Consider the following 57671-nt stretch of genomic DNA (forward strand, 5'->3'; position numbering starts at 1 on the left):
TCATTCTGCTTACCCCCACATACTATGTCTCGGGAAGTGTCGAGATTTCTCGATACCCCCCGAGACAGTATGCCATATCTGTTCCAGCCGGTACAGGTACGGGTTATTTACCGTTTACTACCTTACAAAGCGCCACCCGATTACTCCCTCATTGTAGCTTAGGCATGAGAACGAATAAAGCACGCCTAGTTGACGTGCTTTACCCGGCAATTATATTGTAGTAGCGTCAAATCTAACTGCGTATAAAAACGCCGCCATCTCAAGGAGCGATATCCTCCCCCCATTGCCCTAACATCAATTTTCGATCACCACTGCGCCAACAATGGTCCCTTTCAAATTCTGAATGACTTCGATTTCTTTCAATACCTCTGTATAGCGGGAAACTCCGGCCTGCTCAACTAAAACGACCGCGTCACACTGCCCAACCATGCGAATCGTATTTGCATCAGACAGGATATAGTCGCCATTCATAAATGACTTTCCGGAAAGCGCAGCCTGGAACATCTCACAGGCGTTTTTGATATACTCAGTCTCTGCCCCACCTGCTACGAGAATAGTAGAAGCATTCGGACAGATTCCCGCCAGATAAGATGCGGCCACAGAGTATCCACTCGCTGTATCCGTTGTTGTAGAAAGCCCCTCTTTTCTACGCAGTAGCAAGTCAAGCTTACTCATTTTCTCAATCTTTTTAACATCACCGGGAAGTGCGCCAAGGATTCTCATTCTTGTCCGCTCTGCCAGGCAGTCAGCCGAGTAAACATTATCGCTGATGACCACCTGTGAAAAAATAACACAGCAGGCTATCACAGCGCCAAGAATGGCTCCGATAATCATCGCTTTAATACTCTCTTTTAGGATAGCGCTCACGGTATAGGTAGGTTCCTCGATTTGCGCTGATTCCTTTGTCAGAGCTTTATACCGCTCCTGTTCATCAGAGAATTGTGTTCTGAGCTCCGTCAGCATATCCTTTTTGGCTTGCTGCGTCTGCGCCATTCCTAAATCAGCGGTTGTATATGCGCTATCGGTCAGCTGTCCGATACGATGATCATCAATTGTTGCCGTAATTTTCTCTTTATTATTGGTAACACAGTCATCCAATAAGCGCAGGATCTTCTCTGAATCCTCCAGACTGTCAGAAATCACTTGAATGCTGAAGGTTCCATAACCATCACTCCAAACAGACATGATCTCCTGCAAATACCGCAGTTCCATATCAATCTTGTCGCAAACAACGAGAAGATTGCTTTCGCTTGTCAGAATTTCCATATATGTGTTCACGATCATATCTGTATAATCGCGGTTTTGATAGGTCATTTCCGGCATGATTTCATAATCCGTCTTCACATAATATGTAGCCTTTGCAACCGCTACATTGTACGGATCGATATGCATATAGCGGGAATTATCCACATACTCCTGCTGTTCCTTCAGCTCCAGGCTGAGGTTTTCCATTCGGTGGCGGCAGTCAATCCGTTCCTGAAGATTGTTCGCAACCAGCATTTTATATGCGGACAACGCCAGAGAGACTTCGTCTGAATCGCGCATGGACAGAGCAGAACGCCCAACCTTTGCGGCACCGCCGACAATTGCAATAGCAACCATCCATAAAAGAATCGATTTCCACTTCCTGCAAATCGCCCAAAATAGCTTCGCAAGATCAATTTCCTTTGTCACGCTCTGTTTGCTATGCTCATTCATTTCAACTTCCTCTTTCTTATTTGCTGCTTTTAAAGCCATTTTTCAAGTATGCCCCGCTTACATCAACGGAATAGCTCGAAAAGAATCTGCCGGCCTGCGTTTTCTGCCATTGTTTCTGTTTACAGCTGTTTTGCTTACCCGGGGGGCTTCCCTTCGCGGCTGGCTGCGCGCGACCTTTCCCCCGCTGTTCTTCGAGTATACTTACGGAGGGCTGCTATTGCAATATCTTTTTCTGCATCCACGATTTCAACATTGCTTACAGCTCATGTATCTCGCCAGCTTGGTACTGACGCATTAGCTTTGCGATGGCCAATGAAATATCTTGCGACACATAGTTTGATTTTTTGCCCTGGATAACAGCTTTCACAAAAGCGACAAGCTCATATCGTATTCCTTCTCCATCAAGCTGATAGAAATAGCGCTTATTATTCTCCTGATTTTCATATCGAATTTCAAAATAATCGGTTTTCCACCACGGAGCGGGAACATACAAATATCCTTTAGTTCCAGAGATAATGAGTTCTCCTTCTGATTTCACGCCTCTTCCTACTTTTAATGATGCGACCGCGTTATTGTAAATAAAATCAACTTTTGTAAACGCGTCAAACATATGCTTCTTATCCAGAAGCAGGCTGCTGATACTGGCGAATTGATAATTTGTACCTAAAATTTGGAAGATTGGAAGTACAGCTGTAGGCCCCCACGCACTGATACTATTCCAGATTTTATCATAGTCCTTTTCAGATTCTATGCTCCTGATGCTGGTGCAGGTAGCATCAATAGATACGGGCCTTCCGATTTTTCCGCTTTTCACAAGTAACAACAGGCGGTTATACGCGGTGGAATACGCTGTCTTGATTGATTCCATGAGTACGACGTTATTTTTATCCGCCAGTTCAAAAAGTGTCTTACACTCTTCTTCCGTCAATGCTATAGGAGCTTCAACCAACACATGCTTGCCTGCAGTCAATGCCTGTTTAATTTGTTCGAAGTGCATTCTTGGGTGCGATATGATGTAAACTGCATCGCTATTCTTTAATAGCTCTTCGTAGTCACTGGTCATAAAGTCTACTTTTTCTGATGCATACTTCTTTATTGAGTTACTGGATGAACATATGCCGGAAATAGTAAGTCCATTGACATATTGCGATTCATCAATAAATTTATTTAGGACCCGTTCCTCCCCATCACTGACGAATCCAATCTTTATTTGCCTCTCATGTGTACGTATTTCGGTACTGGATACACCTTCTGTTCGGGGAAGGTAAACCACTTTACAGTACTCGTTCAGATAGTCAAAATATCCGACCCAATCGGAGCCGACAGCAAAAATATCAACATTATATCGCTGAATATCATCTATTTTTTGACCTTCGTACTCCTCGACAATTACCTCATCGGGTATTCCGGTAGCTTTAACGGCTTCGATCCTTTCCATAAGGGATTGCTGAAGATTGATCTTCCCCCTGGTTTTATCATAGTCATCCGAGGTTACTCCAACGATCAGGTAGTCTCCCAGAGCTTTCGCACGTTCCAAAAGCCTGATATGCCCATAATGAAGCAAATCATACGTTCCATATGTGATAACCTTGACCATATAAGCCCACCTCTTTATTGTTCTGGTTCTAGTAGTGTTTTTTGAACTTGCCCATATCCTTCATCTGTGCATACGCTGCCCATCGGAGCGTCTGAGTCAGAAGGAGTGAGAAGCTGCGTTTCTTCCAACGACCACCGGGGCTTTCGTACGCTCCGGAGTTAAAGCAGGCTTCTCTCCTTCATATCATGCAGAGCATCTATCAGCTTCTGATTATCCTCTTTTGTGATATGGCCTATGTGTCCGATGCGGAACACTTCATCTGCCAGTTCCCCGCCATTTGGGCAGCCCCAAATCTGGTATTCATCTTTCAGGATTCTTACGATTTCTTTAGCGTGGCCGTTTACAGGGCGGAGCGCTGTGACTGCGTTTGACGGGAACTCTGAAACGAATTCAAACGGTAAGTCTTTTATTCCGTTTCTGAAGTCCGCGGCTACCGAAGCAATAATATTGCGTTCTTCCTGTACTCCTCCCCGAGAAATAATACCCTGAAGGCGGGTGTGGATCTGAAGCAGCGTAGTAACGGCAGGGGTAAAAGGCGTCTGTCCTCTCTGGCCGTTTTGCAAAGCCTGCTTTAGACTCAGGTACATACAGACTTCCTTGTTTTCGTCAATTCTTCTCAGCGCTTCCGGCGTCAGTGCCATAACAGCCACACCCGGCTGAACCGCAAGGGCTTTCTGAGAGCCGGTGATTACCGCGGCCGCACCGAGCTCGGTCATATCCAACTCGTCTGCAATAAAAGAAGAAATGGCGTCAACAAGAAGGAGAATGTTATTCTCTTTGCAAAACTCCGCCACCATCTTCATGTCGTAGAGAACACCGGAAGAAGTCTCATGCATATTGATCAGGAGTGCCGTGTTGTCTTCAAGACCATCTAACTGCTCTCTTCTGAGCTGCTTTCCGAATTCGCACTTCACTTCTGTAAACGGTCTATCATGCAGTTCCGCCAGCTCTACAAAACGATGGCCAAAGCTACCGCCATTAATCACTATGACCCTGTCATTCTCGTTGAGGATATTCATGACCATGGATTCCATTGCGCCAGTTCCGGATGATGTCAAGAAAACACAACGAGAATTCTTTGGCGCATTCAGCATTTCCAGAATCATCCGTTCATTATCCAACATCACTTCTGAAAACTCCGGCGTTCGAAAATACGGCGTTGAGCGGTTCGCAATCTCTAGAACATCCGGCTCAGACATCACCGGTCCAACTGTGAAGTTAAGCATAGTATTATCTCCTCCTACAATATAGTTTAGGTGATAGGCGCGGTAGCCAGCCGCGTCTTTTTCCATCTCAAAGCCGAAGCTGTTAGAATGGGAGAGTAAATGGCCTGACAGTTATCAACCTGGGCCAACACGCCCGCTGAGGAGTCCGTCAGCTGCCTCTCTAGTTCGCAGCATTCGATTTGCGCAGGTAGAGCCACTTCGTCGGGACAAGCGTCATATCCCTCGCTTTCGCCTATCGGCGGAAGCTCGCTCAATACGCTGTCCCTCCTCTCCCCACCGAGTTCGCTTCGCTGCAGCTCTGCGGGGACCCCGAAAACGCTCGTGTCACCCAGGAGATTGAACAGACAATGAGGAAAGGGCGGAAAGCCATATCCAATCAGAAGGAGGAACGATATGAACGAAGTTGGGATCGATGTTTCCAAAGGAAAAAGCATGGTGGCTGCCCTGCGCCCAATGGGTGAAGTGGCATTGCTGCCACTGGAATTTCTCTACACTGAGGTCGGTCTGGAGCAGATGGCTTACGCCATCCTTGCGCTGGGGGAAGATACCCGCGTCATCATGGAGGCCACCGGACGCTACCATGAGCCGGTCGCGGCGGCGCTGCACGAATACGGCATTTATGTCTGCGTCCTGAACCCGCTGTTCATCAAGCAGAGCGGAGGCGGTTCTATCTGCAAGGTCAAAACGGATAAGGCGGACGCCATGAAGATCGCCAAATACGGCCTTGACAACTGGGTGGATCTGCGGGAATATACTCCCATGGACACGGTAAGACAACAACTGAAGCTGTGCAGCCGCCAGTACAACCTCTACATGAAAACGGTGGTATCGCTGCAAAACAATCTCATTTCATTGACCGACAAGACCTTTCCCGGTGTGAACGAACTGTTCTCCAGCCCGGAACGCGCCGACGGTCACCAGAAATGGGTGGACTTTGTCATGACCTTCTATTACTGTGACTGCATTTGCCATGTCAGTGAAAAAGCATTCACTGAGCGTTACCAGAAGTGGTGCAAACGCAAGGGTTATCATTTCAGCGCAGAAAAGGCGCTGGATGTCTATGCCGGAAGCTGCGGCCATTTCACCACGCTGCCGAAGAATGACAACAAAAAGCTGCTCATTACGACCGCTGCCCAGCAGCTTCTGGCAGGCAAGATGACGTTGGCCGCTCTGCGCGCCGAGATGACGCGCCTTGCAAAACAACTGCCGGAGTACGATACCGTGCGCGCCATGTACGGTGTTGGCGAAACCACTGCCGCGCAGCTCATGGCTGAGATCGGCGATATGCGCCGTTTTCTACGCCGCAGCTCTATTGTGGGCTTCGCTGGCGTCGATCCGGCTGTAAACCAGTCCGGCAAGCACGAGGCGCAAAGCATACCTACGACCAAACGAGGCTATCCGCATCTGCGGAAAACGCTGTACCAGATCATCTGTACATACCTGAGAAAAGCCCCGGCAGATGAGCCAGTGTACCAGTTCCTCGATACGAAACGCGCGGAGGGCAAGCCTTATTTTGTCTTCATGACAGCTGCGCAGAACAAGTTCCTGCGCATCTACTACGCCAGCGTGAAGGAGTGCCTTGAGGCATTCGACGCGCAGCAAAATTCCGCGCAGAGTTAAGCAAACAACCAACTTCATCACGGCTGGCGATGCGATTTTTCTCCAGCCTGTTTTGTTATGCCCATTTTCAGTCTCGTAAATTTTGCGGGATTTTTTTCATTTCAGCTATTGACTTTTGTTGGACTCCCCAAATATTTTGGGATATTTTGCCTAAAAGTACACCACATTGGATGTGCTTTAGGACCTTTCACTTCAGATAATCAACAACAGGCATTGGTAGCGGACATAAGACTTTTCAAAATTTGCAGTTTTTTCCTCTACGGGTAAAGATGGGTATGCCAAAGGCAACGTCTTGCTTTCGTCATGACGGCCTATACGTTTCCCACTCATCCCGTGGCAGCAAACCTCCCATGTCCAACAGGATCATCCACACTATGGCGGAGTCCTCAATTCCTTCGTTCTACCTGCCTACAGATGGGTACCGCTGCTACTCGTATACGGAGTCTTGCCCCCAGAAGGAATAAAACGCGGCTAACTGGCTCTGCTTTGTTGTTGATTCGCATTCCTGCAATCCGGCACCACTGAATGGCGGATGTTTTCCCAGATGCAGTTTTGAGACTGCTTACGCGGCCTGCTGCTCCTGCGGTCGACAATATCCGTGCGTAGCATGTTCGCGTCATAGTCCACGCCGTGCGTGAGAATGGCGTAGAAGATGTGGATCAACTTGCAGCCTACCTCCACGACAGCTTGCTTACCCTTGAGCGGATTCTTCTGCCGGGTCATGTAATAGTGATACACCTCCCGGAACTCATCGTTGCTCCGTATCAACGGCATGACCGCTTGGAACAAGATATCCCTCAGATTCTTCCGTCCACGCTTGCTGATGGAAGATTGACCCTTGTGCTTGCCGGAACTGTTCTCCTTGAGTTCCAGCCCATCCATCTTCTGAATCTGCTTCGGCGAGTCAAAACGTCCGACGTCGCCTACCTCCGCGAGGAGACCTACCCCCTTGATGGCGAGCAGCTTCTCAACGTGCGGCATTTCCAGCGTTTCCGCTTCCAGAACCTCTGTGATTTGCTTTAAGTGTCCCTGCTTTCTTCTGAAATCCTCCAAGAGAATCTGCAAGTCCGGCCTTGCACAGATGCCACCATCCATTCCGACGCTCTTTTGCGCGGCCTCTACCAGGGTATTCGCCCTCTTGTTTTAGGACTTGTTTTGCTCTTGGATGTATTCATAAATGTACTATCAGCCAACTGACTGCTGAATTTGCCGTTTCCTTTCAAGAATGGTTTCAAACAACCTTTGGACCTTCTCGTTGTCGTGGGGCTTTCCGACCAGATTCTTCAGCTGAAGCGGATCGACTTTCAAATCGTATATCTCAGATATAATGGCATCAGAAAAATCATCTAATGTCCCCATCGTGCCGACAAAATATTCCTCATCAAAGGATGCTAGCTTCAGTTCTCTTCTCCCTAGGTCAGGACAGCCTCCGCCGCAATACTCAATTTTCAAGTGATCATACTTGTCATTCCGCAGTACAGAGTGTCCTGTATACACATCCGGAATAACGCCGTCCACCAAATCGCATATGGTTGCCGGGATATCCTTGCTCTGGCACAATTTTTTGATGCTCAGGCCCAAATGGCCGGCGCCGGTCACTACAAAAGGTATGTTGTAATTCTCTAAAAACAGATTGACGACTGCACTGTCCCGCAATGGGTTTCCGCTGAACGAAAATCCGTGATCCGCACAAACAATCACGACCGTATTGTCACCCATCTTGCGTGCTTTTAACTGCTCATAGAAATACTGAATGACTCCGTCAATGTAATGGAGTGAAAGGTCATGAGACAGGCTGCCGTAATAATCCTTCGGGATCTGATCCAGCAAAGACTGCGCTTCTAGCATCTCTTTATGGAGTAAGTCTTTATCTTCCGAGTCGTACGTAAAAAAAACTTCCGGATTATGTACATCACACACGTGAAGAAGAGCAAAAAACGGCTTTGAATCAGCTGAACGGTGGGTTGTCCAATCAAAAAAGTAATCTACCTCCGCCCGCAGACTCGGTGAATCCTTGAAATGATCGCAATCTTTATCGATACGGTCAAACAGATCCAGATCGAATAAGCTATTAGCGGACAAAAGGCCGGCTTTCGCAACGTTTTTCAGGTTTTCCTCATTCGGGTGCCTGATAAACCTACCAAGCTGTTTAAATGGACCACTCAAAACGTGGCTTCCATTTTTCATGTTCAGACAAAAGTCCATTTTCCTGATCCTTTTGAACAGGGGCCTGAACTCCTGACGGACAAACAAAGTGATCTCTCTGTTCTTTATCTTCCCTCGCTGGGCAAATCCATCTATTTTGTATATCGGATGTGAATGGCCCGCTTGGAGCAGCTGCTCCAGATAGCCTCTCGGGTTTTCAAGAAATGCGTGATACTGTTCTTCGACCTGCCGCTTGACCTCTGAGGGGTCATACTGGGGGGCGTTATTGCCTATCATACTTGTTGAGAAGGACTGGTTGATCAGGGCGTTTGTCCATTTCAGCCAGGAAACAAGATTGTCCCTTATGATCTCTTCCAATATGACATAGTCTTCTTCGGTGATTTTCCCCGCATGATAAAGCTGACTATAGTGCTTTACGCGGTACGACCACAGTGCGCCGACGTCATATCCAACTCCGTTGACACTCACATCAATTCCCCGCGCGACGGAAGAAGGATGGCATTGCGGCTCATACGAATTTGTAAAGGTTTCAAAGCCCTTATCATGCATCGCTTCAAACAATGTAAGCGGGGTGTCCTTATATCTGAATATGTACCCACCATAATCAAGAACATCCTGACCGCAGATCAGGCTCATCAGCGCCGCTTCCGTGTAGGGTGCCTCCGAATACATGTTTTCACATGAAAAGCCTTCTTTTTTGAGTGAAGACAAAAATGGCATGAGCTCAATCTTTGAAGCTTTTACATGGCTGTAATTCAGCGAATCTATTAGCAGGAAAACATAATTTTTCATCTGTGAAGCACCTCAAACTTGTTTACGACTAACATCTATAAATCATCAACCATATGCTACATTTGCGCTTTGCCAGACTGAACCTGCCGTTGTCACGGCTTCGGCACTAGAATGCAGTTCATACATTTCCGTTTCCAGAACGGTTTTGCCTGCGCCTGCGTTTGAATACCCTCATCGCACCACAGATCAGGCTCAATGGCTTGTCCTGCCGGTTTTTTTCAATTGTTCAGCAGATATCAGTCAAGATAATAGGCATTAAAGCTATGCCTGGAGACCCGCTTCTCAACGGGCGGCAATTGCATATAATCACCGTAAGCTGCGTGCAGCCATTCGTCGTACCGAGCCGGCGCCCGGTATTTCTTTCCTTCAAACTCAACGTAGATAAAGTCTGTGAAAATACTTTTATCGGCAGTTACCGTATAGGAATCTGTAAAGTTTCCGATTTTTCCGGTCTCTGTATCCTGATATTTTCTCGCGTTCTGAATAATCTTCTTTTCAAAATATCCGGTAGGGATCAATCGCATTGGAACATTTGCCATGTAAATCAGAGCTCTCCGAAGAACGTTTCCGCTGGGCCTGTGGCGCCACTGCAAGCTTCTCATCTTCAGTAAAAAGTCACGCCTTTGGAACATCCGCCGCACTTCTTCTTCGTCTTCAGGCGCATTATCATAAACAAAAAGGTCAACATATACGGCTGATTTGTATCCGTGCTCATCCGGCTCATACAGGACCGTCTGCGTATCGATTATCTTCGCAAACGGGAAGCTGTAACTGGGATCGTTTTCAACACTGTATACCTTATACCGATCATTCTCCTCATTAAACAGCTTCATAAAGATGTCATAATCCTTGCGAAGCATTCCGGTATCAACGTCATCATCCCAGGGGATATATCCCTTATGCCGGATGGCGCCCAGCAATGTCCCCCAATCCAGCCAATATTGGATGCCGTGCTTCTCACAGAATTGGGACATCACATCTAAGATTTCAACCTGAATTTTTTTGAGCTCTTCTGTATTTATTTCTCGCATAACGCTATCCCCTTATACATTGTGGTAGATGTGAATGAGAGGTCACTTTCTCAAAAACGACAGCCCGATATGGGCCACTTTTTTTGCCTGCTGCGTGACGAAGTCGTCTCTGAATAACAAACAAAGCAAAAAGTAGACAAACACGGCTCCGCCAAACTCGATCATTACTTTTGGGATCTCCCCGCAGACCAGGTAATTGGATACCAGCCGAATATACATATACATAAACGCAGCGGAAATGAAATACTTTGCGGAGGAGGTAAAGATATAACGGACCTCTATCTCTGTCCTTGCTTTCCAAAGCAGGATGACGGCAAGAAGCAATTCCGCGCAGATCGAGGATATGATCGCCCCCGGAGTACCAATGAGCTGGATCAAAACATAGTTCATCACCACGTTGACAGTTACAATGATGATATAGTAATAATCCATGATTTTTTGCAGACCGTACGGAAAGATATAGATAGCCTGAAGGAGCCCGCTGACGGTCAAACAAGGCACCACCAGCGCAAAGATGTTTGAATAGCCGACAACCGCTTCGAATCCTTCTCCAAAGAACAGAGGGACAAAATCTTTTGCGATGCCCATAATTCCAAACATAATGGGCCAGCACAGAATCATGGAAAGGGAGATAAATATTTGGCTGTATTTCTTATAGACCTCCCGATCCTTTTGGCCATATGATAGGACATCCTCGTACGCATGATCGTAAAGGACGAGGTTGAGACAGCCAGAGCGACTTTCACCAGCTTTTCCGCAGCCTCATACAGGCCGGTTGAAATTTTGGTGGAGTCAAAAATGCCCAACATAGTCTTATCGATCATCGAATAGATGGCAGTGGCGATAGTGGGAATAAAGTAGACAAAGGACTCCTGTATTGCCAAAACCATTTCACCCGGATCTATTTTTGTGATCTTCACATTCCGCAATACCACAGGAATGTATACAATTGAGATTGCCAGGGGGATCGCCGTATAGAAAACGATATACAGGGGCAGCTGGCTTTTCTCGTTTATAAACAGAAATGTGGCGGACAGATAGGCCAGCTGGGAGACGATTTCGCATATGGATATAAACTGGTATTTTTCGATGCCCTGCAAGAACCATATCGGATTGATCATATTCCGGATAAGATATATCAGCCAACACAGGAAAATGATCCTTTCAAAAGGGTCAGAGACAGCAATCACCAAAAATGCGGCATATATGAGCGTACTGACTGCGGCCAGCAAAAAACGCGCGATGTAGATCGTCCAAAAGCTTCTGCTTCTGGCTTCAAGCTCGTCCTTCTCTAACGCGATTTTTCGCTGTCCGTACATGTCTAATCCCAGGACGCCGAATACAGCAAAGTAATATACAATAGAAAATGTGTAACTTTTTACCCCTAAATAATCTGCACCGAAGACTCTCGATATTTTGGGGGTAATGATCAGCGGAGACAAGACATTTACGGCCTGATATATAATGTTGAAAATAATATTCAGTTTTAGGATTTCTTTTCCTCTCATTCCGTGTTATACATTCTCCTCAATGATAGCTGTATTCATCGGATGACATGTATTTCAAATTGCAAGTTTGGATTTACGGATACATGTTCATCTCAAATAGGAATTGCTCGCGATAAACTGTGCCAAAAAGTCGGTGGATTTTGCTGCGCCATTGGAATTCAAATGATTTTCATCACGAAAATCCGAATTGGGATCGATCCCGATTTCCGTTAAATAATCATTCATATCCAGGTAAGTAAGACCATTCCCTTCCATAAAAGCCTTTGCTGAAGCGGACTCGTTCTTCGTCCAGTCGGCAGATGGCGCCTTAAAATAGACAATTTCAATACCATTTTCTTTGCAAAGTTCATTCATGGACAAAAGCGCTTCCTGGTTTTCGACCGGAATCTGGAGGAACTCTCCGCTTGCGGCTGTCTTATCAAATACGATTTCTTGAGGGGCGGAGTTTTCCTCGCTTGTGAATCCCCGGTCAGCACCATCATAAACAAAGAAGAACCAAGGATAATATACGAAATCCGTCAGCCGCAGGCTGTTCCATCTGGAATGATAGGCGAATAAGGGAACATAGCTGTATTCAAAAGCCTTTTTCTTGTCGCCTTGAAAAGTAGCCAACAATGAACGATATTTATCCGTTGATGCGCGCATGGGCGCATAATTCCATGCAACGGTTGAATCATCAATGGTATCGTTTGGTTCGAAAATCTCGCATACCTCTACAAAAACAGCTTTTGGGTTCTGCGTCTTTAGCGCCTCTATCAGATAGTAATAGCTCATGGACAGCCTCTGGTCGCTGGCGCCGAAATCGTACGCATGAATACCGTGCTCATTGTACAGCCTCGGCGCATCCACGGTACAGAACATCTGGCTTGGCCCGACAAATAAAACATCAACCGAGTTTTTTTCTAACGCGTAATAGCCTTCAACCTTGGTCGTTGAATCGCTTCCGTATTGAGGAACCAATACCGTCTGAATAAGCGTAAAAAGGATAACAAATGCAAGCGCGGTTAAGCAGCCCCGTATGATTTTTTTTGTTATATTCATAATTTTCCCCTAAAACTCAAAGTAAATGAAGTTACTGGGATTATACTGGCTGCCATATGCGCCAAATACGATCAAAGCAAAAATCAACGTGAAAAACAGGACACATTCAGCTATGTAGCCTCTGCTGATGGCGCTGTCACGGATGGAAACGCCTTTTTCGTGAATCAAATCAACGCAAACAAGAATTACAGCGCATAGCAGAATGTAGAACATGAATATTGCTCCTGAAATACCAGCTAAAGCACTGCCTTCTGTGAAGATTTGCGTGACCTGACTGACGTTGATCCCCCCGCAGAATATACGTCCAATGAATCCGAACGCATCCTTCATGCTTGGGGAGTTAAAGAATATCCATGCGAACATCATCAACACAGTCACTCTGCAAGATTGAAAGACGTGCCAACCAAGGCTGTCCTCATTGATTTTTAATGCGGCTTTGACCTTTGCAGAAACCGGAGCAGTGATTTTACCCATGAAGATATAGAAAAACTGCAATAGTCCTACGCTAAAGACATAAGTGATGCCAGCTCCATGCCATGTTCCGATCAAAGTCCACAGAATCAGCATTCCAACATAAGTGGGGATATTTCTTCCTGCCTCTTTACTGACCGTCTGTGTTAACCACTTACCAAAATCTTTAAAGACATGTGATTTTAAAACGGGATAAAATACATAACCTTTCAGCCATGCCCCCAAACTGATGTGCCATTTTTGCCAGAATTCAGAAATTTTCCTTGAGAAAAACGGCTGATGAAAGTTTTCCGGGATCTCAATTCCGAACAATTGACCGATACCGGCCATAATATCCATGTATCCCGCAAAATCCGCATAAAGCTGAATCGCAAAACAGAAGGTTGCCAGGATAATCGCTGAACCTGAGTAGTTTCTATAATTGGAAAACACTTCGTTCACCAAAATGCCTACCTGGTCGGCGATACACTTTTTCTTGACGTATCCCCATAAAATGCGAAGAATGGCTTTCTTTGCGGTGACAAAATCAAGCTTCGATTTTTTATCCCTGCAGATTTGCGGCATCAGAGTTTCATAGCGGTTAAAAGGGCCTTGCATAATGGACAGGAAGAAAACACCATACAGAATGACCTTCAAAGGGTTACGCTCTGCCTGGATCACGTCTCGCTGGACATCGGTAATATACCCGATCAGCTGCAATGAATAATATGAAATTCCTAACGGCAGGATAATATTTTCAGCAGTCCAAATGTTTACGTGGAACGTATGGTTCAAGTTGATGGATAATTTGCCATAATACTTGCACAAAAAGAGAATAAATACATTGATTACGATGGCCAGTATCAAGTAGAACCGTTGTTTCTTTCCATAGTATTCTTTTTTTTCTTTTCGCTCCTCTTTCGTGGCCAGCGCTTTATGAGCAGTCATCCAAGAGGACAGCATGTCCTTTTGGTTCTGTATCTGAATTGCAAAATAATATGTGATCAGTGCTGTTGCAATAAGAACGAATATCCCAACTACACTAAAGCTTATATAGAAAATAACACTGGCTATCAGCAATACCACCCACTGCAGCTTAGCCGGTATAATCCTATATATCGTTACAGACACGATCACGAATAGTATGAATTGAAAAGATGTAATACTCAATGTCTTATTCCTCTACTAATTCTATCATTCCGGCCCGCGCACTTATGAGAAAAGCGACTCTTGCAGTCTTTCCGATAACCGACGCCGGAGCAGGCTCAAGAAAGGGCATAAATTTCTCGGTTTTTAAAATTGCAACCGCATCTTCAAGATGCTCGCATTTGTAACAAATGTGATAGGGCGCATTATTATATTGCTTCAGGAGGGGATAAAGAGAAGAATCCTTTGCAGGCGCAATTAATTCCACACAATATCCGCCATTCCTCATAAAGCATAAATATGCATTCCGCCCGGCATCCCATGTCGCTGGGATCGTAATTTCATACCCTAATTTTTGGAAGCTCTCGATGGACTTATCGATGTTTTTCACCAAGTAGCCAATATGATGCACTTCCATTAGAGCTCTCCCGCAATATAATCTACCATCTCGCCGACATTCTTCATCTTAACGGTCTGTCCCATAGAAAACTCGATATCAAACTCATCCTCAATTGCCGCCAAGAGAGAAATGTGGTGCAAACTATCCCAATCATCGATATCCTCAGCAGTGGTGCTTTCGCCCACAGTCAGGCTGTCATCATCGAAAACATCCCGAAATACCAGGTTTAATCTTTCAAAAATCTCTTCTCTGCTCATGGTACGATCTCCTTTTTATCTGTTGATCTCAATCTTCGGATTCTTGGACTCATAAGTATTTACGTCCAGTTTCCAAGTCGTATTTTTCTCCTCGTCCGATGCGATTTTTTCAAATCCCATCCGGCCATAGAACTCTTCGACCATATGATTCTTTGCGGTTGGATAATAATAACCAATGATGGATTGAATGCCCGCTTCCTTTGCGTCCGCGACCAGCGTATCCAGCATGGCATCCTCCACACCGCGCTTTAAAACACGGCAGCTCATCAACCACAACCGCATGTGAAGCTCCTGGCCTATGATCTCGCCCGAAACCACACTGACGACGCCGTTATCCCCAAACTTATCCTCCAATTTTCCATAGAGGCAGAGATAATTTGGGGACTCCTGCATACGGGTAATGTCACCCTCGCTGCAGCGCAGAGTGGTCAAGTTGAACTGGTTGCTCTTGTTTGTAAGCTGAGCGATCCTCTGATAATAAATGGGCTCAAAGCAGCGGATGGTCGCTTTCATATTCAGACTTTTCAGAAAGTCCTCATAGTTGCCGAGTGATTGCTCCAACTGCGTTCTCTGCGCATTGGCCTTGTACATCTTCTCCCTGGATAAATCATCCGCGGACAATGAAGTCACTTCAAAAAAGCCATTTCGATCGATCACACGAAGGTAGTTTTCAACCTTATCCATGACCGGGACAGCTACGCCGAAACCAGACTGAATCATAATTTCCCGCTCGGTCGGATTGTCATCCGCAAAAACAAAACTATCGATACCGAGATTCAGCTCAGATGCAATTTCCCGCATATTACGGTCTTTGTTTTCCCAGTTTGCTTTTATGACAATAAAATCGTCTGGCCGAAGAATTCCATCCGGATGATTCAAGCCGGCAATCGCGTTTTCCTCATCATTTTTACTGTTTACCGCAAGTAATACTCCGATAGATTTCAGTTCCTTAATGTACTTCTGGAATTCACTGTATATCTGCCCCATCGGGACCTCCGGCCCTACCTGAATTCCTTCCACACCGTCATCTCCAACAACCCCGCCCCAGAGGGTATTGTCGAGATCGCAGACGAGCACTTTTTTATTTTTTCCATATATACTCTTGATGATATCCGCAACGCTTTTTGTCAGGTAAGGAACTCCTTCTAAGCAGAGGCTGTATTTGTACATATGCCAGAAAAGAGGGTTGCTCCAGGCGTCCAGACCAAACGAAGCGGCTAAATAGTCCACATCATTGACATAAAAGCCATTATGGGTCTGAGAATACTGGTACAGCTTCTGGTTGAGCCGGGAAATAAAATTCGTCTTCCCTCTGTAATCCGAAATGTCGCTGTTGCCCAGCAATCTCCAACCCGGACGGTCAAAGTTGTCTTGAATCACCGGACAACCAAACCGTTCCTCCAGCTTGTCCCACATGACGGAAAAATGTGAGAACTCGGCTTCCAGCATCGCGTCAACCTCCGCGACTGTATTCGCGGTTGTCGGAAAATTCGTGATGTTCCGCCAATTCGTGTGGATATAAATAATATCAGGTTTAAAAGTGTCTAATTGCTCATTCCCGAACATGGCATCCTGCCAATATTGAGCGTATTCGGATTGATAGAAAACAGGTTTGATCCCATAGTGCAGCAGAAACAGCTCCAACTGATCTACAATTTCATTGGTTGTTGATCCGCCAAGCACCGCGATCCGTTTTTCTACCCAAGAGTTTCCGCTGGATAGTAACTCTTTCTTTAGTTTTATTTTTTTTCTCAAAAGGGTTTTACTTTCAAATGGATATTGTAATTGTTCCATATTGCTCTCCCTTGTAAGTACATATTTCTGCTTTTCGTTTTTTCTTACAAAAAATATCCTGTCAATTCTATTCTCGAAGATCTTTGTTTTCTACCTCTATATCGGAAGAAAAATCAACTAATTCAGCGATGATCATCACGATGAGGAAACCACCCGATACCATGGTAAACAGGAATGCACCATCATTAAACGAAATAAAATACAGGATATAGATGGCGGTCATTGCATTTTTTACATCGCCGCTGAAAGACTCCATTTTTTGGGAGACGATAATTAAAATAATAGCAAGCAAAAATGAAATGATGAATACACCGGCTACGCCCAAATTCGAGTAGGCATCTGCAAAAACTCCTGTATTTGTCCACATATTGGGCTTGTCAAAGTACTCCGCGCCAATGATGTTAAATACATTCGTCTCATAGACACTCTTGATGCCAAATATTCTTGCGATGCTGTTCTGGGAAAAATACACATAGGGATTCTTCGAAAAGAAGTCAAAGAAAGCACGCTTAATGATGGCCGGAAAAAAAATCGTCCGGTCTCCAATCAATGCGTATGGCATCAGTCTGCCTGTTGCCACCTGGATCAGATCCACGAAAAGCAAAGTGCCCGTTAATCCGGCGATAATCAGCTTCCTCAAATCGATATTTTTAAAGAATTCCAAGCCAAACAGAACAATGGGTATGAATAAAAACGTTTTGAATCCAGATATACTGTAAATGTAGAGCTGGATAAGAGCAAGAAATGCTAATTTTAAGTATTTTTTCTTTTTCCAGCATACCACCATATAAAGCGGACAGATAATTTTACAGGCAATGCAGGTCAGAATACTATCAAACGTAGAAAACCCAGAGTCGGCTCTGACTAAATAAATGGACTCAAAGCCCAACAGCGAAAAACTGGGCAGCCGGAATTTCATGAACATATACAAGAACATTGCAATCAGGAAGAGCCACCCGGCGAATACAACGCGGAAATCCTGATACGGCAATGATTTGATTGAAAAGGCTTTTAACGTAAATCGCCGCGCAATGATATCGATAAACAAAAGGGCGCTTATCTGCAAAAAAACCATCCAAAGCTTACACTCGGGCCAAAACTGATATAGCGTCACAAACGGTGCCATACTTAGAAACAACATGATATAGCTGAATAGATTTACGATTTTGCATTCATTGCTGTGAATAACCGCGAAAGTCCCCAAATAAATGAGCCATCCGAGCATGATGCGATATAGCATGATCTTGCATTCGATCCCCAGATATCCAAAATACCGCACTTCAAATAACCCATACGACGCGTCCAGTACGATTTTATAAATGATGGCCAGCAGTACCTGGCCGGCATCCAGTTTTTTGGCTCCTATTTTTAACTTCATGTAGTTCCTCACTGATATAACGGATTCCTTTGTACATAGAGCGAAACACTTCTGTTTTACTCATACCGGCAGACATATATTCCGAATGCCGTGCCAATAAAGCAGCTCCCATAGGGACGGCCAGTTTTCCGTAAGCCACCGACAGAAAAACGCCCTTATCGAAAAAATACTTCTCGTTGTATCCATGAAACCATGACGACTCCCGGTCGTTAGACAAATAAGCGATGGAGACCGGAACGGCAAGGATGTTTAAACCCTTATCCAGACACTCTTTCAGAAAGAGCGTATCTTCCCCGGCCTGGTGCTGCGTTCCACCTCCGAAATTCAAGTTGAACCGGATGCCCAAGTAACTGACAATCTGTCTTCGAAAAGCGATCCTTGCCGCGCCATAATTCATATAGTTCCATTGATTAACGCGGACAACCTTCCGATTCTTGCGTTCCTTCTCATATCCGATACTGTCCAGGTCGCCCAGATTGAAGATGATTAGATCCGCTTTCCGATACTGCTCAAACAGAGAAGCTACTTTATCAACATACCCGTCATAAAAGACCATGTCATCGTCCGCAAAAACGCAAATATCAGCTTCGGCATGATCCATTACCACATTTCTGTTTTTTCCTACACCCTTTTCGTTTCTTGAAAGCACCATTCCCTGCTTGCCGTCACACACAACGGACTCCATTCTATCAGCATCACATTGATTGCCGATGACGAAGCTGGATTGGATATTCATTTTCTTTACCAGAGAGTCCACATCCCGCAGATGCATTGTGGTGATCAGCACTTCAACGCTTTTTTTCACGATACCTGTCTCCTATCTGTGTTCAAGAAACATCTTCACACATGCGACTGGCGCCGAGGCAAACGATTGCACTGCGTTCTCAACGAACGGAACCATGTTCTTTCGCCGCATCTCCGCAAACGCGAGCACAGCATGGTGGCGCATCTTAACATAGCGGATATCCGCTTTTGTTAAATAATCATAGTACTTCTTTTTATCTTCAAAGAGCGCGTTTTCGCCGCGGACTTTACTGTCTCCGCTTGAGAGGCCGTTTAACTCCCCGGAGTGCACATAGGCCTTGACATAGCAATGGTTCGAATAAGTGAATGTTCCGCCGGCTAAAATGGCCCCTTTCATGAGATAGAACTCATCACCCACATTGATCCCGGGAAAACCGCCAATATTGCGCAGGTAATCCGCTTTGAACATAAAGGTATCTGTACCGGTCATGTGCTGAAGCAAATGGTAGCGCATCAGATCCTTTGCTTCCGTCGATTTTATATATGTACGGATCCTTCTGTCGATCAGCTCTCCGTTTTCATTGTACAGGTACAAATCAGTAATGCCATAATCAGCGCCGGAGGAAATAATATCCTTCAGTTGCATTTCGATTTTGGGAGGAAGATACACATCATCGTCATCGAGGAACGTGATATACTGGCCCTTTGCCTCGGCGATCCCCCGGTTTCTTGTCGCCGCGGAACCCATATTGTGCTCATTGACTATGTAATGGATGGAAATCTGATCTTTGAATTCATCGACGATAGCCTGCACCTTCGCCGTCCACTCCCCATCGTCATTATCATCTACCAGAACGACTTGAAAGTTCTGATACGTCTGTGCGGCAAGAGAGGTCAGTGCGTTGCGGAGCGCCTGATCCCTTCGATAGGTGGCCATGACCACGGAAACAAGCGTATCCTCCGGAATGCTGATATCGGCAGAATCCTTTTTCATGGTTCCTGTCCCGCCTTCGACAACAGAATCATCACCGACAAACACTCCGATGGAACCGAAGAAAACCTTGGCATCCATCTTGAGCCCGAGCTTCTCAACATACTCTCCGTCGAGCTTCGCCTTGACCGGAATTTCAAGCTCATCCCGTCCGTTGATCTGCGCCCAGCCAGTCAGGCCGGGTTTTACGTCATTGACGTGATACTGATCCCGCTCCGCCGTCAGGAGGTCCTGATTCCACAGACCCGGGCGGGGGCCGATCACGCTCATGTTGCCGATGAAAATATCCCAGATCTGAGGGAGCTCATCCAGGCTGTGCGCCCGCAGGAACTTCCCGACTCTCGTGATATACTGCTCCGGATTCTCCAGCTGATGCGTGGGCACATCATGCGGCGTGGACATTTTCATGGAACGGAATTTGTGGAGCTTGAAATACTTCTTATTCTGGCCCACGCGTTTCTGAGTGAACAGGACAGGACCCGGGTCGTCGATATTAATCGCGAGAGCGATCCCCGCAAGAACCGGAGACAACACGACAAGCCCGCCAAAGGAAAGAATGATATCGATTCCCCGCTTTACATACTTTCCGTAAAAGCTCTCTTTATAATCGGAGTCTCCGACCACTTCCAGATGGCCCTTCACCCCGTCCGCGTTTTCGGGGTCTTCCCCGTTTTCTATAAAGACGACCTTCTTGCCCTCCAGGGGGTTTTTCTGCTCCGGCTCATTTTCAAAGGTGCTGTCCCCTTTTTTCTTATGAGCGACAACGGATACCGCTGCAAAAGCTGTACCAAGCACAGCTGCTGAGACCCCTATCACCGCTTTCCAGTTCATCTTGCCCATATTCCAAAATACTCCCCTCTTATACCGACTCTTTCAACTCAATCGGCTACCCGTCCGGGTCCTCGCAAAATGTGAATCTCCTGCCAAACCAGTCCGCCCTGATTTCTTCACACGCAACCTTTTCGACAGTCTTCGTTAAACCGTCCACACAAAAACAAGTATGCCTCAGGTTCTTCGCTTCCTGCGCGTTTGCCCTTTCAGGGGAGGCCATGGAGGTATTTCCAGAAGCACATAACCGCACCCCATGAAACAACAATGTCATAGGACCCCTTACAGCAGCTTCAATATTATGAAGCCGCTGCTGTCCTACTGGGCCTATGACAGCTTTCCGCAACAGATGGACAATGCGGAATTAAAGGCTGTGATGGCGGGTTTGGCGCGACCTCCGAACGGGATGGGCGTAGTAGATTCATCCTTCATCGGATTGGATTCTACTCCTGTCATGACAAACACAAAGCAAAACAATCCGAAATCCTTTGCGAAAAACAAATTCTCCAAGGAAAACCAACCGAAAAGCGCTCCGGATTGTACGCTCAGCGTCCACTCCGCCTCCAATCTGCACAGCGAGCACCGGTACGAGTTCTACTGGAGCTATAAAAACCATGTGCTGGTGGACTGTATCTCTGGTCTACCGTTGTATGAGCTGACCAATCCGGCCAACACAGCGGACTCCACCGTTGCAATTGACATCCTTGCCGTATCCGACTAAGTCATCTTCTGGCAGGTGTGTTCCTTCCTTGCGGATAAGGGTTATGACGCGAAAAGCATCTACAATACCGCGAAATCGGTCTATGCCGGTGAATCTTTTATCCATCTCAAAAAGCACGGAGCTGAAAATAAAGCGCTCCCTGTTGGCAATCCGGTCTACGAAGCTGGCATTGCCATGCACATGGACAGCAAAACCACCGACAATGGACGCACCCGCCAGAAATATTGCTGCCCATTATGTCAATCCAAAACCGGCGCTTGCCCCTGCGGCCACAAGAACTGGAATAATGGCAATAGAAGCCATGGCTGCACCAAATACAGAACCAATCCCACAGGCTACTGGCTTTCCATTGACCGCAGTTGCCTCCATTTCAAACGAACCTTCGCTTTGCGAACAGAGTGTGAGCACTGCAATTCCCGCTTCAAATCCACAGGCCAGAAACGGTTGTGGGAACGCAACAGCACAAGCGCGATAGGCCTCAATCCGCCGGTGCATATCTCTGTATTGGTGGTTGCCCTAGCCGCTGTTTTACCAGGTTATCACTCCTGCCGCGCTGCAAAATCACTCAGACGGTCTGCCTGACCACCCACAATATTGCCTTTCTCAGTCCCGGCTTTCTGCGGAGACTGGTTTTTGTGCGCCTTTATCTTGCCGTCCGGCGTTTTAGCCTTGTTGACACATTTCCCCTTCGTTACTCATTCCGTGTTTTGTTCCTCTCTTGATTATACTGGTATATATTCCCCGCTCTGCTTTGGGAGCTCTACCGTCTCGCCCTGTGTCCGGTTGACCTCGTCCGGTTCGCGGAAGGTCGGGACGACGCGGTGGAGCGCGGCGCGGAGCTTGTCCGCGTTTTCCGTTTCCAGCGCGGCGCGGAGAACCTCCAATTTATCCTCGAGTTCGGCAGGGGTGACGAGCGGCTGATACTCGACATAGATCTTGTCGTTCGCCGTCTTTTCCGTGTTATTGCCCGCGATGAGCAGCTCCTCATAGAGCTTTTCGCCCGGGCGCAGGCCTGTTTCGATAATATCGATATCGACATAGGGTTCATAGCCGGAGAGACAGATCAGGTTCTCGGCAAGGTCGAGGATCTTCACGGGCTTGCCCATGTTGAGCACGAACAGCTCGTTTTGCTGCGCCATCGCGCCCGCCTCGAGCACGAGCGACGCGGCCTCGGGAATGGTCATGAAATAGCGGATGATGCGCGCGTCCGTCACGGTGACGGGGCCGCCCGCGGCGATCTGGCGCTTGAAGAGCGGGATGACCGAGCCGTTCGAACCGAGAACGTTTCCGAAACGGACGGCAGCGAAGGTGGTGTTCGAGCATTGCGCCATGGACTGCACAATCATCTCGCACAATCTTTTGCTCGCGCCCATGATATTTGTGGGGTTGACCGCCTTGTCGGTCGAGATCTGAATGAACTTCTGCACGCCGTAGGCATCCGCCGCGCGGACGAGGTTGAGCGTGCCGAAAACATTGTTGCGGATCGCCTCCTGCGGGCAGGACTCCATGAGCGGAACATGCTTGTGCGCCGCGGCGTGGAACACGACCTCGGGACGGTAGCGGTCCATCAGGCGCATGAGTCGCGCGCCGTCGCGGATGGAGCCGATCTCGACCGCGAGGTCAAGGTCCGCGCCGTATCGGAATTTCAGCTCCTGCTGAATGTCGTAGGCGTTATTCTCATAGATGTCGAAGATAACAAGCTTTTGGGGGGAATATTTCGCGATCTGGCGGCAAAGCTCTGAGCCGATGCTCCCTCCCCCGCCCGTAACGAGAACGGTTTTGCCGCGTAGCAGAGCCTCGACCGGCGCGGGGTCGAGCGTGACCTCGTCGCGGCCGAGCAGATCCTCGATCTGCACCTCCCGCAGCTGGGAAACGGTTGCAGTCCTGCCGATCAGCTCGAGCGTGCCGGGGAGGGTCATGACATGGATGCCGCCTTCGCTCAGGCATCGCAGCACCGCGCTGCGCTGCGCGTCGGGCATGGAGGGGATGGCAAAGATGGCGTTGGTCAGGCCAACGGCGGACATCTTCGCGACCGCTTCGTCCAGCGTGCCGCGCACGGGAACGCCGTGGAGCATTTTGCCGCGCTTGGTGCGGTCATCGTCGAAGAAGCACTCGGCGCGGTAGCGGCTGGCGGGATTCTGCCGAAGCTCCGAAACGAGCTGCGCGCCCGCCGCGCCCGCACCGAGAATGGCGACGGGCACAAGCGAACTGCGGTCACGCCGCAGCATTCGCGTGCGGTAGCCGCGGTAGAGAAAGCGCACGGTCAGCATACCGAGCACCCACGCGCAGGCGATGCCGAGGAGCAGGACGAAGGACATCGTCCCCATCGACGAAACACGGGCAATGACCTCGTAGGCGGCAAAGCCGCACAGCGCCGCGGCGAGCAGGCTCAGGTACTCCTGACTCTCGGCATAGCGCCAGAGGCTGTCGTAGGTTTTGAACACGAGCTGGAAGAACACCGTGCTGAGGTACAGCAGGGCAATGTGTCCGCCAACGTTACCCGTTGTGCCAACCTCTGCATAGTCGAAGTGGGAATAGACGAGCAGGAAGAATGCCACAGATGCCGCGAAGATCAGCGCATCGCAGAGAAAGAGAATTTCTTTTCGGAATCGATTCATGGCTGTCCTATCTGCGCGGCGCGCCCCGTCCGCCAGCCGCGGAGGGGGATCGTTCTTTTCCATGGGAAAAGAACACAGCGCCGGCGCTGTGAGTCTGCGGATTTTCTTCGTTGCTGCAATCCGCATAAAATTCAATTTTATCTTACACGCCTTTTCGTATATTTGCAAGTCGAACCGACCCGCTTTTTCTTATTTTCTGTCGAATGTAACAGAAATGTAATATAGCTGAGGCTCGGACAAAACTCATGTGAGTTCCTCAAAGCAGGAGTAGGCGGGATAGTAGCGGTAAGGAATGGGCTGCGGGATGGCGGCGGAGCGGTTCTTGAGGATGCGCAGCTCGATCTCGCGCGGGTCGGCGCGCTTGGCTTCGTCGATGTTGAAGCCGGGTTTGCCCGCGCCCTTGGCCTGAAGGCCGATGAGGACATCGGCGGAGTAGTCGATGCCGCCGGACTCCTTGAAGGCGGACATGGAGACCTCCATATTATAGTTCTCGCGGTTGAAGGAGGAGATGGCGAGGATCGTCAGCTCCTGCTCGCGCGAGAGCTTCTTGAGGGAGCAGACGATGCGGTCGAGGTTCTGCTTGTCGGTGAAGTGGACATCCACGGGGGCGATGATCTGGAGGTAGTCGATGAGGACGACGGGTCGCGTGCCGGTCTCGCGGATGTGGCGCGCGACCTCGGCGCGGATAAAGTCAAGGGAGGTCTCGTGGTCGCCCTCGCGGAACCAGAGGTGATGGGCGTAGGAGCCGTAGCGCTGTTTTGCTTCGGCAAGGTGCGTGACCTCGGCGGGCGGATAGTGGGGGTAGCGCTTGCCGTCGAGCACCCCGCGCACCGTCTTGGAGAGGGATTTTCTGGGGGTGGCGTCGGCGAGGAAGGTCTCACGGCTGACGGAGCGGGCCATGAGCTCAAAGGCGGTCATCTCGAGGGAGAAAATGAGGACATCCCTCCCCTGCTGCGCGAGCTGGTCCGCGAGCTGCATACAAAAGGCGGTCTTGCCGAGGGACGAGATCGCGCCGAGGACATAAAAGCCGTCGTAGAGGCCGTCGTCGAGCGCGCGGTCAAGTGCGGGAAAGCCCGTGGAGAGCGCGGGTCGCGCCGCCTGCTGGGCGATGTAGGCGTCGAGCGCGTCCATCTGACCGCCCGCGGAGAGCGTATCGTAGGCAGGCGGCAGGTGCGCCAGGCGGTCGGTGCAGCACTGGGCGAGAAAGTCGGCGGCTTCGCCCGCGTCGGCGCAGAGCAGCTCGTTGAGATCCTTGCCCACGGGCAGCGGCGGGCAGCGGTAGAGCCAGGGGAATTCATCGCTGAGGGCGGTGGCCCACTCGTCGCCTGCGCGGTCATTGTCCGGCAGGAGCAGAATGGGGGCGTAGGGCGCGAGGGTGCGGAGGAGCGCGGCAATTTTGGTGCGGTTGCCGCTGCCGTTCATCGCGCAGGCGCGGAAGCCGAGTTCTTCGGCGGAAAGCGCGTCGAATACGCCCTCGACGAGGAAAACGGGCTCGTCTCCGCGCAGAAGGCTGCTTTGAAACAGCGGGGACGGCACGCCCTTTTCGTTGAGGTATTTTTTTTCGGCGGTGGAGCGGCGGACGACGTGGCCGTCATCACAGGGCAGAACGACGCAGGAGAGTGCGCCGTCGTAGCCGAGGGAGAAGCGCGCGGCGGTCGCTTCGCTGATGCCGCGGGAGGAGAAGTAGTCGGTTTTGGTGCGGTTTGCGGCGCAGGAGGCGAGGTAGGTGGCGGTCTGCTCGGGAGTCATGGTGAGGTCTCCCCTTTCGGTGTGGGCTGCGGGTCGGTTCTCCCCTCCCCTGTCGGCGGCGCGGCGCGGCGTTTCCGGTGCGGTGCGGGAAACGGTCACATCGCCATGCCCGTAGAGGCGGCTCGCCTCAGCCAGCGCCTCGAGCGGCGAGGAATAGCCGTGGTCTAAGGTGAGGAGGTCAAAGAGGTCGTAGTCCGCACTGCAGGCAAAGCAGTGGACCTTATGGCGGCGCGCGTCGTAGGCCATTGAGGGGTTGCGGTCAAGGTGGTCCGGGTTCAGGCAGCGGAAGCGCCGCCGCGGGTCGATGCCCCTGGCGCGGAGGTAGTCGAAGAGGTAGGGGCGGAGCGTGTCGAAGGTGTCGGGCATGGGAGAAGGCTCCTTTCGGTGAGCGTTTCTGAAGATAGTATAGCACAGCCACCCTCCGGAGCAGGTTCGGAGCGTGGCCGTAATTTATCTTAAATATCCATAAGGAGAATAGGGTCGGACAAAGGGGGAAGAAATCCCCTTAAAAACCGCAGAATGGGAGAGCCGCGAAAAAAATTTCTGCACGGGTCGAAGCAGGAACTGCACGGGTTGAAGTCGTTATTGCACGATACGAAGTGGGAGGAAAAGGTGTAGTATGCCCGCTTTGTGGAGCGTTTATGCACATTGGGCGGAAAAAGGAGCGGTTTTTTTCGGTTTGGGGCGGTGCGGACGCGCTCTTTTGCACAGAAAGGCGCGGAGGCGGGGAAATAGGCCGGAAATGCGGCGGTTTGGACGGTCGGCGTGCGCGGAAAAGCGACTTGCGTTCGTGCAGAGAGGTGGTGGAAGCAGTCGGCTCAGGAATCTGCGGGCGCGGCGCCCTGCGGGGTCTCCCCTGCTTCGGCGGGCGGTTCGGCCTTCCGGCGGCGCTTTTTGCCGCTCTCGAGCTGCTTGGCCATGCGCGCGCGCTCGAGCTTGTGCGTATAGTCCTGCATCGTCTCGTCGATGCCGACGGTCATCTTGCCCGCGAGGAAGGAGTTGATGTTGTCATAATCGAAGGACATATGAATGGAGCCGTTGGCGACGCCCTCGATCTCCTCGACCGCCTTATTGAACGGGCGGATGATCGCCTCGTCGTAGTTGCGGTTCTTGACCTCCTCCTTGGTCGGAAGGCCGATGTACTGGATGATGTCCTCCACGCGCACGAGGAAGCTGCCGTCCTCGTCGAGCGGCGCCTTGCGCGCGCGGTAGTAGAGGTAATAGGCCAGACGGTAGGCGTTTTCGGACAGCTGGCCCATCCAGTCCGGAATGAGCTGGTAGTATTGGGTGAGGAAGAGGCGGACATTCTCGGCAAAGGCGATGTGGACCTCGCCGGTGTACTTTTTGATGTTGGCCTCGGTGGCGAGGTGCGTGATGTAGAAGGACTCGAAGTATTTTTTGTAGGACTCGGCGGTGAGCTTGAGGTTGGTGATGGACTGGACATCCTTTTTGAGCTGGCGGTACGCCGCGTCGCGGCTCGCGAGCCCCGACCACGCCATATAGTCGGCGATGTTGAAGTCCGCCGCGTTGCCGCGCCAGCCGTCCCGGTTGCCGCACATGAGGGTATAGATGAGGAGGCGGTGCGCCGTCCAGGAGAGGTTCTTGGTGTATTTATCGACGGCCTCGAAGATGAGGGTCATCTCGTAGTCCTTATTTTTGTAGGAGATGGACTGGTTGCCGTAGGCGTCGGGCTGGGAGTAGGTGACGGTGATGCCGTTGGAGGCGGGGTGGAACTCGCGCCCGCGCTTCATGTTCGCCCACACGCCGCAGATGAAGTAGGTCGCCGGCGAGTTGCCGACGGTGTCGTACTCCGTTTCGCGCGTCAGCTTCGCCACGGAGTCGGCGTAAATGTCGATGAGTGCCGAGGCGAAGGCCACGGTCTCCGGCGCGCACTCCCCCGCGAGGGCGGCGAGCCTGTCCGGCGCGGAGAGGTCGTTTTCCGCGAGGAAGGCGTCCATGAGCGGGTAGATGCGCGTGAAGTCGTACTCCGCGCACTGCTTGGCAAAGGACTTCGGCTTGCTCAGCGCGAGCGGCTTGAGCTTATGGTAGGTCGAGAGCATCTCGGCGAACTGGTCCGTTTCGAGGAAGCGCGCCGGCGCTTCGCGGCGCAGCGCGTCGAGCGACTCGGTGAAATGCGGCATGGGGACACCTCCTTTTTCGCAGACGGAATTTTTGTACTGATTATAACTTACGGAAAGAATTTTTGCAAGCACTGTGTGTATACCTCCATTCAGATCGGACAAATTTCTCCATTTTGGGGCAAAATACGCCGAAAAACGGAGGGGCTCTGTGATCTCCGTTTTTCGGCGTGGATGGTATACACTTTTTGACGCTACCATTATACCACACTGGGTTTCCATTGCAACTCCAGTTTTGTTCCAGTTTGTTCTTTTTTGTTCCTGTGGAAGGGGCGAAATTTGACCACTTTTCCGTTGTAAGGGTGGTCTTACGTGAGACCTGTCCGGAGAAAAACCATGTCACGTTCCCCTGCCATCAAAGACGCGTGTAGTTGACAATTTTGAGCACATTCTATTCGGTCATGGAGGACTGCCGCACGAGTTGGCGGCTTTGTGTCGTTGTAGCGTGAGGATCTCAAGACCGCACCCGTGGGAACGAAAAACTATGTTCCTCGCAGGGGTTCATGATGGCGAGATAGCCGTCGCGTCCGAGAACTGCGATATAGATAGTGTACTCTACATAAATGTTATAGGGACAAAAGGCACTAATAGACTGGATGCAAGTCAACATAACTAAAACTCTGCTTGCTTTGTAATTGGAAAAGTCTTGGGGAAAGGGCTGGACAGAACGAGAAAAAATGCATATAATAAAAAATACCTTATTCGGGATGCGCAAAACTCCGATTTGTTCATGGGGATACACGATAAATAGTGCTATTTGCATCGTCGAAATACTATATATTGTGCCTTTTTTGTAAAACCTGCGTTTTGCTTAACCCTAGATACTTATGGAAATGGAGGTGTGTACCGTGGCGGAGAAATTGCCCTATGACGGCATTTTAGTGGAAAATGCGCGCCTGGCTGTCTCGGCGGAGCTAAAGAGAAAGCGGGTGCTGAATAAGCCGATCGCGGAGTTTGATCCCAAGGACGGAAAAGTGTATCTGGTATACAGCGACGGGAGAAAAGAGGCTGTCGGAAACGCGATGCAGAGAGGAAGATACAGTGAACGGTGCAAAGAAAAAGCCTGAGATCATTGTATTTGCCGGACCGAATGGCTCCGGCAAGAGTACGATTACCAGTCCGCTTCGCCCCCAATCCATGCCGTATATCAATGCAGACGAAATACAAAAGGCCTTATGCTGCACTAATTTGGAGGCTGCTCAAAAGGCGGAGGAGCTGAGAGAGTCGTATTTGGCGGCGCACAGGGATTTTTGTTTTGAGACCGTTCTCTCTACGGACAGAAACCTGAAGCTTCTGGCGCGCGCAAAGGAGTCCGGCTATTTTATCCGGTGCTACTATGTCTTGACGGCCGATCCGGAGATCAATGTGGCGCGCGTGGTGTCCCGCGTATCGGACGGCGGGCATGATGTGCCGGCCGAGAAGATCCGTTCGCGCTATGATAAGGCGCTTGCACTGGTCAAGGAACTGATTGCCGTCTGTGATGTCTGTCATATCTATGACAATTCGCTTTCGGTGCCATACCGCATTTTCAAGAAGAGAAAGGAACGATGCTGGTATTGCACACAGCGGCGCTTGTGGCATAAAGGCGATATTGCGGCGCTGACCGGTATAAAAAACGCCGAAAGGGCGGCGCTGAACCAAAAAAAGTAAAATAACAGCGAAAAGCAGTCGATTTTGGGAAACCGAGATCGGCTGCTTTTTTCAGGGCTTCGGATCGGTCTCATGTGAGTTTTGTCCGGTCAGAGGGGCTCCCCTGCTACAGGCGCAGGGCGGAGAGGTCGAGGGGGGCGCTCCCCTTCCGCGCCAGCGTGCGCGCGCCCTCGAGCGCGTCGGGGCCGTCGTCGTGCGCGCCCATCGGAAATTCGGCGAGCTGCTGCAAGAGCAGCGTCTGGTCGCGGCGGAAGAGAATGTAGCCGTTGCGGATGTCCGGCTGGAGCGATTCGACGCGCAGCGTCTTATCCTCCGTCGCGCGGACGCCCTGAATGGGCAGGTACAAGCCCGCCTTGGCGCTCTCGCGGGCGAGCTGCTCCTTGAGGAACCATTGGAACTGGTTTGTCTCCGCGCCGAAGAGCGTGTAGCCGCGGCCCGTTTCGCGGCGCAGCAGGCGCTCCTTTTCCAAAATGTCCGAGATGATGCGGTCGGGGTGGCGGCGGGCGAGGTCCGCATCGTAGACATAGGCCGTGCCGCTGTCGCCGTCCACGGCGAGGGTGACGATGGCGGAATAGTCGCTCTGCGCCGATTTTCCGAGTGAGGGGTCGCAGTAGCCGTAAAAGCGGAAGCGCGGGGCGCGGAAATCCAGCTCGGCGGGGTTATAGAAGCGGAACCACTGGGGCGAAAACAGGCAGTCGTCCGGGTTCACGGGCTGGTTGAGCATCTCGGACTGAAAGGCGCTCTCCCCTTCCGCCAGGCGCATGACGCGCAGGTCGTAGTACGAGAGCTTCTCCGGCCAGAGGATGCGCGCGCCGGTGAGCATTTCCTTGCGGTGACGGTAGAAAAAGGCGTGCGCGGTGTGCTCGCGCTTGGGGTCGGCGAGGTCGGTGTAGAGCGCCTCCCAGTCCGCCCAGAGCGGCGAGGCGCTGTCCGAGAGGATCGCGCGGTAGGTGCGCGACTGAAAGCCGGGGTTTTTCAGCACGCGGGCGAGCAGCGCGTCATGGTGGAGGACCGTGCCGATCATTAAAATGTCCGTGTAGCGGTCGCCCGACTTGCAGACGGCCTTATAGAACCACGCGGCGAGCTTGTCGCGCTGCTCGGCGGTGCGGACGCCCTCGTCGTTTTCGATGTCGTCGCAGAGGATCAGATCGGGGCGGCGCTCGTGGTTGCGCCGTCCGCGCAGCTTCTGCCCCGAGCCGACCGCGTCGATGCGGCAGCCGTTGGCGAGGAGGATCGACGAGGTCTTCCACGTTTTTTTGCCCGGCTGCTCGCCGAAATCGCGCAGAATGCGCGGATTTTCCTCCAGCTCCGACTTGATCGCGTCAAGGAAGCCGACCGCCTGTGTCTCTGTGTCAGAGACAAGTAAGATGTAGCGCTTGTAGCCGTAGAGCGCGGCGTGGAGCGCGTTTTTGAGGCTCATGACCGTTGATTTCGCGTGGCCGCGCGGGGCGGCAACGGCGGTGCGTGTGCCCGTTTTCGACAAAATTCGAGCCGCATCGCGCACGGGGTCGGCTCCGTCCATCACGCGCTCGCGCCACAGGGCGTCCAGCGCGCGGTGGAACGGCGGCGCGGGGAGCGAAAAGTAGTGCGGGAGGTAGTATTTCCCGAAGTATTCGAGGTCCGTCGCCGCGCGGCGGTAGTCGCTTGTGTCCGCGCAGAGGGCGGCAAGCGCGGCTGCGCCGGGCCCCGTCTCCTCCCGCGCGGGGGAATTTGCGTCCGTCGGAGCGGAGTGCTCCGCGGCGCGCTGTGTGCTTGCAGCCGTCATAGTGTCTCCTTTCGCGGAATGGGCTTTGGGAAGTGCTTCTGTGAAGGAGCGTCAAGGCGGGCTTTGTTGCACGCTCGCGGGCTACAGAACGGGAAATTTTCTGCGGGAGAGGGAAAACTCATGTGAGGCTTGTCCGTGTGAGCGGGCGGGGCTGTGACGGAAAAAGAGGAACGGCGACAAGGGAAATGGGCGGAAAAGCGGGCTATGCTGAAAATATGAGCCGCGCCGCTGCCGTCAATGCTCAGCGGGAAAGGGTCCTCCTTTTTTCTCTTTCTTCCTTTTGCGATCCCTTTCAGGCGGCGCGGCTCTGACACCCCAAAGAGGGTGAAATTTGATTACCGGAGGTAATATAATGGCATTTGATTACGCAAAGGCATATCAGCAGTTCATTGACGAGGAGCTGGTGGCCGCGTCCGCGACCGCTTGGATGATCCCGGAGGCGGGCAAGGTGCGCTTCACCGGCGGCCGCGATGTGGAGATCTCCACGCTCTCGACCAGCGGGCTGGGCAACTACGACGCCACCAAGAGCGACGGCAGCGCCTACCCCAGCGGCACGGTCTCGAACGACTGGACGACCTACACCCTGGCGATGGACCGCGGCGTGAAGTTCGCGCTCGACCGCACCAGTCCCAACGACACCAATTTCCTTGCCACCGCGGAGAATGTGATCCGCGAGTTCGCGCGAAACGCGCTGGTGCGCGAGCAGGACGCTTACCGCATCCAGAAGCTCTATGCGCTGGCGAACGCCGACACCGCCCACAAGGGAACGCACATCATGTCCGCGGCGCTCACCAAGAGCAACATCATCGAGAAGGTCTGCGGCCTTTTGCAGACCGTGCGCGACGACGCGGAGGTCATGGACGGCTATGTGGCGCTCGTTTCCCACAAGAATAAGAGCGAGTTCCTCGCCGCGGCGACCGGCACCTACCACAGCATTACATTCGGCGCGGGCGTGAGCATCAACGGCGTGACCTACGACAATGTGATGCTGCTCGACGACCTGCCGTGCATCTTCGTGCCGCAGAGCCGCATGAAGACCGCCGTCACGGTGCAGACCGGCAGCGGCAACAGCGGCGGCATCGTGTCCGCGACCGGCGCACAGGACATCAACGTGCTGCTCGCGCACTGCTCTGCGCCGCTGGCGGTGAGCAAGCTCGACTCCATCAAGCAGTTCGGCCCCGAGGAGAACCAGTTCTTCGACGGCACCGCCATTCAGGCGCGCTACCTCTACGACCTGTTCGTGCCGACGAAGAGCGTCGTTTCCCTCGGCGCGATCGTTGAACCCGCGCAGGCCGCGGGAGGCAACTAAATGGGCGGCGTGACGCTCTCGCAGCGGGACGCTATTTTGACGAAGGCGGAGGCGCTTGCGGGCGAACCGCTCGGCGAGGCGGTCGCGGCGGTGCTGGTCGGACTGGCCTCACGTGAGTCCGACGTGAAAAGCATCACGCGCGGCGACACATCCGTGACCTATTTGGACGGGAAAAACGCCGAAAGCGTGCTGCTTGCGCCGTGGTGCAGGCTCGGAACGCTCCGAGAGGGCTGAAAATGCGCGGCGCGAGGATGACAAGGGCGCTGCGGCGCACCTTCGACCGCACGGCCTGCGTATTTCGTCCGTTGTCCGACGGGACGGAGCGGGCGGTCTATGTCGATATTCCCTGCGTGCTCAGCCGCAGCGCACTCACGAGTGCGCCGTCGGTGCGCGGCGCGGGAGAGGCGCTGTGCGAGAGCCGCTACGCGCTCTCGCTCTTCACGCCACCCGAGGTCTGGCTGCGGCTCGGCGACCGCGTGACAGTTTCGGACAAAAGCGGGCGTGTGTACCACGCCCGCGCCAGCGACAGCGTGCGCTATCCGAGCCATTGCGTGACGGTGGTGGAGGTTACGGAGGTATCCGTACCTGCTTCACAGGAGAGTGCCGAGGGCGGCACGGCAGATCAAGAGGGCTGACGCCCTCTGACGGCCAGCAAGGGATGGTCTCTTTTGAAAGAGAACCCGCTTTGCGCGGAGCCGCGCGGGGAATGCCGAGAGCGGCACAGCTCACAAAGAGGGCTGACGCCCTCTGGCGGTTCGCAAGGGATGGTCTCTTTTGAAAGAGACCACCCCCTGCGCGACCCCCAGAGAAACACAAGGGGCAAGCCCCTTGACCCCCGGACTGCCGAGGGAAGCCAACTTTTTGGGAACAGTACGGGGGTGCAGGAGCTTCTGACGACTTGGTGTGCTTCTTGTTCCGCTCAGCCGCTGCTGCGTATCTGGTACGAAAACTCATGTGAGTTTTGTCCGAAACCCCGCCGCAGAGCGGCAGCGGCGGCAAGGAGCAGACCAGATCGAAAGCCGCAAAAAAACCGGCAGGCAGTTCTTTGCACAGCGCGGGCAGCATCAGTGTGGCAGGGGCGGACAATGAATGGGTCACGGGCAAAGCCCGTGCGCGTTTTCCCACCGCTTTTGCGCGGTCAAAAGCGGTGCTCGCGGAGCGGGGACGCTTCGTAATGCCGCTGGGAGGCGGCGGACAAGACTCACATGAGTCGGAGGTGAGAAATTGAACGACATCAAAGAGGGCGTGCGCGCCTATCTGGAGCAGGAGAGCGGCATTCACGCCGTGTGCGCCCCCGCAAGGCACACGGGCGAGTACCCGCTTCTTACCGTGGACGCGCGGGAGGACGGCGCGGTGCTGTGCGCGGGCGGGGCGCAGGTGGAGCATCGCTACCGCGTGACGGTGACGTGCGCGGGCGACCGCGAGCGGTCGGACAAAAACGGGAGGCTCGCGGCGCTGGTCCCCGTGCTGCTGCGGGGCATTCCGATGGCGCTGCCCTCCGGCGTGCCGGGCGGCGGCAAGGTGCGGCGCGTGCTGTCCCCGCAGGGCCTGGAGACAGAGGGCGACGAGCTGCGCTTTACGCTCTCGCTGACGCGAAGCGTGCCGCCCAAGGCGGACGGCGGCGGCGAGGGCGGCGAAACGATGCAGGTGCTGCATTGGAACGAAAGCAACTGATTTGATAACAGGAGGAGAAACCGAAATGGGTTTACCGGAAATTTACATTTCCTTTGAAACGGCGGCGGTGAGCGCCGTCAAGCGCTCGAGCCGCGGGGTCGTGGCGCTGGCTGTCACGGACGCGACCAAGGGCGGCGCGGCGAGCGCCGTGTACCGCAGTCTGAGCGAGGTGGACGAGAGCAAGTTCACGGCGGCAAATTACCGCCTGCTGAAGCTGTGCTTTCTGGCCGCGCCGAGCAAGGTGGCGGTGCTGCGCATCGGGAGCGATGAGGCGGACACCTTTACCGCGCTCGACACGCTGGACTTTGACTACCTTGCCGCGCCGGGCCTGACGCAGGCGAAGGTCATCAGCTACATCAAGGCCGAGCGCGCCAAGGGCCGCGGCGTGAAGGCGGTCGTCGCCAACGCGACGGCGCCCGACGACGAGGGCATCATCAACCTCTGCGCGGAGGACATCGCACTCACCGACGGCGCGGTGACGGCGGACAACTACGCCGCGCGCATTGCGGGTCTGCTGGCGGCGACGCCGCTCACGCGCTCGGCGACCTATGCCAAGCTGAGCGAGGTCGTCTCCTGCGGCGCGCAGAGCGACGCGGACGCCGCCATCGACGCGGGCAAGCTCATCCTCGTGCCGAACGGCGAGGGCTACTGCCTCGGCCGCGCGGTCAACTCGCTGACCACGGTCACGACCGCGCACGGCGCGGCGTTCCGAAAGATCAAGATCGTGGACGGCGTGGACCTCATCCGCGCGGACATCACGCGCACCTTCCGCGAGGGCTACATCGGCAGCGTGCTGAACGATTACGACAACAAGCTGCTGCTCGTGACGGCCATCAACGCCTATTTCAAGGCGCTCGAGGGCGATGTGCTGGACAAGACGGCGGACAACGCGTGCCGTGTGTCCCTGTCCGGCCAGCGCGGTTGGCTGGAGAGCCACGGCACGGACACGGGCGAGATGTCCGACGCAGAAATTCTCCGCGCGAACACCGGCAGCGAGGTCTTTTTGGAGGCTTCCCTGACGTTCTGTGACGCGATGGAGGATCTGACGCTCAGGATCGCGATGTAAAAGGAGGGTAAAAAATATGGCACAGTTACAGGCAAACCGCACGCTTTCCGGCTCGTTCGCGTCCGTCTGGGTGGACGGCGCGCTGATCGCGGAGCTGGAGAGCATCACGGTCAAGGTCAAGCTGCAGCGCGAGCGCGTGCAGCTCGGCATGGATGTGGACAGCAAGATCACCGGCTATTCCGGCGAGGGTACGATGAAGCTCAAGCAGGTCTACACCCGCTTTTACGAGGTGCTTGACGAGGCGCGGCGCGGCGTGGACAAGCGCTGCACCATCACGACCGCGCTCAAGGACCCGGACAGCGTGGACGGGCAGGAGGAGCGCTACGCCATTGCGGGCGTGGCGTTCACGGAGCTGCCGTTCATCAACTACAAGATCGGCGAGGTCAACGGCCAGAGCCTGCCGTTCACCTTCCGTCCGAGCGAACTCAAGAGCCTTGACGCCATCGGCGTCGGCGAATGATGGCGCTTGGGGACATTCTCGCGGCGCGGGCGGACAACGCCCGCGCACGCGGGACGGTCGAGGCCGGTACGCTGGGGACGGTGACGGTCGAGGCGCTCCCCGTCCGCGAGCTGGAACGGCTCATGCGCGGCGCGGACGGCGACCGCGCGGTGTTCTATGCCGCCTGCCGTGAGCTGCAAGGCACCGGTGCGGCGCTGCTGCGCGCGGGCAAGGGCTACCGCCCCGATCAGGTGATGGCGCTCGTGTCCGACGCGGAGGCGGCGAAGGCCGCCGAGGCGGTGCGCGCGCTGTCCGGTTGGACGGGCATGGACGGCGGCACGGCGCAGAGGACGGACTTCCCTGCGGGGAACACGGCTGGCGACAGCGCGGGCGCGGGCGAAGCCGCGGACACGGGCGCCTCCTCCGAGGCATCGGACGGGACAGCCGGTGAAGCCGCGGCGCACGGCACGGACACGGACAAAAAGGCGGCGTTCCCTGCCGTGACATCGGACAGACGCACGGCGGATAACGGGCGGTCAAGAGGTCAGCGGTTCGACTACACGGCGGACGGGACGGACGAAGGCGCGGGCGGACAGGACTCACATGAGACGGACAAGAAGGCGGAAATCCGACCTGCCGTCGTGCAGGTAAATGCTGAAGTCCGACGCGATGCCGTGCAGAAAAAATCGGCGCGCACATCGTTCCGACCTGACACCGTGCGGGAAAAAGCGGGAAAAAACGCGGAAATCCGACATCGTTCCGTGCATGGAGAAAAAGCGGGCGGACAAGCCTCATGTGAGTTTTTGGCAGAATATGGCGAACCGCTCCCGCCTGACGGCAAAACACAAGTCCTGCCCGAAAAATCGCCCGATGCACCACTAAATGTTGGGGTTTCGGACAAAATGGACGGCAGTTTACAGAAAACGGAGCGGGAGTTTTTATCGGAACGCGCCGCGCCGGAGGACGAATATGCGCTCGGCCTGCACGAAAGCAAGTCGGAAATCGACGGGCGGGGCGGAGCGAATCTGCACGAAAGTGAGTCGGAAAACGGTGCGGGAAGCGGAAGCGCGCTGCACGAAGGTGAGTCGGAAATCACGGAAACGCTGCACGAAAACAAGTCGGAAAACGACGCGGCAGGCGGGGATCCGCTGCACGAAAGTGAGTCGGAAGTCACGGAAACGCTGCACGAAACCACATCGGAACTTGCCGAGAGGGTCGCGCGGGAGCTGCTCGACGGCCTGCGCCGCGCGGCGTGGGTGCGATAGGGGGGAATATGGCAAAGAGTCGGACAATTTTGATTTGGCACAACAACGGTGAACAGCAGTTTACCTTTACAGTCAACCCCGAACGGCTGCGCGTTTCGCGCCCCAACTGCAACCGCGTGGAGCGGCTTGCGATGGGCGGAACGGTCAATCTCTGGGGCGGGCGCGGGCTGCGTGAGGTGTCGTTCACGACATTCCTGCCGGAGGAGCGCTCGCCATTTTACGGCGGCACGGACGGCGCGGAGGTGCTCTCGCTTTTGAAGGCCTGGCAGGACAGCGGCGACCCCGTGCGCCTGATCGTTTCCGGCAGCGACATCAACGACGCGTTCCTCATCGAGGATGTGACCGAGACGCTGCGCGAGGGCGACGGCGACATCACGCTGACGCTGACGCTGCGCGAGTATAAATTTGCGTCCGAGCTGGCAAAGAACGCAGACGGCGCGGTGCAGAGCGCGGGAAAAACGGCGCGCGCGGACGAGCGCGTGCTGCCGAAAACGCGGACGGTCAAGCGCGGGGACACGCTCTGGGGCATCGCCTGCGAGTTGTACGGCGACGGGACGCGCTGGCGCGAGATCGCGAAGAAGAACGGCGTGACCGAGCCGCGAAAATTACCGGTCGGAAAGGTGCTGGTGCTGTGAAGCTGTATGCAAACGGGATATTGCTCAACGCGGCGGCGCAGAGCGTGACGCTGGAAAAGAGCCGCGGCGACGCGGCGGTGACGCCCACGGTGGTGCTGCTCACGGCGGCGGCCGACCGCTATTTTCCGAAGGAGAGCCTTGCCCTCGGCGACGCGGTGCGGCTGCTCGGCGACGCGGGGGAGGAGGTCTTTCTCGGCGCGGTGCAGGCGGTGTCGAGAAATGTCGAAACGGTGACGCTCATCGCGTGCGACCGCGGGCTGTACCTGACGGCGAACGAGCTGTCCGGCGTATTCGCCGGGTCGCCGGAGGGGATCTGCCGCGCGGTGGCGATGCGCCTGAGCCTTCCCGTGGGGACGCTGGAGGTCCCCGCGGGCTGGAAGCGGCTGGTGGCAGGCGCTGGTGTGCGCGCATTCGACATTCTTCGACAGGCGGTCGGAGAGGAGCGTGAAATTTCCATTCAAAACGGTGCGCTGACGGTCACGAAGGCGGGGCAGGAGCGCTTTGTCATCGCCGAGGAGACGGTGCTCGCGAGCCGCGGGACGGCGGACGCAAGGCAGATGGTCAACCGCTGCGCGGTCATCGACCGCAGGGGGGCGGCCGCCGCCACGGCGCAGAACACGACCGACCTCGCCCGCTTCGGACTGCGCCAGCGGGTACTTGGCAAAAGCGGGGACGCTGCGGCGCAGGCGCAGGGCGGCCTGCGCGGGCGTATCCTGCGCGGGGAGCTGACGGTGCGCGGCGACCTCAGGTACCGCTGCGGCGCAATGGTCGAGCTGCACCGGAAGGAGTTCGGACTGGACGGCGCGTATCCGCTCACGGCGGTAAAGCACCGCTGGGAGCGCGGGCTGTTCACGACCGAGCTGATCTGGGAGGGAGAGGCATGAATGTATACAGCGAGCTGTGGGCGCTGCTCCGGCCCGAAAAGAGCCTTGACGGGGGCGGCGCGCTGTTCGGGACGCTCGCGGGCGTCTCGCCCCTGACGGTCCGCGTCGGCGGGTGCGAGGTGAGCGAGGGGCTGTTCCGTCCGGCGGGCATGAGTCTGCGCGCGGAGGATGTGGGGCGGACGCTTGCGCTCCTGCCGTGCGAGGAGGGCTTTTTGCTGCTGTTTTTTGTGGAGTAGGGGAGGAGAGAAGATGATTTTTCCCGATTGGGGGACGGCCCCCGAGACAAACGAAAGCCCGCTCCCGCTTTTCCGGGAGTGGGCGGTGGACTGGGAGAGCGGCGCGCTTGCGCTGCGCGGCGGCGAGCCGTACACGCTTGAGGGCGACGAGGCCGTGAAGCTCTGGGTGCGCCTTGCGCTCGACGCAAGGTGCGCGCGCTGGAGGTACAGCGCGCACAGCGGCGACTACGGCAACGAGCTTGCCGCGCTGCTCGGCAGGAGCGGCGACGCGGGCATCCGCGAGAGCCTGCTCAAGAGGACCATCACCGAGACGCTGCTCGTCTGCCCGTACATCACGGGCGTGGAGGGCTTCTCGTTCGAGCACCGCGCGGACGGCGCGACGGTGCGCTTCACCGTGAAAACGGTGTACAATTCCTTTGAAACGGAGGCGGAAACGGCATGACGAAGGACGAAATTTTTGCCGCGATGGAAAAAGCCTACACGGGCGCGGGCAGCACGGTCGAGGGCAGCTTCGCGGGCGACCTCCTGCGTGCCTGCGCGGACGGCTGCGCGGAGCTGTGGAGTACGGAGATCGACGGCCTGGAGGAGCGCGCGTTCGTTGCGAGCGCGGCGGGGGAGTGGCTCACAAGGGTCTGCGCCGACCGCGGCGTGGAGCGCCGCGCAGGCGAGGACGACGAAACGCTGCGCTCCCGCGCGCTCGAAAGCCTCAAGCGGCAGGGCGCGAGCGGCAACGCCGACGATTACGCCGCGTGGTGCGGCACGGTGGAGGGCCTTCTGCGCGTGCGCGTGCTGCCCCTCGCGCGCGGCGCGGGGACGGTGGACATTGTCGCGGTCGGGCAGGACGGCAGAGCCGCGAGCGCGGCGGCGGTCGCGGCGGCGCAGAGCGTCGTGGACGAAAAGCGCCCCATCGGCGCGGACGCGAAGGTGTTCGCAGCGGTCGAAAAGCCGCTGAACATTGCCGCGAGCGTCGTTCTGAGCGAGGGCGCGAGCCTCGAAGGGGTCGTAAACGCATTTAAAGGGGCCTTCACGGCGTTTTGCCGCGAGGGGGCGTTAAACGACCCGCCTCGTCAGCTACGCGCGTGTGAGCGCCATTCTGCTCGATCAGGAGGGGGTCGCCGATGTGACGGTCTTCACGCTCGGCGGCGCGGGGACCAGCTTTGCGCTCGGCGAGCGCGAGATCGGCGTACCCGGCACGGTGACGCTCACGGAGGTGACGGCATGAGACTGCCGGAGAGCGTGACGAAAATTCAGCCGGTCGGCGCGGCGCTGAAGGCAAGCGAGGCGGGCGAGGCGCTGCTGCGCGAAGCAGGGGAGCGGGTCAATGCGCGGCTGCTCGTCGGTCAGGCGGAAGCGGCGGGGCTTTCCCGCTGGGAGCGCGAGTACGGCCTTGCCGACCGGTCGGGAGAGGACGGCGCGCGCCGCAGGGCGCGCATCTATGCCGCGATGGCGGGCGGGCAGACGCTCACCCGCGAGCGGCTCTCGGCGCTGGCGGTCGCGGTCGGCGGTGCGGACCGCGGCGAGGTGACAGAGGATTTTGCCGCCTACGCGGTCGAGCTGGCGGCAATTCAGGACGGGCGGCTGCCCGCGCCGGAGGGCATGGCGGCGCTGGAGGACGCCCTTGCGCGGCAGAAGCCCGCGCAGCTTGCGGTCACGGCCACGCCCTGCGCGGCGCTGACGCTCGACCGCGCAGAGGCTCTGCACGGGGGCGCGCTGGAGCTTGCGTGGGGCGAGATCGCGGAGGGATGAGCAAAGAAAAAAGCTGCAAGCGGTGCTTGCAGCTTTTTTTGTGCGAATGGGGTCAGTCGAGGCTGTTTTTGAGGGCTTCGACCGTGCGGCGCAGCTCATCGAGATTGGCAAGGCAGGTATCGAGCTTGCGTTTGGCGGTCGCCTTGTCCGCGTCGTCGAGCTTCAGGGTGCGAAGCTGCGCGGTAGAGCGGCGGATGGCGCGGCCGAAGGAATCGACGCTGCGCAGCGCGTTCGGCGCGGCCTTGGGCGGCGCGGGGGGCAGCTCGGCGGCCTTGGCGTAGGCGATGGCGCGATGGACGAGGACGGGGAAGTCGTCCGTTTCGCCCGCCTTGGCGACGAATTCCTCGACGGCGGGGTAGAGGTGGGCGTTGCTCCTGCGCGCCAGCTCGTAGGCGTCGGTCATGGTCATTTTGCCGCTCTCCGCCCACGCGGTGAGCGTTTCGTCAAGGTTCAGGAGGTCTAAATAGCGCTCGACCGTCGCGCGGGAGAGGTCGGTCTGCTCGGCCATGAGCTCAGACTGCTCCTTGATGTTCGCGGGGAGTTTATTCTCGCTTCTGAGCACCTCGCGCAGCGTTTCGAGCTGGCGGGCCATGTCAAACGGCGAGAGATTGCGCCGGTGCAGGTTCGCGCCCATGAGCGCGCGCAGCTCGGCGAGGGAGTCCTCATAATGGCGCACCTTGCAGGGCACGGTCGTCTTGCCGAGCTTTCGCGCGGCGGCGACGCGGCGGTGGCCGCTGACGATGCGGTATTTGCCCTCGGCCGCGGCGGGGGTGACGATGATGTCCTCAAGGAAGCCGTCCCTTTTGACGCTCTCGACGGTGGAGAGGAACTGCTCGTCCTCCGCCATGGAGAAGCGGTTCATGGGGTTATCCTCGAGGTCGGAAACGCGCAGCTGGCGGACAAACTCGCCGTTGACGGCGCTGGCGGCCTCGGTGGTCTTTTGCAGCGTCCCGAAGATGGACGGAGATTTCTTGCTCGCCATGCTCAGCCCTCCATTCGTTCCAGCATTTCGTCGCACAGCGCGGCGTAGTCCGCCGTCGCGGCGCAGCGGGGGGAGAAGAAGCACAGCGGCTGGAGCGCCAGCGGCGCCTTCTTCACATCGATGTTCTTGCGGATGTAGCTGCGGAACGCCAGCTCCGGCAGCATCTGCGGGAAGGAGGCGATCATCTCCTTATCGAGCGTCGAGCCGGACTCGACGGCGGTCATGAAGATGCCGAGGACGCGGATGTCCGGATTGACCAGCTCGCGCACATTCTGCACCGTCTCGAGCATGACGTTGTAGCCCTCGATGGAGTTTTTATCGACCTTGATGGGGATGAGAATGTACTGCACGGCGACGAGAACATTGATGTTGAACAGGCTCTCGAGCGAGGGCGAGCAGTCGAAGAACACGAAGTCGTAGTCCTGCGGGATCTGCGGGAGCAGACGGCGGAGCGTCATGTCGCGGCCGAAGGGCAGCTCCTGCATGGCGGTGAGCGCGGGGGCGAGCAGCGCGCCGCCGCGGATCACATCGAGGTTTTCGACGCTCGTATGGCAGATGGCGTCGGGAATGCGGCGGTCCTTATCGCAGATGACGTCCGCGAGCGTGGTGGCGGGGATGTCGGTCAGCTCGAGGTTGCTCGTGGCGTTGCCCTGCGTGTCCATGTCCATGATGAGGACCTTTTTGCCGCGCCGGACCAGCTCGCCGGCGAGGTTGATGGCGGAGGTCGTCTTGCCCGTGCCGCCCTTCTGGTTCATGATGGCGACGGTCTTCATTTGCTCTCCGCCCCCTTTCGCTCCAGCTCCTCGACGCTTACGACCTGCTCCATGATGGTGTCGAGCATGAACTGCGTCATGCTCATGCCGAGCTTGGTCGCGGCCAGCTTGATGCGCGTGCGCTCGTCCGGCGTGGCGTAGACGAGCAGCTTGACCTTGGCTTCTTCCACCGAAATTCCCCCTTTGGTGCGGTCAGACCCCATAATTCGACGGGGTTTGACATTATGATGTCATTTCATGGAAAATATTATGACATCATTGCGGCGGCTTGTCAAGAGTAAGCCGGATGTTTTGATGTCAAAAAACGGCGCGGGGGCGGCGGAGCGACGCATTTCAGGGTGCTGATCCCTACATTTCAGGCCGTCCGCAGTCATTTTTTTGCAAAAGAAGGTATACTTTTCCGCGTAAAATCACCGGGAAACCACGGCAAAGTCCCCGGGGACTTTGCTTCTCCCCATCCGGGGAGAAGCAATTACATTGTCAGCAGACGTATCCACACAGAGTTCAGAAGGGAGAAACAGTATGAAGAAACGGATCGTCAGCCTGCTGCTGGTATTCTGCATGGTCATCACGCTCGTACCCGCCAATGTTCTGGCGGACGAGGTGAAGGGCCTTGCGGAGACGACAGCGGGCCAAACCCAGACGGCGGGCACGACGGCGGCAAAGCCGGAGAACCCGTTCGCCGACGTCAAGAGCGGCAGCTGGTATGAGGCGGCGGTTTTGTACGCCCGCGCCAACGGCTTCTTTGACGGGACCAGCGCGACGACCTTCGAGCCGGAAGGCTCGATGACGCGCGCGATGTTCGTCACGGTGCTCGGCCGCATGGCGGGCGTTGAGGCGGCGGACTACGCCGGCGCGACGGACTTCATCGACGTCGCGGAGGGAACCTGGTACGCGCCCTTTGTCAAGTGGGCGGCGCGCTACGGCATCACCACCGGCACCGGAAACGGGAAGTTCTCGCCGGACGGCAGGATCACCCGCGAGGAGATGGCGGTCTTCTTCGTGCGCTATTTTGAGACCTTTGACGCGATGCCGAAGGCCGATACGACGGTCACGACAAAGCCTGCCGACCTTGACGAGGTGTCCTCGTGGGCGCAGGACGCGGTGGGCAAGCTGTGGGCGCTGGGCCTGCTTAACGGCGACGGCGTGAATTTCGCGCCCAAGGATAAGGCGACCCGCGCCCAGACCGCCGCGCTCTGCCAGCGCACGGACAAGGCCGTGGAGACCTGGTACTCCGAGCCGGGCGTGAAGAGTGAGCGCGTGAGCGTCGAGCCGGGCAGCGGACAGGAGAGCGGCGATAAGAAGCCCGAGGAGCAGAAGCCCTCGGGCGGCGGCAGCTCCGGCGGCGGCTCCACGGGCGGCGGCACGACCGTCACGACCCATTATGAGGTCAGCTTCGTGGTCGAGGGCGCTTCGATGCCCAAATCGACCGTCGCCGCGGGTACGCGCATTTCCTCGCTGTCCACCCCAACGGTGGAGGGCAAGGTGTTCCTCGGCTGGTACTACGACAGCGCCCTGACCCGCGCGGCCGGGACGAACGACACCGTGAATCAGGACACGACCCTCTACGCCAAGCTGGGCGAGGTCATGGCGGTCAACGCCAACGAGGCGGAGACGCCCAACTATGTGACCGTGACCGTTCCGGCGGCGAATGTGAGCGGCTACACCTTCGGCATCAGAGGCTATGCCGAGGGCTGCATCGATTCCTTTATCAATGTGACGGCGAACAACGCCGAAATGAAGCAGACGGGCGACACGGCGGAGCCGTACCGCTACACGGTCAGCGGCACGGCCGTTTCGCCGGTGCTGGCGCAGGGCCAGACCTACCGCGTGGAGCTGAAGGCGGATTCCGACGCGCGCTTCGTGGTGGACGGCGCGGAGCAGGCGCCGAGCGTGCGCGTGCTGAACATCGTCACCGAGAAGGGGACGGTGGATCACCTCAAGCTCGCGGACGGCGTGAAGCTTCTTCCCGCGAGCAGCGTGAGCGATATGACCGGCACGGCGCTCGACGGTCTGTTCACCGCCTCCGCCCAGAGCGGCAGTGTGGAGCAGAACGAGAACACCGGCACGTTCCGCTACACCGGCGACGGCCTCGCCGTGGGCGACACCGTCGCCATCTACGAGGGCGCGAGCCCCGACCAGCGCACGATCGCCACCTCCGGCACAAGCGCGGACGGCGCGGTGGCCTACGTGCAGATCACGGCGGCCAGCGGCAATACCTATACCTATAAGACGGCGGATTCCGAGGACGTGCTCTTCACGCCCGACGTGCTGCCGGTGAGCGCGGCTGCGGACAAGGTCGCGGATGACGGCAGCGTGCTCACCGTCGATAAGCTTGACCTGACCTTTACCGACGACAAGTACGCCGACATGGGATTGGATTCCCAGACGACCATCGATGTGGGCGACTATCTGGCACTCTACACCGGCGATACAGCCGAGGGGGCGAGCGGCGCCGTCTACGGACGCATCACCGCGATCCGTGAGATCGAACTGGAGGAGACTGCGTGCTACGAGATCAAGTACGACGCCGTATCGCAGGATGAAGTTTTCGCGGCGATGGATCTCTACAGCACCCGCAATGAGGAGATCGAGCTTTCCTCCGCGCAGAGGGCGGAGATCGAGGCTGACATGGAGCGTCAGGCCATCGAGAGCGGTTTCGTGGAAGAGGCTTCCCAATATCTTGCCGCGCTTGCTATGGAGACCGACGGCTTCCGCGAGCTGAGCGACGATCTGGACATGGACCTCTCGTCCTACTCCATCACCTATGCCGACGGCACGCCGGTGAGCGAGGGCGATATGGCGCTTATGGCGGGCCGCGCGCAGATCACCGAGAAGACGGTCGAGGCGACCGTCGCCGCGGGCTATGTGCTCCAGCACTTTGACGGCAGCAGCGGCGTGCGCGCCGAGCTGGCCATCCGCTTCAAGGTGGACGTGGGCGGCAAGCTCGAGATCGTCGTGCAGGCCATCTTCGAGCAGGAGGTGCTCCTGAGCGTCAACACCAGCGGCGGCGCGATCTGGAAGTGGAAGTGGATCTTCCCTTACATCTATGATTACCAGCTCAACGCCAACATCGACCTCGGCACCTACACCGGCATCGGCATTACCGCCACCGCCAAGACGGTCGGCGGGGAGGACGAGGACTTCGACTGGGCGCCCGTGACCGGAAACAGCGCGGAGAGCAAGATCCTCAACATCGGCCAGCAGATCACCGAGCTGATGGAGAAGAAGGAGGAATTCCTCGGCCAGAAGCTCGTGGACGAGAACGGCGAAGAGATCGAGTGGAGCGGCACCAACGGCGGCAGTCTCGCGGATAAGTATTCCGCGATGATGGAGGACGCCGAGGACAACTGGGTCGAGCTGTTCCGCCGGGAGATCTTCTCCAAGGAGGGGCCGGTCGATAAGCTCCATATCCTCGTTTATGGCATCAGCGCCGATTTCGTGGTCAGCGCCAATGTGTACGTCACGCTCGGCATGACCTTTACCTACAGCACGGCGAAGCGCTACAACTTCTCCCTGCAGCTGTTCCACAAGCAGTCCACGAACCAGACCATTGATCTGGAAGAGCCCAACTACAACTTTGATTTCTACGTCATGGGTACCATCGGCATCCGCGCGGGCGTGGAATTTGAGATCGGGATCGGCCTGTTTTCCCTCCGGCTGGATTCCATCGGCATTACAGCCGAGGCGGGAGCCTACGCGCGGCTGTGGGGCTACTTCTACTACCACCTGAGCTGGACAAAAAGCAGCGGCAAGGACTCCAATGCCTCCGGTGCGATGTTCGTCGAGATCGGTCTTTATCTCAAGATCACGTTCAAGGCGCAGCTCTTCTCAAGCGACAAGCTGACCTATCAGCCGACGCTCTATGAAAACGAGTGGCCGCTGTGGAGCGCGGGCGCGCAGGAGAATGTCTACGGCTTCCTCGACGGGGGAGAGGACTGCAATATCGTGCTCACGGGCCAGCGCTCCACCGGCCTTCCGCAGGACCTGTTCCGCATGAGCTACATGGATATGAAGACGGGCGAGCAGTTCGGCGTGCTGAACGACGAGGGCGCGCTGGAGGATGAGGATAAGCCCGCCAAGCTCTTCGGCGCGTCGAGCTTCACCATCGACATCAGCAACCCGAAGTTCCGCTATGACGGGAATACCAACACCGTCACCGTGACGCCCGGCGACTCCACCGCGGAGTCCTGCGACATCCGGATCCTATGGAAGAACGCCCCGCTGGCGTTCACCGACCGACCGATCAGCCGCACGGTCCACATCGATTGGAGCGATCCGGCCGAGGCGCGCTACATCGCCTTTGATACGCGCGGCGGCAGTCTGGTGTCTGCCCTGTCCCTGCGCGCGGGCGCGGCGGTCCGTCAGCCCGTGAATCCGACCAGACAGGGCTATGACTTCGCCGGCTGGTATACGGACAGAAGCTGCACGACACCGTTCGACTTCCCGTCCACCATGCCGGACTACTACGCGGACAGCAACCACCGGTACAAGGGCATTACGGTCTACGCGAAGTGGACCCCGCGCGACGACACCAAGTACACCGTCGAGCACTATAAGCAGACGGTCGCCGGCGGCTATGAGCTGGCCGCGGAAGACACCCAGACGCTTCTCGGCACGACCGAGGGCATGACCGCGGCGGCAGAGAAGAGCTACACAGGCTTCCAGCTCAAGAAGATCGAGCAGACCACGATCATGCCGGACGGCAGCTCGGTGGCCAAGGTCTACTACGACCGCGAGCTCTATCCGGTCACGTTCGCTTACAACGTGGCGGGGCTGGAGGGCAGCGACATGGTCTACCGCATCCGGTATGAGGGCACAGTCTATCCGCCCCGGCTGACGCTCGGCGGCTATGACTTCGCGGGCTATGAGGACCTGACGCTTGATGAGAGCGGCGGACTGAAGGTCACGCAGGCGCTGCGCTTCAACGCGACCTGGACGCCGCGCACCGACACACCCTACCGCGTGGAATACTACACCCAGAGCGCAGACGGCCGCGGATATCTGCTCCTTGACGGCGAGCACGACATCGTGAGCAAGACCGGTGAAACGGACAAGAGCCTGCCCATCCGCGCTCTGGCGGACGCCCGCGACGGACTGACGCTCGTGCGCGCGAAGGTCAACGGCACAGAGGTCGACAAGACCACGGGCTCTTACACCGTCAGCCGGGACGGCAGGACGGTCGTGAAGCTGTATTATGACCGCGTGCCGGTCATGCTGCACTTTGTGAGCAACGGCGGCAGCGATGCCGCGGATATTACGAAGGGCTTCGGCATGAAGGTCGTCCTGCCGACGCCGGTCAGAGAGGGCTACCGCTTCGACGGCTGGTTCACCGACTCTGCGCTGACGGAGCCGTTTACCGCGCGGGTCATGCCCGACCGGGATACGACCCTCTACGCCAAGTGGACGGCGCTCGGCCAGAGCGTGACCGTGCGCCACAACGTGCTCAAGACCGACGGCAGCGGCTATGAGGTCGCGGAAACCGAGCAGAAGACCGACGTCTGCACAGACGATGTGCTGCCGCTTGCGGAGCTTGTGAACGGCGCTCTGCTGGTTCCGGACGGCATCGAATACCGCGAGGCGAGGGTGGACGGCACGGTGCAGACGAGCTATACCGTTTCCGCAGCGGGCGGAGCCGTTGACCTCTACTATGACCGCGTGCCGCATACCCTGACGTGGGATTTCAACGGCGGCACGGTGGAAAATGACGATTACACAAAGGGCGGCGTTCTCTACGGCACGGCGCTTGTCTTCCCGGCTGTGACGAAGGCGGGCTACGGACTGCGCTGGAGCGCGGAGGAGGGCCTGACCATGCCCGCGCATGACCTGACCATCACCGCGGACTGGGAGGCGGGCGCGCAGACGATGACCGTGCGCCACAACGTGCGCAGAACCGACGGCAACGGCTACGACGCGGTGAAGACCGAGCATAAGAGCGTCCGGACGGAGGAGACGATGACGCTCTACTCCCTTGCAAGCGACACGGTGCTTGTCGAGGGCGGCATCACCTACCGTGAAGCGAGGGTCAACGGCACGGTACAGGAGACCTACACGGTCCCCGCGAGCGGGCTTGCGGACATCGACCTCTATTATGAGCGCGTACCCTATGCGCTGACATGGGTGTTCAACGGCGGCACGGCGGCGAGCAGCGGCTATACGGCGGAGAGCAGCTATGTGGTGTCCTACGATACCGTGATCCTCACGCCCACGCTGGAAAAGACGGGCTACGCCTTTGCCGGCTGGTACACGGACGAAACGTATACCGCGCCGATGAGCGACGGCATGAGGATGCCCGCGCACGACGTGACGCTCTACGCCAAGTGGACGGCAGGCACGGCGACGCCTTACAGGGTTGAATATTACCAGCAGAACGCGGACGACGACGGCTATACGGAGACGGACGCCGCTTCGCTCACCGGCGTGACCGGCGAGCCGGTCACGGCGGCGGAAAAGCGCTATACGGACTTCCATTTCAACGCGGAGAAGTCGACGACCGGCGGCACCGTCGCGGCGGACGGCTCGCTCGTGCTCCGGCTGTACTACGACCGTGACACCTACACCGTGACCTTCCATGGCAACGGCGGTACGCCCGCGGCCGCAGAGGTGACCTTCAAGGTCGGCCAGACCATCCGCACGAGCGAGCCCGTGAACGACGGCTACGCCTTTACGGGGTGGTACACCGAGGCGGCGTGCGAGACCGCGGCCCCGACGGTCATGCCCGCGCAGCCGCTGACGCTGTATGCCGGCTGGAGGGCAGGCGAGGTCAATTATAAGGTCCTGCGCTACGAGATGGACCTGAATGGACAGTATGTGTGCGTGACGGCAGGCGAGGGGACGGTCACCGGCGTGATGGGCAGCAGCCTTGCGCTCGGCACGCTCGCGCCGGGCAAGGAGGGCTTCACCTTTGTCCGTGCCACCAATACCCTTTCCGGCGGCGTGGAAACGGAGATCTCCGCGGAAAGCGTTTCCGTGGCCAAGGGCATGACCGTGAAGCTCTACTACAGCCGCAACAAGTACACCATCCAGTGGGATCTTGCGGGCGGAACGGCGGAGAACGAGGGCAGCTACACCACGGGCGAGGTCTACTACGGCACGCCCATCGTCCAGCCTGCGAATCCCAAGCGCTTCGCCTATACGCACAGCGGCTGGAAGGATAAGACCTCCGGCACTGCGGCCGAGGCGATCCCCGAGACCATGCCCGCACGGAACCTCTCCTACGGCTTGAGCTGGACGAGGGGCGACGCCACCTACGAGCTGCAGGTCTTCTTCATGGATCTGCAGGGACAGTACCCGGGCGAGCCGGATATGACCAGAACGGTGAGGGGGACGACGCCCAACACGGCGATTGACCTGACCAAGATAACGGAGAGCAGCATCTACAGCTACCTGAGTGAGGCGATGCCGGAAATGGGAGTGGCGCTGAGCGAGGGCGGATTTGCGTTTGAGCGCGCGACGGCAAACGGCGAGGCATGGCCGGAAAGCCTGATCTTTGACCACGACGGCATTACCGTCCAGCTCTACTATGAGCGCTGCCAGTTTAACCTGACATGGGACCTTGAACCTCTCGGCAAGGCAGATCCGAGTACGCCGTTTACCGGCGGCGCTAACCGTGCGGAGCCGGTCTACTACGGTACGCCCATCGTTGCGCCGAAGGCGGAGCGGACAGGGTATTCCCTCAACTGCTGGTTCGACCCGGGGACCAATAAGTCGGTAGACCTTGAAGGCATGACCATGCCTGCGAAGGATCTGACTTACAAAGTCGAATGGAAAACGAACAAGTATACCATCTCCTTTGACTTTGCCGGCGGCCATGTGAGCGGCAAGCCCGGGACGACCAGCCTCGCATCGGTCAATAAGGAGTATGATTCCACCTACAAGATTCCGGTTTATGTGAGCAGGGATGGCTACGACTTCGTTTGCTGGCGCGATCAGGACGGAACGGAATATCAGGCGGCCGGATCGGTCACGGTCCCTGCGAAGGACCTGACGCTCACGGCGGTCTGGACGCCTCTGCAGCGGGCGATTCAGTTCCAGGAGGAAGACGGCACGGCGGCCGCCGGCTGGAAGCTGGCAGACGGGACCGATTACCCTGAGGTCATTTATCTCTATGAAACCGGCGCGGAGGTCCCCGCACCCGTGAGGACCGGCTACCACCTTGCCGGTTGGTACGCCAACGGCGGCACGGAGCTGCTGAAGCCGGACAGCGACGGCGTGCTGCGCCTTGCCAGCGGCAATGCGGATTACGCCATTGAGCTGACGCTCAAGGCGGCATGGGAAGCGAATTCGTACAGCATCCGCTTCGACGCCAACGGCGGCGCGGGGACGATGCCCGAGCAAGACGCTGTCTACGATATGGAGTCTGCGCTGACGGGCAACACCTTTGAGAAGAAAAACTATTCCTTCAAGGAATGGAACACCGAGAAGAACGGCGGCGGCACGGCCTATGCAGACGGAGCGAACGTCCTCAATCTGACCGCGGAGAACGGCGGAACGGTCACGCTCTACGCGCAGTGGGAGCCTACTGTGTACACGGTCACCTATGAGCTGAACGGCGGTACGGCGGGCGACGGCTGCCCGGCGACGTATACCGTGGAAAGCGAAACGGCCACGCTCGGCAACCCCACCAAGGAGAACTGCAACTTCATGGGCTGGTATACGACCGCGGACTTCGCCGAAGGGACGCAGATCACGGAGCTGCCCGGCGACCATACCGAGAACCTGAAGCTCTACGCCAAGTGGGAACATCTGGTGTGGAACATCAGCTACGAGCTTGGCGAGGTTGGAAGCGTCGATAATAACCCCAATCCGACCACGGTGAACCAGGGCGAGTCCTTCACGCTGATGCCTCTGTCCAAGACGGGCTGGAAGTTCCTGGGCTGGGCGCTGAGCGAGGGAAGCACGGCGATCGACGGTTCGACGGACAAAGCAGGCGTTTCGTATAGACCGACCGGCAACACGACGCTCTACGCGCTTTGGGAGCACCCCACCTATACGGTCACGTTCAAAGGGGGTACTGAGACCACCGATACCTATGAGACGTTGACGAAGTTTTATGGTGAGATTGTGAAGCTGCCGACGCCGCGAACGACCAATTCCGCACTGGAGTTTGCGGGCTGGAGGGATGCGCTTACTGGCAGGGAATATGATCCGAGCACGAATGATTATTCGGTGCCGGAGCGTAATGCCACGCTGCAGGCGGTATGGCGCCTGAAGGGCGAGATCAAAACGACGGAGGAATTCCTCGCGCTTGCGACGGCATGCAGCGGAAGCAGTGGCAGAAAGTACAAGAGGAATACGAAGCGCATCTGCGTAAAGAACGACATCGAGGTCCCGGCGGGAACGCAGCTTGACCTGAGCGACTTCACGGGCGAGATCACCTCCGGCTCCGAGACCGCCCAGACAACGATCACCATGACCGGCACGGAAAACTATAAGCCGCTGTTTGGCAACGAGATCTCCTGCAAGATCTATAACATCAACATCGCGTTCGAGAACGCAAGCGTCACGGCAGACGGTATGTACACCAGCGGCAACAACTACTCCTTCTGGGGCGTCTTTGGCGGCACGCTCGAGACTGGAGGCATCCTGAGGGGCTGCACGGTGAACGGACGCGGCAGCAAGAGCGTTACCATCAGCCTTGTGAAGGACGCGTACGAATACGTCGGCGGACTGGTGGGCAGCAACGGCGGTACCATCCAGAACTGCGGCGTGGGCGCGGACACGGCGCATCCCGTGAAGCTGATCGTCAATAACAACCGGAGCGGAGACCTCGATGTGGGCGGTCTTGCGGGCTACAACAGCGTCGAAGGCGGCTTGATCCTGTACGATCAAAACGAGGTCCAGATCAACGAGAATGGCAGCACGAAGCTGACGGTGAGCATGGAGCTGACCGTAGCGGGAATACGGCTCGCGCTGCATGCCGGCGGAATTGCCGGCTATGTCAACCGGAGCAGCATCGAGTTCCGGGACGGCTCGGACGTTGCAGTGTATTTTGCCCACGAGAACCAGACGGGCAAGTCCTACGCCGGCGACGCCGTGGGCGCCTTGGTGGGCTATCTGTACGGAGACAAAGTCGGAGGAAGCAAGGGCAGGCTCACCATCGCCGCCGGCGCGTCTCTGACGCACACGGTGGGCAGCGGCGTGAGCGCGAGTCGCTGTGGCGAGGTCACCAATGGCGCCATTGTCTCGGACCTCCGCAAGCCCTGACCGGACGCCCATGAGAAGATTTCTTGTCCTACTGATTACCCTGATGCTCCTCGCCTCCGCCGCGCAAGCGGCGGAGGCCGGGGAGCCGCGCGCTTTTGCGGGGGAGAGCACAGACGCGGCGCGGACCGAGGCACGGACGGAGACTGCCGCGCAGAGTGAGACCGCCGCGGAGACCGCCCCCTTGCGCGTGGCGGTCATCGACAGCGGCATCTCCACCGGAGCGGTGAGCGCGGAGCGCATCGCCGCGGGGTACAACTACATCCGCCCGCAGGACGGCACCGAGGATAAGCTCGGCCACGGCACGGCGGTCGCCGCCATCATTGCGGGCAGCGAAAAGGCCCGCGTCACGGGCATCTGTCCCACGGCGGCACTCGTGCCGCTGGTGTACTGCTCGGCGGACGAGGACGCTCGCGAGGTCAGCGGCGGAACCGCCATGACTGCGCAGACTGTCTACGATGCGGTGGACGTGTACGGCTGCCGCATCATCAACATTTCCTCCGGCACGGCCGCCGACAGCAAGACCCTCCGCGACGCGGTGGACTACGCCGCCTCGCGCGGCGCGCTGGTCGTCGCCAGCGCGGGCAACGCGGGCCGGACCGACCCCGACGCGGTGTACTACCCGGGCGGGTACGAGAGCGTGCTGTGCGTCGGCGCGTGCAATGCCGACGGCAGCCTCGCGGACTTCACGCAGCGCGGCGAAACGGTCGACCTGCTCGCGCGGGGCGCGGATCTGCGCCTTGCGAGCATTCGCGGCACGCGCATCCGCGGCGAGGGGACGAGCTTCGCCGCGGCGGTCGTGAGCGGCACGGCGGCGCAGCTGTGGACGCTGCACCCCGAATGGACGGCGGACGAGGTGTGCGCGGCGCTGTTCAACACGGCGCAGGCCGTCGACGGCTGGCGCGTGCTCGACCCGCAGCGGACGCTCGCGGTCTGTACCGCGGCGTTTTCAGACGTGAGCGAGGGCGCGTGGTATTCCGACGCCGTCCGCTGGGCGGCGGAGCACGGCATCGCGCAGTCCGGCACGGGGCGCTTCGCGCCCGACGCGCCCTGCACCCGCGCGGAGATGGTGACGTTCCTCTACCGCGCGGCGGGCAGTCCCAAAACGGCGCGGACGGAGAACGGGTTTGCCGACGTGAGCGCGGGCGGCGCGCTTGAGCGCGCTGTGTGCTGGGCAGTCGAGCGCGGCGTGACCAACGGCACGGACGCGGCGCACTTCTCACCCGATGAGACCTGCACCCGCGCGCAGGCGGCGGCCTTTCTGCACCGCGCGCTCGGCCTGCCCGAGGGGCAGGGGGACGCGGCGTTTTCCGACGTGCGCGCGGGCGCGTGGTACGCTGAAGCCGTTCGCTGGGCGGTCGGCGCGGGCGTGACCAACGGCGTGGGAGAGGGGCGCTTCGCGCCCGACGCGCCCTGCACCCGCGCGCAGATCGTGACGTTCCTTTGGCGCTCGTACAACGGATAAACAGGGAATCGGAGAAAATAACAGGAAGTGAGGCGGCATAGAGCCGCCTCACTTATTTTTATGTCGAAGCGCCATAAACCATGAACGGGTAAACCGATATAAGTAAGATACTGGTGATATGTTGACAGCCGTCGGTGCCATATGATAAGATAGCCATAGACAGGTTTGCATCACAAGAAGCCGAAGCAGGTGCGATACGCCTGTGTGGCGCGCGGGCTTGCCACAGTAGCCAATGCGAAACGGAAGGCGCGCCATGGACCCGGCAGGAGTAATCTCTTTGAAAGTGCCGGTAAGTAAAATGTATCATGTTCCTGTCCACCCTGTGATAGCAGCCGGAATGCTGTAGATTTTCCGGAGAGCGCGCCCTCTGCAATGGCGCCGACAGGCCCTGACTGCCGTGGAAGTTAAGAAACAGGGCTGCACACATAAGCAGAAAAAAGTGTCGGGGGCGACCCCAAAACGGTCACACACGAGACCTTAAAAAGTGTATTTGCCGATCGCCGAGTCTCCGCGCGGAGCTGGCAGGAGGCGGCGCAGCTTGAACATAAATGGACAGACAAACGGACAGGAGGGAGCCGGATGGGGCGGAAGAACAAAACCTATTACAAGGATCTGCACCAGCAGGCCTATGATCGGCTGACCGAGATGCTGGCCTTCGGCGAGAGCAAAAAGGAAGCCGTGGCCGAAGGCACGGAAAAGGATAAGATCTTCTCGGTAAATACATATAAGAGCTACTGGAAGCACATCAAATATTTCCTTCGCTTTATCAAGCAGAAGCATCCGGAGTGTACGACGCTCAAAGGCGCGAAAAAGTATGTCAACGAATGGCTTCAGAGCAGAGCGGATGAGGAGCTTTCCGCGTGGACGGTGCAGCTGGAGGCGAAGGCGCTCGGCAAGCTTTACGGGATCGAGCCGGACGATGAGGACTATTTCAAGCCGCCCAAGCGGAATCGGGAGGACATCAAGCGCAGCCGCAGCGACTGCGTGCGCGACGAACACTTTTCGAAGACGAACAACGACGAGCTGATCAAGTTCTGCCGCGGGACGGGGCTGCGCCGCCGCGAGCTGGGAGAGCTTCGCGGAAAGGACCTCGTGCGCTGTGAGCAGATCGCGGCGGATGCCGCGCAGCTGGAGCAGATTCCGGAGGAGGAGCGCGCGCCGAGCGTCACAAAGCGGCTGGAAATGCTGCGGGACGCGATGCTTTTCCCGCAGGAGTGGTTCGTTCATGTCCGCAACGGCAAGGGCGGACGGGAGCGGCTCAGCCCGATCATCGGAAAAAACGCGGCGCAGATCGTGGAGCGGATCGTCGACACGCCCGCGGAGGAGAAGGTGTGGCAGCACATCCATACGAGTGCCGACATTCACGCTTACCGCGCGGAATACGCCACGGCGATCTATAAGGCCTACGCCCGGCCGATCGGGGAGATCCCCTACGACCGGGTGAACAAGGGGACGGGAAAGCGGTTTCAGGGCGATGTCTACACCTGCCGGAAGGACGAGGCGGGGAAGAAGCTGGACAAGGCGGCGATGCTCTTATGCAGCAAGGCGCTGGGGCATAACCGCATCAGCGTGGTGGCGGATAACTATATCCGCGGACTGTAGGGGAGGCTTGAAATGACCCAATTTGTGCGGAAAACGCTGCTGGGCGGATTTGCCGAGGTCCCGGGAGGACAGAGCGATCCGGAGTGCAGCCATGTGCTGATGGAGCGAGCGGATTACGACGGCTTGTGCCGCTGTGTCTCCGACGCGAGGCAGGAAGCCATGCGGATAAGAAACGAGGGAGACAACGCGCTTGCAATGGCAAACCGGAGCGCGCGGGAGGCGCTGGCACAGGCGGAAAAAGAGGCCGGGGAACGCCTGCAGGCGCTCCGGCAGGAGCTGGAGGCAGAGAAGGACGAGAGCGCGTATCAGCGGGCGCTGAATGCCAACCTGCTGCGGATCAACCGCGAGCGCGCCAACGCGGAGCGCGGTTTGAGGCCGAAAAAGACGAGGCCGGGGTACATCGTACTCTATTCGGAGGAAAAGGACTATCCGTATCGGGACGGAAGGAAGCTCATTAAGGTGAAAATGTGGGAGACCACTTTGCAGAGTCCGTATCCGACCGGACTTGCGGAGACAGCGGCGAGACGGCAGCTTGAGGAGGATCTGTTTTCGGAGGAGAACGAGTGGCTGAGCGCGGCGATCGGCATCACGGGCCGCTATTTGGACGATTATGAGAAAATGCGGGCGGAAAAGCACCTGAACCCCAACGATCCCTTCTTTCAGGGGAACATCGCCCTTGCCACGCTGCAGCGGCTGAAGCGGAATTTCCGCTCCGGCTACTGGGAGGTGTCGCTCCTGCACACGAAGCCGCTGGGAGACATTCCGGAGGAGCTTCTGCCGGAACGGAAGAAGACCACGCGGGAGACGTGATAGGGACGGCTGCGAGCATCAAAAGGAAGAAAAAGCCCCCGCCCCGCTCGAAAGAGCGGGGCGGGGGTGTTTTGTTATTACATCATGCGGTATTTCCCTTGCGGAAAATTACTTCTGGATGATGTAGATGGTGTCGATGGCGATCTTCTTCGCAGTGCCGTCAGCAGCGTTCTTGTCAACGACCTTGACGTAGACGACATCGTCCTTGCTGGCGGAGGTGATGGAGCCGGAAACGAGCTCGCCGTCGGAGTCGATCACGACGACCTTCTCGGTGCCGTCATAGGTGTAGGTCGTGGCATTGGTGACCAGCAGGCCGTTCTTGGCGGCGGTGGTAACGGTGCTCTTGACAAAGTCGGTACCGGCAGCACCCTGCAGGGTAGACTTGGTGACATAGCCGCTGCCGTCGAACTCGACCGTGTACAGATAGCCCTTGGACATCTTGACATCGCCGGTATTATCGAAGATGACTTCCTCGGACTTGATGGTGGTCTTCTCGCTGTTCAGGATACCCTCGACAGCGTAGACGAGGTTATCATCGGACGCATTGCCCGTAACGGTAACGTCATCGGAAATGGCGTAGAACGCGTCGGTCTTGGTCACAGCGCCGGAGACGGTCTTGCCAACGGCGTCGACATAGACGAAGACGACCTTGCCGTCATCGGTGGCGTAGGAGACCGGAGTAGAGGTGACGGTGGGCATCGCCTTGTAGCCGGTGTAGGCGGTGAACTTGGCGTTGGTGTCGGTAGTGCCGCTCTTAACAACAACAACGGTCTCGCTGTTGATCGCATCACTGCCGGACAGCGTGGGAACGCCGGAGGTCAGCGCAATGCTGGTGGGATTGGTGCCAACGAACTTGAGGGTGTACTCATCGTTCTTGACGGTGTAGGTGACGACCTTGTTCTCGAACGCGGTGTTCTTGGCCTTGTTGGTGTTCATGCTGGTGCCAACCACAGCGCTGGTACCATCGGTCAGGGCAGTATAGTCCTTGATCTTCTTGCTGTCGATCTTGGTGACCTTGACGGTCTTGGTGCTGCCGTCCGCGAAGACGAGCTTAGCCTCGGCATACTGGTTGGAGCCGGTGCCGGAAGCGCCCATCAGAGCGATGAGGTCGATAACGGCATAGTTCTTCTCCTCAGCAATGGCGCTGGTCTTAACGACAAAGCCAAACTGGTCGAGGTAGTAATTGTTGTCGCTGGTCTTGTTGGCAAAGTCAGTCATCGCAACGTTATTGCTGCTGTCCTTAGCAACGCCGAGAGCGACGGAGTAAGCAGTGC

The 57671-nt window shown here is 56.5% G+C and carries 45 protein-coding genes and 1 pseudogene (1 of these 46 running past the window's edge); 20 read left to right on the plus strand and 26 right to left on the minus strand.

Annotated elements, in window-relative coordinates; translation table 11 throughout:
* Positions 1-294: 294 nt before the first annotated feature.
* From KQI17_RS09570 to KQI17_RS09580, 3 genes are all read right to left on the minus strand, one after another.
* Complete coding sequence (locus KQI17_RS09570) at positions 295-1737, minus strand: hypothetical protein (protein WP_216495935.1); 1443 nt, start codon at positions 1735-1737, stop codon at positions 295-297.
* Between the two features lie 217 nt (positions 1738-1954).
* Entirely contained in the window at positions 1955-3295 is a 1341-nt protein-coding gene (locus KQI17_RS09575) for a Gfo/Idh/MocA family oxidoreductase (RefSeq protein WP_216495936.1), read from the minus strand.
* 158 nt (positions 3296-3453) lie between these two features.
* A complete protein-coding gene (locus KQI17_RS09580) occupies positions 3454-4521 on the minus strand; it encodes an alanine--glyoxylate aminotransferase family protein (protein WP_216495937.1) in 1068 nt (355 codons plus the stop codon).
* 393 nt (positions 4522-4914) lie between these two features.
* Here KQI17_RS09580 and KQI17_RS09585 point away from each other — a divergent pair, with 393 nt between their 5' ends.
* A complete protein-coding gene (locus KQI17_RS09585) occupies positions 4915-6141 on the plus strand; it encodes an IS110 family transposase (protein ID WP_216495938.1) in 1227 nt (408 codons plus the stop codon).
* 471 nt (positions 6142-6612) lie between these two features.
* Here KQI17_RS09585 and KQI17_RS09590 read toward each other — a convergent pair whose 3' ends face one another.
* The 14 genes and pseudogenes from KQI17_RS09590 to KQI17_RS13905 form a co-directional block, all read right to left on the minus strand.
* Complete coding sequence (locus KQI17_RS09590) at positions 6613-7236, minus strand: transposase (protein ID WP_216495939.1); 624 nt, start codon at positions 7234-7236, stop codon at positions 6613-6615.
* A gap of 90 nt (positions 7237-7326) precedes the next feature.
* Positions 7327-9099 (minus strand): sulfatase-like hydrolase/transferase, encoded by a 1773-nt coding sequence (locus KQI17_RS09595; RefSeq protein ID WP_216495940.1) that lies wholly within the window; start codon positions 9097-9099, stop codon positions 7327-7329.
* A 236-nt stretch (positions 9100-9335) separates the two neighbouring features.
* Entirely contained in the window at positions 9336-10130 is a 795-nt protein-coding gene (locus tag KQI17_RS09600; RefSeq protein ID WP_216495941.1) for a phosphorylcholine transferase LicD, read from the minus strand.
* Between the two features lie 42 nt (positions 10131-10172).
* Positions 10173-10718: a polysaccharide biosynthesis C-terminal domain-containing protein gene (locus KQI17_RS09605; RefSeq protein WP_216495942.1), complete on the minus strand. Its 546-nt coding sequence runs from the start codon at positions 10716-10718 to the stop codon at positions 10173-10175.
* A 29-nt stretch (positions 10719-10747) separates the two neighbouring features.
* Positions 10748-11638 carry an oligosaccharide flippase family protein gene (locus tag KQI17_RS09610; protein WP_216495943.1) on the minus strand — a complete coding sequence of 297 codons (891 nt, stop codon included), beginning with the start codon at positions 11636-11638 and terminating at the stop codon, positions 10748-10750.
* 87 nt (positions 11639-11725) lie between these two features.
* Positions 11726-12679 carry a hypothetical protein gene (locus KQI17_RS09615; RefSeq protein WP_216495944.1) on the minus strand — a complete coding sequence of 318 codons (954 nt, stop codon included), beginning with the start codon at positions 12677-12679 and terminating at the stop codon, positions 11726-11728.
* Positions 12680-12688: 9 nt separating this feature from the next.
* Positions 12689-14077 (minus strand): MBOAT family protein, encoded by a 1389-nt coding sequence (locus KQI17_RS09620; RefSeq protein WP_216495945.1) that lies wholly within the window; start codon positions 14075-14077, stop codon positions 12689-12691.
* A 226-nt stretch (positions 14078-14303) separates the two neighbouring features.
* Positions 14304-14693 (minus strand): VOC family protein, encoded by a 390-nt coding sequence (locus KQI17_RS09625; RefSeq protein WP_216495946.1) that lies wholly within the window; start codon positions 14691-14693, stop codon positions 14304-14306.
* Positions 14693-14932 carry an acyl carrier protein gene (locus tag KQI17_RS09630; protein WP_216495947.1) on the minus strand — a complete coding sequence of 80 codons (240 nt, stop codon included), beginning with the start codon at positions 14930-14932 and terminating at the stop codon, positions 14693-14695. Before KQI17_RS09630 ends, KQI17_RS09625 begins: the two co-directional genes overlap by 1 nt.
* A gap of 15 nt (positions 14933-14947) precedes the next feature.
* A complete protein-coding gene (locus tag KQI17_RS09635) occupies positions 14948-16726 on the minus strand; it encodes an HAD family hydrolase (protein WP_216495948.1) in 1779 nt (592 codons plus the stop codon).
* 67 nt (positions 16727-16793) lie between these two features.
* On the minus strand, positions 16794-18104 hold the full coding sequence (locus KQI17_RS09640; protein WP_216495949.1) for a hypothetical protein: 1311 nt from the start codon (positions 18102-18104) through the stop codon (positions 16794-16796).
* Entirely contained in the window at positions 18040-18909 is an 870-nt protein-coding gene (locus KQI17_RS09645) for a glycosyltransferase family A protein (RefSeq protein ID WP_216495950.1), read from the minus strand. The genes KQI17_RS09640 and KQI17_RS09645 overlap by 65 nt, the downstream gene beginning before the upstream one ends.
* 12 nt (positions 18910-18921) lie before the next feature.
* Positions 18922-19842 carry a glycosyltransferase family 2 protein gene (locus KQI17_RS13900; protein WP_371821983.1) on the minus strand — a complete coding sequence of 307 codons (921 nt, stop codon included), beginning with the start codon at positions 19840-19842 and terminating at the stop codon, positions 18922-18924.
* A pseudogene (locus KQI17_RS13905) lies at positions 19825-20463 on the minus strand (sugar transferase); the annotation flags it as partial. The gene KQI17_RS13900 and the pseudogene KQI17_RS13905, both read right to left, overlap by 18 nt.
* A gap of 505 nt (positions 20464-20968) precedes the next feature.
* Between KQI17_RS13905 and KQI17_RS13660 the strand changes: the two are divergent.
* Positions 20969-21388: a hypothetical protein gene (locus KQI17_RS13660; RefSeq protein WP_253285762.1), complete on the plus strand. Its 420-nt coding sequence runs from the start codon at positions 20969-20971 to the stop codon at positions 21386-21388.
* Positions 21389-21622: 234 nt separating this feature from the next.
* Here the strand turns inward: KQI17_RS13660 and KQI17_RS13665 are convergent, their stop codons facing one another.
* From KQI17_RS13665 to KQI17_RS09670, 4 genes are all read right to left on the minus strand, one after another.
* Complete coding sequence (locus KQI17_RS13665) at positions 21623-21883, minus strand: hypothetical protein (protein WP_253285763.1); 261 nt, start codon at positions 21881-21883, stop codon at positions 21623-21625.
* A gap of 227 nt (positions 21884-22110) precedes the next feature.
* Positions 22111-24006, minus strand: a complete 1896-nt coding sequence (locus tag KQI17_RS09660) for a nucleoside-diphosphate sugar epimerase/dehydratase (protein ID WP_216495952.1) — start codon at positions 24004-24006, stop codon at positions 22111-22113.
* A 243-nt stretch (positions 24007-24249) separates the two neighbouring features.
* Positions 24250-26121 (minus strand): DnaB-like helicase C-terminal domain-containing protein, encoded by a 1872-nt coding sequence (locus KQI17_RS09665; RefSeq protein ID WP_216495953.1) that lies wholly within the window; start codon positions 26119-26121, stop codon positions 24250-24252.
* 452 nt (positions 26122-26573) lie between these two features.
* Positions 26574-27896, minus strand: a complete 1323-nt coding sequence (locus KQI17_RS09670) for a RepB family plasmid replication initiator protein (RefSeq protein ID WP_216495954.1) — start codon at positions 27894-27896, stop codon at positions 26574-26576.
* An 845-nt stretch (positions 27897-28741) separates the two neighbouring features.
* Between KQI17_RS09670 and KQI17_RS13910 the strand changes: the two genes are divergently transcribed.
* A complete protein-coding gene (locus KQI17_RS13910; RefSeq protein ID WP_216495955.1) occupies positions 28742-28960 on the plus strand; it encodes a hypothetical protein in 219 nt (72 codons plus the stop codon).
* Positions 28935-29543, plus strand: coding sequence for a zeta toxin family protein (locus tag KQI17_RS09680; protein ID WP_371821982.1), 609 nt, complete (start codon positions 28935-28937; stop codon positions 29541-29543). The genes KQI17_RS13910 and KQI17_RS09680 overlap by 26 nt, the downstream gene beginning before the upstream one ends.
* Before the next feature lie 106 nt (positions 29544-29649).
* Here the strand turns inward: KQI17_RS09680 and terL are convergent, their stop codons facing one another.
* Positions 29650-31308 carry a phage terminase large subunit gene (terL, locus tag KQI17_RS09685; RefSeq protein WP_216495956.1) on the minus strand — a complete coding sequence of 553 codons (1659 nt, stop codon included), beginning with the start codon at positions 31306-31308 and terminating at the stop codon, positions 29650-29652.
* Positions 31309-31660: 352 nt separating this feature from the next.
* Between terL and KQI17_RS09690 the strand changes: the two genes are divergently transcribed.
* The 12 genes from KQI17_RS09690 to KQI17_RS09745 all read left to right on the plus strand — a co-directional run bounded on the left by KQI17_RS09690 (position 31661) and on the right by KQI17_RS09745 (position 40562).
* On the plus strand, positions 31661-32617 hold the full coding sequence (locus KQI17_RS09690; RefSeq protein WP_216495957.1) for a hypothetical protein: 957 nt from the start codon (positions 31661-31663) through the stop codon (positions 32615-32617).
* Positions 32618-32851 carry a hypothetical protein gene (locus tag KQI17_RS09695; protein WP_216495958.1) on the plus strand — a complete coding sequence of 78 codons (234 nt, stop codon included), beginning with the start codon at positions 32618-32620 and terminating at the stop codon, positions 32849-32851.
* Positions 32852-32853: 2 nt separating this feature from the next.
* Positions 32854-33252 carry a hypothetical protein gene (locus KQI17_RS09700; RefSeq protein WP_216495959.1) on the plus strand — a complete coding sequence of 133 codons (399 nt, stop codon included), beginning with the start codon at positions 32854-32856 and terminating at the stop codon, positions 33250-33252.
* Positions 33253-33841: 589 nt separating this feature from the next.
* Positions 33842-34291, plus strand: coding sequence for a hypothetical protein (locus KQI17_RS09705; protein ID WP_216495960.1), 450 nt, complete (start codon positions 33842-33844; stop codon positions 34289-34291).
* A 25-nt stretch (positions 34292-34316) separates the two neighbouring features.
* The gene (locus KQI17_RS09710) at positions 34317-35357 is read left to right on the plus strand and encodes a phage tail sheath subtilisin-like domain-containing protein (protein ID WP_216495961.1); all 1041 of its coding nucleotides are present in this window, start codon (positions 34317-34319) and stop codon (positions 35355-35357) included.
* A 16-nt stretch (positions 35358-35373) separates the two neighbouring features.
* Complete coding sequence (locus KQI17_RS09715) at positions 35374-35817, plus strand: phage tail tube protein (protein ID WP_216495962.1); 444 nt, start codon at positions 35374-35376, stop codon at positions 35815-35817.
* Positions 35814-37061 carry a hypothetical protein gene (locus tag KQI17_RS09720; protein WP_216495963.1) on the plus strand — a complete coding sequence of 416 codons (1248 nt, stop codon included), beginning with the start codon at positions 35814-35816 and terminating at the stop codon, positions 37059-37061. The genes KQI17_RS09715 and KQI17_RS09720 overlap by 4 nt, the downstream gene beginning before the upstream one ends.
* An 8-nt stretch (positions 37062-37069) precedes the next feature.
* Positions 37070-37696 carry a LysM peptidoglycan-binding domain-containing protein gene (locus KQI17_RS09725; protein WP_216495964.1) on the plus strand — a complete coding sequence of 209 codons (627 nt, stop codon included), beginning with the start codon at positions 37070-37072 and terminating at the stop codon, positions 37694-37696.
* Positions 37693-38580, plus strand: coding sequence for a hypothetical protein (locus KQI17_RS09730; RefSeq protein ID WP_216495965.1), 888 nt, complete (start codon positions 37693-37695; stop codon positions 38578-38580). The genes KQI17_RS09725 and KQI17_RS09730 overlap by 4 nt, the downstream gene beginning before the upstream one ends.
* Positions 38577-38816, plus strand: a complete 240-nt coding sequence (locus KQI17_RS09735; RefSeq protein WP_178821618.1) for a hypothetical protein — start codon at positions 38577-38579, stop codon at positions 38814-38816. Before KQI17_RS09730 ends, KQI17_RS09735 begins: the two co-directional genes overlap by 4 nt.
* Positions 38817-38829: 13 nt before the next feature.
* Complete coding sequence (locus KQI17_RS09740) at positions 38830-39258, plus strand: DUF2634 domain-containing protein (protein WP_178821616.1); 429 nt, start codon at positions 38830-38832, stop codon at positions 39256-39258.
* Positions 39255-40562, plus strand: a complete 1308-nt coding sequence (locus KQI17_RS09745; protein ID WP_216495966.1) for a baseplate J/gp47 family protein — start codon at positions 39255-39257, stop codon at positions 40560-40562. Before KQI17_RS09740 ends, KQI17_RS09745 begins: the two co-directional genes overlap by 4 nt.
* Before the next feature lie 52 nt (positions 40563-40614).
* On the opposite strand, the gene KQI17_RS09750 is transcribed toward KQI17_RS09745, so the two are convergent.
* Genes KQI17_RS09750 through KQI17_RS09760 form a run of 3 tightly spaced genes read right to left on the minus strand, consistent with a single transcriptional unit; the run spans position 40615 to position 42487 of the window.
* The gene (locus KQI17_RS09750) at positions 40615-41544 is read right to left on the minus strand and encodes a ParB/RepB/Spo0J family partition protein (RefSeq protein WP_216495967.1); all 930 of its coding nucleotides are present in this window, start codon (positions 41542-41544) and stop codon (positions 40615-40617) included.
* A 2-nt stretch (positions 41545-41546) separates the two neighbouring features.
* Complete coding sequence (locus tag KQI17_RS09755) at positions 41547-42317, minus strand: ParA family protein (RefSeq protein ID WP_216495968.1); 771 nt, start codon at positions 42315-42317, stop codon at positions 41547-41549.
* A complete protein-coding gene (locus KQI17_RS09760) occupies positions 42314-42487 on the minus strand; it encodes a hypothetical protein (protein ID WP_178821606.1) in 174 nt (57 codons plus the stop codon). The genes KQI17_RS09755 and KQI17_RS09760 overlap by 4 nt, the downstream gene beginning before the upstream one ends.
* A gap of 352 nt (positions 42488-42839) precedes the next feature.
* On the opposite strand from KQI17_RS09760, the gene KQI17_RS09765 reads away from it, so the two are divergent.
* The 4 genes from KQI17_RS09765 (at position 42840) to KQI17_RS09780 (ending at position 56397) form a co-directional block, all read left to right on the plus strand.
* On the plus strand, positions 42840-52523 hold the full coding sequence (locus KQI17_RS09765; RefSeq protein WP_216495969.1) for an InlB B-repeat-containing protein: 9684 nt from the start codon (positions 42840-42842) through the stop codon (positions 52521-52523).
* A gap of 10 nt (positions 52524-52533) precedes the next feature.
* On the plus strand, positions 52534-53985 hold the full coding sequence (locus tag KQI17_RS09770) for a S8 family serine peptidase (RefSeq protein ID WP_216495970.1): 1452 nt from the start codon (positions 52534-52536) through the stop codon (positions 53983-53985).
* Positions 53986-54564: 579 nt separating this feature from the next.
* Positions 54565-55587 (plus strand): hypothetical protein, encoded by a 1023-nt coding sequence (locus tag KQI17_RS09775; protein WP_216495971.1) that lies wholly within the window; start codon positions 54565-54567, stop codon positions 55585-55587.
* A gap of 12 nt (positions 55588-55599) precedes the next feature.
* On the plus strand, positions 55600-56397 hold the full coding sequence (locus KQI17_RS09780) for a hypothetical protein (protein ID WP_216495972.1): 798 nt from the start codon (positions 55600-55602) through the stop codon (positions 56395-56397).
* A gap of 108 nt (positions 56398-56505) precedes the next feature.
* Here the strand turns inward: KQI17_RS09780 and KQI17_RS09785 are convergent, their stop codons facing one another.
* On the minus strand, positions 56506-57671 hold the 3' end of the coding sequence (locus KQI17_RS09785) for an S-layer homology domain-containing protein (protein WP_216495973.1). 1366 nt of this gene lie beyond the right edge of the window; 1166 of the gene's 2532 nt are visible here — the last part of the coding sequence; the start codon falls outside the window, past its right edge — the gene reads right to left on this strand; the stop codon is at positions 56506-56508.

Origin of the sequence: Oscillibacter sp. MSJ-31 (genome assembly GCF_018918025.1) — a bacterium.
Lineage (GTDB): Bacteria > Bacillota > Clostridia > Oscillospirales > Oscillospiraceae > Hominicoprocola.

Bases quoted from the DNA above. Each gene is read 5' to 3' on its own strand.
- KQI17_RS09570 (WP_216495935.1), bottom strand. From the start codon at position 1,737: ATGGCTTTAAAAGCAGCAAATAAGAAAGAGGAAGTTGAAATGAATGAG.
- KQI17_RS09575 (WP_216495936.1), bottom strand. From the start codon at position 3,295: ATGGTCAAGGTTATCACATATGGAACGTATGATTTGCTTCATTATGGG.
- KQI17_RS09580 (WP_216495937.1), bottom strand. From the start codon at position 4,521: ATGCTTAACTTCACAGTTGGACCGGTGATGTCTGAGCCGGATGTTCTA.
- KQI17_RS09585 (WP_216495938.1), top strand. From the start codon at position 4,915: ATGAACGAAGTTGGGATCGATGTTTCCAAAGGAAAAAGCATGGTGGCT.
- KQI17_RS09590 (WP_216495939.1), bottom strand. From the start codon at position 7,236: ATGGATGGTGGCATCTGTGCAAGGCCGGACTTGCAGATTCTCTTGGAG.
- KQI17_RS09595 (WP_216495940.1), bottom strand. From the start codon at position 9,099: ATGAAAAATTATGTTTTCCTGCTAATAGATTCGCTGAATTACAGCCAT.
- KQI17_RS09600 (WP_216495941.1), bottom strand. From the start codon at position 10,130: ATGCGAGAAATAAATACAGAAGAGCTCAAAAAAATTCAGGTTGAAATC.
- KQI17_RS09605 (WP_216495942.1), bottom strand. From the start codon at position 10,718: ATGGGCATCGCAAAAGATTTTGTCCCTCTGTTCTTTGGAGAAGGATTC.
- KQI17_RS09610 (WP_216495943.1), bottom strand. From the start codon at position 11,638: ATGAGAGGAAAAGAAATCCTAAAACTGAATATTATTTTCAACATTATA.
- KQI17_RS09615 (WP_216495944.1), bottom strand. From the start codon at position 12,679: ATGAATATAACAAAAAAAATCATACGGGGCTGCTTAACCGCGCTTGCA.
- KQI17_RS09620 (WP_216495945.1), bottom strand. From the start codon at position 14,077: ATGACTGCTCATAAAGCGCTGGCCACGAAAGAGGAGCGAAAAGAAAAA.
- KQI17_RS09625 (WP_216495946.1), bottom strand. From the start codon at position 14,693: ATGGAAGTGCATCATATTGGCTACTTGGTGAAAAACATCGATAAGTCC.
- KQI17_RS09630 (WP_216495947.1), bottom strand. From the start codon at position 14,932: ATGAGCAGAGAAGAGATTTTTGAAAGATTAAACCTGGTATTTCGGGAT.
- KQI17_RS09635 (WP_216495948.1), bottom strand. From the start codon at position 16,726: ATGGAACAATTACAATATCCATTTGAAAGTAAAACCCTTTTGAGAAAA.
- KQI17_RS09640 (WP_216495949.1), bottom strand. From the start codon at position 18,104: ATGAAGTTAAAAATAGGAGCCAAAAAACTGGATGCCGGCCAGGTACTG.
- KQI17_RS13900 (WP_371821983.1), bottom strand. From the start codon at position 19,842: ATGAAAAAGGATTCTGCCGATATCAGCATTCCGGAGGATACGCTTGTT.
- KQI17_RS13660 (WP_253285762.1), top strand. From the start codon at position 20,969: ATGAAGCCGCTGCTGTCCTACTGGGCCTATGACAGCTTTCCGCAACAG.
- KQI17_RS13665 (WP_253285763.1), bottom strand. From the start codon at position 21,883: ATGCACCGGCGGATTGAGGCCTATCGCGCTTGTGCTGTTGCGTTCCCA.
- KQI17_RS09660 (WP_216495952.1), bottom strand. From the start codon at position 24,006: ATGAATCGATTCCGAAAAGAAATTCTCTTTCTCTGCGATGCGCTGATC.
- KQI17_RS09665 (WP_216495953.1), bottom strand. From the start codon at position 26,121: ATGCCCGACACCTTCGACACGCTCCGCCCCTACCTCTTCGACTACCTC.
- KQI17_RS09670 (WP_216495954.1), bottom strand. From the start codon at position 27,896: ATGCCGCATTTCACCGAGTCGCTCGACGCGCTGCGCCGCGAAGCGCCG.
- terL (WP_216495956.1), bottom strand. From the start codon at position 31,308: ATGACGGCTGCAAGCACACAGCGCGCCGCGGAGCACTCCGCTCCGACG.
- KQI17_RS09690 (WP_216495957.1), top strand. From the start codon at position 31,661: ATGGCATTTGATTACGCAAAGGCATATCAGCAGTTCATTGACGAGGAG.
- KQI17_RS09695 (WP_216495958.1), top strand. From the start codon at position 32,618: ATGGGCGGCGTGACGCTCTCGCAGCGGGACGCTATTTTGACGAAGGCG.
- KQI17_RS09700 (WP_216495959.1), top strand. From the start codon at position 32,854: ATGCGCGGCGCGAGGATGACAAGGGCGCTGCGGCGCACCTTCGACCGC.
- KQI17_RS09710 (WP_216495961.1), top strand. From the start codon at position 34,317: ATGGGTTTACCGGAAATTTACATTTCCTTTGAAACGGCGGCGGTGAGC.
- KQI17_RS09715 (WP_216495962.1), top strand. From the start codon at position 35,374: ATGGCACAGTTACAGGCAAACCGCACGCTTTCCGGCTCGTTCGCGTCC.
- KQI17_RS09720 (WP_216495963.1), top strand. From the start codon at position 35,814: ATGATGGCGCTTGGGGACATTCTCGCGGCGCGGGCGGACAACGCCCGC.
- KQI17_RS09725 (WP_216495964.1), top strand. From the start codon at position 37,070: ATGGCAAAGAGTCGGACAATTTTGATTTGGCACAACAACGGTGAACAG.
- KQI17_RS09735 (WP_178821618.1), top strand. From the start codon at position 38,577: ATGAATGTATACAGCGAGCTGTGGGCGCTGCTCCGGCCCGAAAAGAGC.
- KQI17_RS09740 (WP_178821616.1), top strand. From the start codon at position 38,830: ATGATTTTTCCCGATTGGGGGACGGCCCCCGAGACAAACGAAAGCCCG.
- KQI17_RS09745 (WP_216495966.1), top strand. From the start codon at position 39,255: ATGACGAAGGACGAAATTTTTGCCGCGATGGAAAAAGCCTACACGGGC.
- KQI17_RS09750 (WP_216495967.1), bottom strand. From the start codon at position 41,544: ATGGCGAGCAAGAAATCTCCGTCCATCTTCGGGACGCTGCAAAAGACC.
- KQI17_RS09755 (WP_216495968.1), bottom strand. From the start codon at position 42,317: ATGAAGACCGTCGCCATCATGAACCAGAAGGGCGGCACGGGCAAGACG.
- KQI17_RS09765 (WP_216495969.1), top strand. From the start codon at position 42,840: ATGAAGAAACGGATCGTCAGCCTGCTGCTGGTATTCTGCATGGTCATC.
- KQI17_RS09770 (WP_216495970.1), top strand. From the start codon at position 52,534: ATGAGAAGATTTCTTGTCCTACTGATTACCCTGATGCTCCTCGCCTCC.
- KQI17_RS09775 (WP_216495971.1), top strand. From the start codon at position 54,565: ATGGGGCGGAAGAACAAAACCTATTACAAGGATCTGCACCAGCAGGCC.
- KQI17_RS09780 (WP_216495972.1), top strand. From the start codon at position 55,600: ATGACCCAATTTGTGCGGAAAACGCTGCTGGGCGGATTTGCCGAGGTC.